The sequence below is a fragment of the Olleya sp. KJ81-1 genome, from assembly GCF_055808135.1.
The window spans coordinates 988,914-1,046,584 of the sequence record NZ_CM147854.1 but is presented as its reverse complement, the minus strand read 5'-3'; the positions used below and the strand labels follow the sequence as shown (position 1 = coordinate 1,046,584).

Here is a 57,671-nt window from a genome sequence, read left to right as displayed (position 1 = left end):
GTAACATGTCATTAATTATCTGATCTAAATAACCTTGTTTATTATCTTTAAACGCTAATGGTAATGCATGAGCACCTAAAAAGGTGGCTTTAACTTTTATTGGAAAATCTTTTTTAAGTCGTTTTATAACACGTAGCATTTTAATTTCTGCTTCAGGAGTTAAACCATAACCAGATTTTATTTCGATTGCACCTGTACCCAAACTCATAACAGCTTTAAGTCGTGTAACAGATTGGTTATACAGGTCATCTTCACTAGTGTCCTGCAGTGTTTTTGCGCTATTTAAAATACCACCTCCACGATTAGCTATATCTTCATAACTTAAACCATTAATACGATCTACAAACTCTTGAGATCTGTCGCCAGCGTACACAATATGTGTATGCGAGTCACACCAAGTAGGTAAGACCAATTTACCTGACGCATCAATAATTTGGTCCGCATTTATACCTTTAACGTCAGACATCTCTCCATAATCTACGATTGTGTCATTATCAATTAATAGGTAGGCGTTTTTTATAGTTGGTAATTCCTTCATTTGTAAACCAGAAACTTTTAAAATAGTTTCATCTCTTACTTGAAGTAATTCCTTGATATTTGTAATAAGTATGGTCATAATTGGGCAATAATTTAAGTTCAAATATAGATAAAATGCATAGTACTGAATAATTCTTTTTGCATTACTTATTATATTAATATTAATGCGCTACATCGAAAATTTATAGGCTTCATCATTTAAAATGATACATTTAACCTGTGTGTAAATAATTATTATGGTAGCTGAAAAGCCAATGTATTACAATGAAATTAAATCTTATATAACATCATTTTATCCAATATCCGAAGCGTCTTTTAATTTGGTTTATGAAATTGCTCATATTAAGCAAGTTAAATCGGGAACTGTTTTAGTAAATATAGGAGACGTTCCTAATAAAATATATATGATAAATAAAGGGGTTATGCGCTCCTATGTTAGATTAGAAAATGGGAAAGAGGTAACAAAATCAATTTTTGTACCCAGAATTATTTTAGCGTCATTTCGTGCGTTAATTAATCAAACGCCTTCTGAGTGTATTTACGAGTCTTTAACCGACTGCGAAATTTACGAGGTTGACTACTTTAAGTATAAAGCACTTTGTGAAACTAATGCAGAGGTACTTGGTTTTCATGCTAAGTTTTTAGAACAATTATTGTGTCAGCATGATGCTAAACATATTGAGCTACTAACAATGAATGCGAAGCAGCGTTATTTAAAATTAAGAAAAGTTATACCAAATATTGATAATTTGATACCGCAATATCAAATTGCAAAATTTTTAAGTATCACTCCAGTGCAATTAAGTAGGATTAGAGCAAAACTATAGTATTTATTAACATATGTTAATGAATAGAAATTTAATTAGTTATAAACTTGTAATGGTTATTTAAAACCATCCCTATTTATAATTAATAACTAACTAACAAAAAACCGATAAGTAAGCTTATCGGTTTTTTAATTTAAGATATATTATAATGTACTATTTTAAAGCACCAACCATGTCTTCTGGTTTAACCCACTCGTCATAATCTTCAGCAGTTACATAGCCTAAGTTAACAGCTTCTACTTTTAAAGTTGTTCCGTTTTTATGCGCTGTATTAGCAATTTCAGCAGCTTTATAATATCCAATTTTAGTATTTAAAGCAGTTACTAACATTAATGAGTTATTAAGTAATTCTTTAATAACTTCATGGTTAGGTTCTATTCCTGCAGCACAGTTTACATCAAAACTAACACAAGCATCACCAATTAATTGCGCAGATTGTAAAATATTTGCAGCCATCATTGGTTTAAATACATTCAATTCGTAATGTCCTTGTGTACCACCAACAGTAATAGCAACATCGTTACCCATTACTTGTGCACAAACCATTGTTAACGCTTCGCATTGTGTTGGATTTACTTTTCCTGGCATGATAGAACTTCCTGGTTCATTTGCTGGAATAATAATTTCGCCTATTCCAGATCTTGGTCCTGAAGCCATCATACGTATATCATTAGCAATTTTGTTTAATGATACAGCTAATTGCTTTAAAGCACCATGACTTTCTACAATTGCATCATGTGCTGCTAATGCTTCAAACTTATTAGGAGCAGTTATAAATGGTTGTCCAGTAAATTCTGCTATATATTCTGCTACACGTTTAGAATACCCTTTAGGTGTATTTAAACCTGTTCCAACAGCAGTACCACCTAAAGCTATTTCGCTTAAATGAGGCAAAGTGTTTTCTAAAGCTTTTAATCCATGGTCTAATTGAGAGACATAACCAGAAAATTCTTGACCTAAAGTTAAAGGTGTTGCATCCATTAAATGGGTACGACCTATCTTAACAACGTTTTTAAAAGTTTCTGATTTCTTTTTTAAAGTATCACGTAATTGTTTTACACCTGGAATTGTTGTTTTTACAATCTTAGTATAAGCAGCAATATGCATTCCTGTTGGAAACGTATCATTTGATGATTGCGATTTATTTACATCATCATTAGGTTGGATAGTTTTTTCGCCTTCTCCAACAGTTTTTCCTGCAATTTGGTGTGCTCTATTTGCAATAACCTCATTAACATTCATGTTAGATTGCGTTCCAGAACCAGTTTGCCATATTACTAAAGGAAATTGATCATCATGTTGACCATTTAAAATCTCATCACAAACTTTAGCTATAAGATCTCTTTTTTCAATTGGTAAAACACCAAGTTCGCAGTTGGTATAAGCAGCAGCTTTTTTAAGATACGCAAAACCATATACCACTTCTAAAGGCATAGAGGCTACGTTACCAATTTTAAAATTATTTCTAGAACGTTCTGTTTGTGCACCCCAAAGCTTATCTGCAGGTACTTTAACTTCGCCCATGGTATCTTTTTCTATTCTATATTCCATTATAAAGATTGATTAATTTTAAGATTACGAAATTACGAAAATTGTAGAGTTTAATATCCTCTGTTTATAAAATTTTATTAAAAATAACTTTGGTGAATTATAGTAGAAAAAAGACCAATATTGCTAGTTTTTTTATTGATTAATTTTAGTTATACGACGTGTTTATAATCTTCTAAACCCCACGTATCCATACTTTTTAAAATAGTCTCTAATGATTGTCCGCGTTTACTAAGTTTATACTCTACTTTAGGAGGAACAACAGGAAAAACGGTACGTATTATTAAGCCATCTTTTTCCAATTCTCTTACCGTTTGAGTAAACATTTTGTTAGAGATGCCTTCAATCTTACGTTGTAACATTCCAGAACGTAAACCACCATCTAATAAGTGAAACAATATTAAGGGTTTCCATTTAGTACCAATCAAACCCATGGTATAATTTAAAGGACATTTCATTATTATAATCTAAATATTAATTATATGTTTCTTATAATCAATAATTTACTCGTTTGGGTAACTATGTTACTTTTAAGTAAGTTATTGCCTATAAGGCAAATATATAGTAATTTTGAAAAAAATATAAATTATGGAAACAATAAAAAATTATCCAAAATCATTTTCTCATGTAGGCATAACGGTTCCTGATATTAAGGAAGCTGTTAAATTTTATTCTGAAGTTATGGGATGGTATGTAATTATGGAACCGTCTATTGTTAAAAAAGAAAAGGAAACAGCAATAGGGCAGATGTGTATAGATGTTTTTGGAGATGATTGGACTACTTTTGAAATTGCGCATTTAGCTACGTCTGATGGAATAGGAATAGAATTATTTTCTTTTCCAAATGGTGTAAAGGAAGCTCCAGAATTTAGTCCTTTTAATACGGGTTTATTTCACTTTTGCGTTCAGGACCCAAATATTGAAGCGTTAGTTGAAAAAATTGTGGCGTTTGGAGGAAAACAAAGAATGCCAATTAGAGCGTATTATCCAGAAGACAAACCGTTTAAAATGTGCTACGTGGAAGATCCATTTGGTATTGTGTTTGAAGTGTACACACATAGTTACGAATTAACGTACTCATCAGGTGCATACGCTAAGTAAAAATCGACTAATATCTGAAGTAATAAAGGATAATTTATAAGGTTATTAACAACTATGTTAATAATTTTTGACTTTGTATTGTATAAAAAACAAGTTTACTTTATCTTTGCAGTAATAATAAACTAGAAATTAAACACATTATGTTCGAATTTGACCAATATTTAGGCTTTTTAGCATTTTTAACTATCTTAACCATAGGGTTTTGGTTAATGATATTTTTAATAACTTTTGTAGTTCCTTATTGGATTGGAGGAAGTTTAATAGAGCGTTTAAACGAGATTAAAGAAGAGAAAAAAGCTAAGCGTAACGCTTAATTTTAATCAATTATATAAAAAAAGGGAAATTCTAACGAGTTTCCCTTTTTTGTTTTTACAATCTATTTTAGATACTAATTACTCAATCAAAAAAAATGTTGCTAATAATTATTAGCAACATTTTTATTTTTGTAAAAGTACGATATACTATCCTTCAAAATCATCGTCTCCACCATAGCTTCCACGTTCTACACGTTTTTTCTTCTGGTTAAATCTGTATGTAAAGGCTAAGTTAAAACTACGCTCTCTCCATTGGTACTCGCTGTAAGCATCAAAAGTTGGAGTAGAAGTGTTTTGTTGACGTTTTCTACTATTAAATAAATCATTAACGTTAAAGGCTATAGAAGCACTATCTCCAAATAAATCTTTACTAAAAGCCATAGTAGTTGTAAATATACCTTCAGATTTAGTTTGGGCATCTTCACTTGGGCCTCTATAATTTAAGTTAGTTTGCCAATCAATTTCTCCTGGTAATGTATATTTATTATTGATACGTGCAAACCAGCTGTTGTTTGTGTTGTCTAAAGATAATCCGTTTGGAGTTGTTCCTTTTGTGTCGTTTTGAAAAAAGTTGAAGTTACCATTAACTCTCCAATTTCTAGATGGGTTGTAGGTTAGTGTAAACTCAAAACCATACCTGTCTTCTGTTGCTAAATTAATAGGTGTACGTTGTATGATTGGTAACGATTCTCCATTTACTATAGCAGTATCTCCTGTATCAAAACTTACAAAATTAAATACGTCTGTAGCGTGTGCATAATATAATGACGAGTTAAATGTAAATTTTCCAAAACGTTTTAAGTAACCTAAGTCAAATTGACCAGAGTAACTTGGGTTTAAACCAGGATTACCTTGAAAATAATTAGTTACACTTGATCTAGAAGGAAAAGGATTTAAGAAAAATCCACGAGGACGTCTTAAACGTCTTGCGTAACCTAAAGTTAAATTTTCTCTATCACTAAACTCGTAATTAAGATTAACGGTAGGAAATAATCCTGTAAAGTTTCTTTTGTTGTAATCTCCTGTTGTAGGTTGATCAATAGTTAACTGTGTATTTTCTAAACGAAGACCTAATAAAAATGAAAATTTATTAATTTTAGTACCATATTGTGTGTATACAGCATTAAGATATTCTTTAAAGTTTAAAAGGTTAGTAAGATCTGTACTTAATTCAAATTGATTAGTATCTGTATCTAATAACTCTACTTGAAAGTCTGTAGATGTGGTGTTAAAATTACCTCTATAACCTGCTTCAAATTGGCTATTTTCACCAATAGGTAAAACGTAATCTGTTTGCAGTAAAATTTGTTGTTGATCTTCTAGAGTTGCAACACGTTCTGATATTACGTTATCTACTTGTACTAATGAGTTTTCGTTTTCTGAGCTATCTTCATATTGAAAATCAAAAGTTAAAACGTGTCCACTATCGCTATAATTTTTTTGAAAATTTAAAGCGTATTGTATTGTTTTGTCTTCTTCAAACTCTGGATCTAATCTAACGGTTGTAGACAGCAAGTTTCGGTTTGGGTCAAATTGTTCTAATAGGTTGGTCGTACTGTTTTCATCATCACTATCTCTGTACAAAACAGATGTTGTTAATGAAGCAGAATCGTTAACATACCATTCTACACCAAAATTAGTAGTAAGTCCTTTTCTAATACGATCAAAAGTATTTGTTTCGTCTAAAAAATTTCCAGATGATTTGTATTGTGTTGATGTAAACGAGTTTCCTGGAGCTTCTCTATAGCTGTAACCAGTAGTATTAAAGATATTAATATCTCCAGTTCTGTAATTTATGTTTCCATTAATTCCTGCTGAAGGATTGTAACCAACATTAGTTGTGATGGCACCATTTAAACCTTCTAACTTACTTCTTTTTAAGATGATATTAAGTATACCTGCTGTTCCTTCGGATTCATATCTAGCAGAAGGCGAAGTAATAACTTCAACTTTTTCAATAGATTCGGCTGGTAATTGTCTTAATGCATCGGTAGAATTTAATCCAACTAATCCTGATGGTTTACCGTTAATAAGGATACGTACGTTATCATTTCCGCGTAAAGCAACATTACCTTCAACATCAACAGATACTGATGGTACGTTGTCTAAAACGTCACTTACAGTTCCACCACGTACAGTTAAATCTTTTCCTACGTTGTATATTTTTTTATCCAGTCTAATTTCAACAGTTGTCTTTTCAGCAATAATTTCAATTTCATCTAAAGCTTCAGCATCAATGGATAAGTATTGCGTTTTAAAGGTTTGATTATCTGTTATGGATTTGTTTGGTAAAACTTCGGTTTTAAAACCAATATACTCAAAACTAATATTGTAGGTTCCTGATTTAATTTCGATTGAATAATTACCAGATGCATCAGTAATACCTCCAGAAAGATCTGCTGGATTAGTTGTATTTTTAAATACTACTGTGGCATACTCTAAAGGTGCATTGGTATCTTTTTCAAGTATTTTTCCTTTAATGGTTACCATTTTTTGATCATTATTTTGTGCCAACGCAAGATTCAGGCATAAAATTAATACGCAAAATGAAATAATTTTTTTAGTCATAAGTTTGGTTTTCTTAGTATGACCGCAAAAATACCGATAGGTTTAAGTAGGTTTGGTTAAAGGTTTGTTAAATAAAAAACGAGTAATTATAGTGTTGCTTTTTGCTGCGGAATGATATCAAAAATACGTTTTGCAGGTTTGCCTATTACAGCTTTTTCGCCATTTATAACTATTGGTCTTTCAATAAGATCTTGATACTCAATCATTATATCTATCAAGCTGTCATCATTAAACAGGTGACCATCATCTTCTAAATGTTTAAAGTTTTCTACCCAAATTTTACTTTCTTTTCTAATAAGCTCTTCAGGTTTAATGTTAAGTATGTTAATTATTTTAACAAGTTTAATTTTATCTAATGGCTTATCTTGATATTTTATGACCTCGTGATCGTGTTTATGTGTTTCAAGTATTTTTAAGCAAGCGTTTGAGTCTGAAGACTCAGGATTGTGATATATTACTATCATTAGTTTAAGGGAAATTTTGGTTGCTATTAATAATTTTATACTATAAAATGCTAGAGATTAACTCTGTTGGTCGACCTATAACAGCTTTGTCTTTATTAGTAACGATTGGTCTTTCAATTAATTTAGGGTTATTAATTAAAGCCTCTATTACTTGGGCATCTGTTAAGGTTTTGTTTTTGTAGTTTTCTTTCCAAATAGCTTCGTTTTTTCTCACTAAATCTATTGGTTTTATTTTTAGAAGTGATAAGATTTCCTTTAATTCTTTTGCTGTTAAAGGGGTTTCTAGGTACTTAATAACTTCAAATTTTTTATTAGAATCTTCTAATAATTGTAATCCTTGTCTAGATTTACTACATCTTGGATTATGATAAATTTTAATCATTTTTAAAGGTTTTCGTTATCTACTTCTTGTTGTCCCATCATCATTAAATAGGCTTTTAAAAAGGGCTCGATGTTACCATCTAAAACAGCGTCAACATTACCTGTTTCGTGACCACTTCTAACATCTTTTATTAATTTGTAAGGATGTAAAACGTAATTACGGATTTGACTTCCCCATTCAATTTTCATTTTACCAGCTTCAATATCTTCGCGTTGTGCTAATTGTTTTTGCAATTCAATTTCATATAATTGCGATTTTAGCATTTGCATAGCTCTAGACCTATTATCGTGTTGTGATCTAGTCTCTGAGCAAGAAATTTGTATGCCAGAGGGTTTGTGCGTTAATTGTACTTTGGTTTCAACTTTATTAACGTTTTGTCCACCTGCACCACTTGATCTTGCAGTTGTAATTTCTATATCTGCTGGATTTATTTCAATTTCAATAGTATCATCCACTAAAGGATATACATAAACTGAAGCAAAACTAGTATGTCGTTTTGCATTACTATCAAAAGGAGATATGCGCACCAATCTGTGCACTCCATTTTCACCTTTTAACCATCCAAATGCATGGTCTCCTTCAATCTCAAGGGTTACTGTTTTTATTCCTGCAACATCACCTTCTTGAAAATTTAGTTCTTTTACTTTAAAACCATTTTTTTCGGCATACATTAAATACATACGCATTAACATATTAGCCCAATCGCAACTTTCTGTTCCTCCAGCTCCAGCTGTAATTTGTAATACAGCACTTAGACTGTCACCTTCTTCAGATAACATGTTTCTAAATTCTAAATCTTCAATTAAAGTTAGCGCTTTGGTATAGCGATCTTCTACATCTGCCAATGTAGCTTCGTTTTCTTTAAAAAATTCAAAAATAACTTCTAAATCTTCAATTAAAACTTTTGATTGGTTGTAATCATTGATCCACTTTTTCTTTTCTCGGATGGATTTCATTACCAATTCTGCACTTTTAGAATCGTTCCAAAAACTGGGATCAAAAGTTTGCTCTTCTTCATTTTGAAGCGCAATTAGCTTAGCATCAATGTCAAAGATATTGCCTTAATGATGTCAGGCGAGTATTAAGATCTTTTATATTCTCTAAAGTGATCATATATTAATTTTGGTTTACAACAAAAATAGAATTATTACTAACATTTAAAAATATTTGCCAACAATTTTTAATAGTTTTATACTGTAATAAAATATTTAATATGACTATAGATTTAAGAAGCGATACAGTAACTAAACCTAGTCCAGAAATGTTGGAAGCAATGTTATCTGCGCAAGTAGGAGATGATGTATATAAGGAAGATGAAACCATAAATGCTCTTGAGGATAAAATTGCTAAGTTATTTGGCAAGTCTCATGCCTTATTTTTTCCTAGTGGTACTATGGCTAATCAAACAGCCATCAAATTACATACTAATCCAGGCGACCAAGTTATTTGCGATAAGTATGCACATATTTATAATTATGAAGGTGGAGGAGCCTCTTTTAATAGTGGTGTATCTTGTAATTTGTTAGATGGTACACAAGGAATGTTTACTGCAAAACAAGTGATTGAAGCCATTAATCCACCCGATTTTTACCATAGTCCATTAACAACTTTAGTCGAAATTGAAAATACAACCAATAAAGGAGGTGGAGCGTGTTGGGATTTTAATGAAATATTAAAGATAAAACAAGTCTGTAAGGATCATAATTTAGGTTTTCATCTTGATGGAGCAAGGCTTTGGAATGCCTTAGTTGCTAAAAACCAAACGACTTTACAATATGGAGAAGCATTTGATACTATTTCGGTTTGTTTAAGTAAAGGATTAGGGTGTCCAATAGGATCTGTTTTAGTTGGAGATGAAACTATAATGAGCAATGCAATTAGAATTAGAAAAATTTTAGGTGGAGGAATGAGACAAGGTGGTTTTTTAGCTGCAGCAGGATTATATGCTTTAGAAAATAATATTGAAAGATTAGCTGAAGACCATAAAAAAGCAATTGAATTAGAAGTTGCATTAACCAAATCTTCATTTGTTAAAAAGGTAGAACCTGTTGAAACAAACATTGTAATTTTTGAGCTTAATGATAAATATTCAGAAAAAATATTTTTGGAAGCACTTTCTGACAAAAACATTAAGATAATTGGAATGGGAAGCAATAAGTTAAGATTGGTAACGCATTTGAATTATGATGATAATCAGCACGATAGAGTGTTAGAAGTGATAAGTAAATTGTAAAATTTATTTTTTAGTAATTTTTTTGATTTAATATATGTTAAAAAACAATTGTTGTTTAACGCTTTTATTTACTCTTTGGCGAATTTTAACTAAATTTTAAGAATTAAAAGTAATAATAGTTTGATATGTATTTTTTTTGCTTGAAATTAGTGAACAGTCGTTATTAGTTCGGCTATATATTTATCAAATAACCATTTAAATTATTAAAAATGAAAAAAGTATTACTAACATTTTTATCTTTTGTAGTCTGCACCATTGCATTCGCACAAGATTTACCAACAAATCCTGAACCAGGAAAATGTTACAAACGTTGTGTGACTCCAGATGTATGGGTTAACCAAGATGTAACAGTGCAAGTTGCTCCTGCGTACAAGAAGCTAAAAGTTGTTCCTGCTCAATACAGAACAGAGAATGAGGAGTTTGTTGTACAGTCTGCAGGACAAGAATTATCTGTAGTACCTGCACAATACGAAACTCAATCTTTTGAAGTAGTGACGCAAGAAGCTTCTCAGAGATTAGAGAAAGTTGCTGGATCTACAGATACTACTACAGAAGAGATGATGACTCAACCAGGTTATCAAGAATTATCAGTAGTACCTGCAAAATATGCTACAGAAAATTTTCAAATCGTATCTAATGATGCTGCACAATCTTTATCAGTTATTCCAGCTAAGCTAGGATCTGAAAGTTTTGAAGTTGTTGTTCAAGAAGCTAGTCAACGTTTAGAAGTTGTTCCAGCTCAATATGAAACAAGAACAGAAACTGTTGTTGTACAAGCTGCTTACACTAAGTTAGAAACTGTACCAGCACAATACGAAACAAGAACAGAAACTGTTGTTGTAAATTCTGGAGGTCAACGTTTAGAAGTTGTTCCTGCTAAATGGACAACTGAAAATGTTGAAGTTGTTGTACAACCTGCATCTTCTAGAGTAGAGATAGTTCCTGCTCAATATGGATCTGAAAGTTTTGAAGTTGTAGTACAAAATGCTAGCCAACGTTTAGAAGTTATACCTGCAAAATGGGGAACTGAAACATTGTCTTATAAGAAACAAGAATTTGGATCTACTTTATCTGTAGTACCTGCTAAGTTTACTTCTGGTTACCAAACTATCGAAGTTAAGCCTGCAACTGCTAAATGGGGAATGAGTGATACTCCAGCTGTTGATTGTCAATCAAACGATCCTAACGATTGTAGATACTGGTGTTATAAAAATATACCAGCTCAAAACATTACAGTTAACACTACAGAGTTAGCTAATGATGCTCAAGTTATTACTAAGCCAGGATGTGATCAAGGTGAGAACAATGCTGAAGATTGTGGTATGGGTACTTACACTAGACGTGTAGTTCAAACGCCTGCAACAACAAGAGTTATTGATATTCCTGCTGTTACTAAAACAGTTAAAAAGACTGTAATGACAACACCTCCTACAACAAGAGTTATTGATATTCCTGCTATTACTAAAACAATCAAAAAAACAGTTTTAGTATCTCCAGCAACTACAAGAGTTATTGATATTCCTGCTGTAACTAAAGAAGTTAAGAGAACTGTAATGGTAACTCCTCCAACTTCAAAAGTTATTACTATTCCTGCTGTAACTAATGAAGTTAAGAGAACAGTAATGGTAACACCTCCAACAACAAGAGTTATTGAAATTCCTGCTGTAACTAAAACAATGAAACGTACTGTGGTTTTAGAACCAGCTACAACAAGAGTAACAGCTATTCCAGAGGTTACTGCTACTATGAAGCGTACAGTAATGGCTACACCTCCTACAACAAGAGCGACTGATGTACCAGCAAAAATGACTACAATCAGAAAAACTGTTATAACTCCAGAATCTACAAGAGTTGTTGATATTCCTTCAACGTCTACTACAATGAAGCGTACAGTAATGGTAACACCTCCAACAACAAGAGTTATTGAAGTGCCTCAAAAAACTGCTACGTACAAGAAAACGGTTTTAGCTAGCGATGCTAGAGTAGAAGAAGTAACTGTTCCTGCGGTTAACAAAACTGTAACTAAAGAAGTACTACAAACTAAAGGTGGGTTAACATCTTGGGCTGAAGTAGATTGTAAGTTAGTAGCTTATAATGATCTTAATGTAAACTGGGAATTAGGTTCTGCTACTTTAACAGCAGCTTCAAAAAGAGAAATCGATGCTAAATTATTACCAGTTTTACAAAATGGTGTATCAGTAGAGATTGCTTCTCATACAGATTCAAGAGGTTCTAAAGAGTCTAACAGATCTTTATCAGAAAGAAGAGCTCAAGCTGTAACTAACTACTTAATCTCTAAAGGAATCAATTCTTCAAGAATTGTATCTAATGGATTTGGTGAAACTAGATTAACTAACAGATGTTCTGATGGTGTATCTTGTACAGAAAGAGAGCATTTAGCAAACAGACGTACTCAATTTAGAGTTATCGATGCTGAATAATATTTAGTAAATACTTTTCATAAATAAAAAAAGGAAGCCAATTTGGCTTCCTTTTTTACTTTGTATAAAATAAATTATTTAAACATATCCATTCCTGGAATGTTAGGCATTCCGTCTTTAGCGACAGCAGCAACTTCAGCTTCATTTACATTAGTAGCTTTAGTAATAGCTTTATTAAGTACTAAAATTAAATAATCTTCCAATTGTTCTTTATCTTCTAATAAAGCATCATCAATTGTAATAGATTTAATTTCGCGATTGGCAGTCAATGTTACTTTAAGTAAATCGTCTGTACTTTTTTCGTCAATTAAAACGGTATCCATCCTTTTTTTGTAGCCTCTACTTTTTCTTGGGTTTCTTTTAATTTACCCATTAAATCTCCAAACATTTTATTTGATTTTAAAGTTAATCCTGCAAATTTATTAATTATAAGTAAATATTAAGTGTAATTAAATATCAATAAAGTATAATTCAAACTAATTTTAAGTTTTACATTTGTGCTCTTCAGAAAAATAAGAATTAAAATGATGAAAGTTAGCACTAACGTTTCTGCACCTATTGCAAAAAAAATAGAAAAAAACTTAGTATACATAATGATGTTAGAGTAGATAATTACTTTTGGTTAAACCAAAGAGAGGACCAAGAGGTTTTAGATTATCTAAATGCTGAAAATACTTATACTGAATCTGTTTTAAAACATACAGAAACTTTTCAAAAGTCTTTATTTGAAGAGATGAAGTCAAGAGTTAAGGAAGATGACCAAAGTGTACCTTACAAATTAAATGGGTATTGGTATATAACTAGATACGAAATTGGAAAGGATTACCCAATTTACACTAGAAAAAAAGATAATCTTGATGCTGAAGAAGAAATTCTTTTTGATTGTAATAAAATGGCTAAAGGCTATAGCTATTTTAAACTAGGTGGTATCTCAATAAGTCCAGATAATACATTAGTAAGCTATTCTATTGATACTGTTAGTAGACGACAATACACATTGTTTATTAAAAACTTAGTTACAAATGAAGTTTTTGAGGATAAAATAGAAAATACCACAGGAAGCTCGACTTGGGCTAATGATAACAAAACACTTTTTTATTCCAAAAAAGACGAAGTTACTTTACGATCGGATAAAATATATAAGCATAAACTAGGTCAAAATAGTGTTGAAGATACTATCGTTTTTCATGAAGAGGATGATACCTTTAATACATTTGTGTATAAAACCAAATCTAAAAAGTATTTAGTAATTGGTAGTTCAAGTACGCAAACTACAGAATATAGGTTTTTAGATGCCAATACACCTGATGGTGAATTTAAAATTTTTCAAGAGCGCGAAAGAAACCTTGAATATTCAATAGCGCACTATCAAGATAATTTTTACATCATTACAAATAAGGATGAAGCAACCAACTTTAAACTTCAAAAAGTAGCCGAAACCAATACAGATAAGGCTAATTGGGAAGATGTCATTCCGCATCGTAAAGATGTTTTGCTAGAAGATATAGAGATTTTTAAAGACTATTTAATTGTAAACGAACGAGAAAATGGTTTAAATCAGTTAAGAATTATTAGTTGGGATGGTAAAGAAGACTATTATTTAGATTTTGAAAGTGAAACATACACAGCAGATATAGGTAATAATCCAGATTTTGATAGCAACTATTTAAGATACTCTTTTAATTCTTTAACAACACCAAGCTCTATAATCGATTATGATTTAAAGACTAAAACAAAAACGGTAAAAAAAGAGCAGCAAGTATTAGATGATTCATTTAATAAAGATAATTATATATCACAAAGAGTTTGGGCAACAGCTAAAGATGGCGTAAAAATACCAATGTCTGTAGTGTATAAAAAAGGAACAAAACTTGACGGAAATAGTCCGTTGTTACAATATGCATATGGCTCATATGGAGCAACAATAGACCCTTATTTCTCTTCAATACGACTTAGCTTGTTAGATAGAGGTTTTATCTATGTAATTGCTCATATTAGAGGTAGCGAGTATTTAGGACGTCCTTGGTACGAAGACGGAAAACTAAAATCCAAATTAAATACATTTACAGATTTTATAGATTGTTCTAAATTTTTAATTGAAAACAAGTATACCTCTAGCCAACACCTTTATGCAATGGGTGGAAGTGCAGGAGGATTATTAATGGGAGCAATAATTAATATGAATCCAGAATTATACAATGGTGTTATCGCTGCAGTACCTTTTGTAGATGTTGTAACGACTATGTTAGATGATAGTATACCACTAACTACAGGAGAATATGACGAATGGGGAAATCCAAATGAAGAGGATTATTACAATTACATGAAGTCATATTCACCATATGATAATGTGACACCTCAAGCATATCCAAATATGTTAGTCACTACAGGTTTGCACGATTCGCAAGTGCAATATTGGGAACCTGCAAAATGGGTAGCTAAATTAAGAGACTGTAAATTAGATAAAAATATTTTACTACTTAAAACAGACATGGATGCAGGACATGGTGGAGCTTCTGGACGTTTTGAAGCATTAAAAGAAGTCGCTTTAGAATATGTATTTTTATTCGAATTGGAAGGAATCAATAAATAATCAAAAAAAATGCTTATTTTTGCGAGGTTTTGAGTTTCAAAACTCAAAATAAGTAGCTTTTAAATAGCATTTATGGAACAAAATAAACAAGTTTTTGATAGTGTATTAGACCTAATAGGTAATACACCAATGATAAAACTAAAAAAAATTACTTCAGGTTTTAAAGGTAATTATCTAGCAAAAGTTGAAGCCTTTAATCCAGGTCATTCATCAAAAGATAGAATCGCTTTATACATTTTAGAGCAAGCAGAAAAGCAAGGTATACTTAAACCAGGAGACACAATAATTGAAACTACATCTGGTAATACAGGATTTAGTATTGCAATGGTTAGTGTAATTAAAGGTTATGATTGCATCTTGGCAGTTAGTTCAAAATCTTCAGCAGATAAGATTGACATGTTAAAAAACATGGGAGCTAAGGTATATGTTTGTCCTGCAAACGTTAGTGCAGATGATCCAAGAAGTTATTATCAAGTAGCAAAACGATTACACGAAGAAATTAAAGGATCTGTTTATATTAATCAATACTTTAATCAACTAAATATTGATGCACATTACAATTCTACTGGACCAGAAATATGGAACCAAACAGAAGGTAAAATAACGCATTTAGTTGCATGTAGTGGTACAGGAGGAACAATTTCTGGAACAGCTAAGTATTTAAAAGAGCAAAATCCAAACATTAAGGTTATAGGTGTTGATGCTTATGGTTCGGTATTAAAAAAATATCATGAAACTAGAGAGTTTGACGATAAAGAAATTTATCCATACAGAATTGAAGGTTTAGGAAAAAATTTAATTCCTACTGCTACAGATTTTGATACAATAGATGAGTTTATTAAGGTCACAGATGAAGAAAGCGCACATACTGCTAGAGAGTTAGCACAAACCGAAGGGTTGTTTGTAGGCTACACATCTGGTGCTGCAATGCAAGCCTTAAAACAACTTAATGAATCTAACACTTTTAAGGATACAGATAATGTTGTTGTTATTTTTCCTGACCATGGTTCTAGATACATGAGTAAGATTTACAGTGACAAATGGATGAGTGATCAAGGCTTTTTTGATAGTAAAAATGAAGAGGCTGCGCAAAGCATTCAATATATTAAGTAAATAATTAAATAATAGACAGATTAGTTAATCTTAGTTGTATTAAGATTAACTTTTTTTGTTAATAATACATAGGTTATTTGTTATGCACGTATAATAAAATTGCATAATTTTGTAGCATCTAACTAAATTTTAATAGCTTAAGCTAATATGTCTAACAATAGTAGCTTAAAAATCGCGTTTTACAATGAAAGATTTATTTGAAAAAATATACAAAGATAAAGGACCACTAGGTAAATGGGCTGCACAAGCAGAAGGTTACTTTGTGTTTCCTAAATTGGAAGGTGAAATTTCTAATCGTATGAAATTTCAAGGAAAAGATGTAATTACATGGAGTATCAATGACTACTTAGGTCTTGCTAACCATCCTGAAGTCCGTAAGGTTGATGCAGAAGCTGCAGCACAATACGGATCTGCTTATCCAATGGGAGCACGTATGATGTCTGGTCACACAGATTTACACGAGCAACTACAAAACGAGCTTGCTGAGTTTGTACATAAAGAAGCAGCTTACTTATTAAACTTTGGTTACCAAGGTATGGTGTCTACCGTAGATGCCTTAGTTGGTAAAGATGATATTATTGTGTATGATGTGGATGCACATGCATGTATAATTGATGGTGTAAGATTACACCACGGAAAACGATTTACTTATAAGCATAACGATATTGAAAGTTTAGAGAAAAACTTAGGTCGTGCTACTAAAATGGCAGAACAAACTGGAGGAGGAATCTTAGTGATCTCTGAAGGTGTATTTGGTATGAGAGGTGAGCAAGGACGCTTAAAAGAAATTGTTGCTTTAAAGGAAAAATATAACTTTAGACTGTTTGTAGATGATGCACATGGTTTTGGTACCTTAGGTAAAACTGGTGCTGGAGCAGGAGAAGAGCAAGGTGTACAAGATGATATTGATGTGTATTTTGCAACTTTTGCTAAGTCTTTAGCTAGTACAGGTGCATTTATTGCTGCTGATCAAGAAATTATTGATTATTTAAAATATAATTTACGTTCGCAAATGTTTGCTAAATCATTGCAAATGCAATTGGTTGTAGGTGCATTAAAGCGTTTAGATATGTTACGCACAATGCCTGAGTTAAAAGAAAACTTATGGAAAATTGTAGACGCGTTACAATCTGGTCTTAAAGACAGAGGTTTTGATATTGGTACAACACAAAGTTGTGTAACTCCAGTATATTTAAATGGAAGTATTCCAGAAGCTATGGCTTTAGTTAGAGATTTAAGAGAAAACTATGGTATTTTCTGCTCTATTGTTGTGTATCCAGTAATTCCAAAAGGATTAATACTTTTACGTATGATTCCTACTGCAACGCATACATTACAAGATGTGACTGAAACTTTAGATGCTTTTGATGCTATTAGAGAACGTTTAGAAAACGGTACTTACAAGCGTATGTCTGCTGCTTTAATGAAAGCAATGGGAGAGTAACAAAAATAAAATTTAGTTAAAAATCCGATTCATTTGAATCGGATTTTTTTGTTTTAATAATTAAATGTATCATTATATAATTCATCTTTGATTAAATATAGTTATTTCTTAAAATAATTATTTAAAAAAAGAGCTTATCTATTAATAGTAAGCTCTTGATGATTTATAATTCTTTTTTAAAAGTACAACGTCTTATATATACCTCTGGATCAAAGTGTTTCCAAATTTTATGTATAGCTTCATTATCCTCTAATTCAGGTGTTCTATAACAGGTTTGTATTCCTCTTTCAGTAAACGTGTTGTAATATTCGTTAAAAATAACAGCATGTACACCTTTATTTTGATAATCAGGATGGACACCTATTAAGTAAAACATAACGTCTTTGCTTTCTTTTTTAGCTTTTAATAATTTTAAAAATCCAAATGGTAATAATTTACCTTTCATTTGTTGTAATGCATCCGCAAATCTAGGCATAACTACAGCAAATGCTACCAATTTGTTGTCTTTGTCAATAACAAATTTGATATATTCTGGATTAATAAAACTTATAAACTTCTTTTTAAAATATTCTTTTTGAATATCTGTAATCGCAACAAATGAAGATAGTGAGGCGTAGCTTTCATTAAATAAATCAAACATTTGATCTGCATAAGGCATGACTTCGGATGTTTTTTTTAAGTCTAAAGCTTTAAGCTGATAGCGTCTTTTTATTAATTCTTGTGCTTTGTAGAAAAATTCGGGTTTTACGTTTTTAAAAGGAAAACGACTTTCAGAATATTTTTTCTCAACAGAAAAACCATGTGACTGATAATGGTTGACATAGTAGGCGTGATTATACCAAGTAATCATGTTACCTATCGCATCAAATCCTTCTGTAACAACTCCAACTTTATCTAAGTTAGAAAAACCTACAGGACCTTCCGTATAGTGTAGCTTATTTGCATGACCAATAGTGTAAACCTCTTGTAAAAGCGCCTTACTAACATCTAAATCGTCAATAAAATCAAACCAACCAAAACGCATTTTTTTTATGTTTTGGTCTTTTACTTCTAGCCAATTTATAATTGCAGCGATACGACCAACTACTTTATTGTCTTTATAGGCTAAAAACAGTGTTGCTTCGGCATCATTAAAAATAGGGTTTTTCTTTGCATCAAATGTTGCTAATTCTTGACTAATAATAGGTGGAACCCAATATTTAGAGTCTTTGTATATTTCAAAAGGAAATTTAACAAACGCTTTATAATCTGCTTTTGATACTACTTTTTTGGTTGTAATCATATAAAAAAGAAAGGGTTAGTTTTCGTCATCAAAATCAATCTCTTGAGTTTCTTTTTTTCGTTTACCTGAATCTTCTGGTGTGTCAGAATCATTATCTTTTTTATTCTTATTTTTCTTTCTATTCGCTTTTCTTTCGTATTCTTCAAGTACATCAGTACCATTATCTATATCAGCTTCAGGATCTTTATGGAAATCTAAACGATAAGATGCGCCAAAGTTAAAGCTAAAAACCGAAGGTGTGTCCTTTGTGTTAAAAGTAATTGCAGTATCTAACTGAAAATCCTTACTCCATAAATATGCTCCACCAAATCTAAATAAATTGTCTGCATAATAATCACTTTTTATGCCTTGAGTTTCTCCAAATAAAACCCATTGATCAGTAATGGACTTGGTTAAAGTAACTATGTATTGAAAATCTGAAAAATCTGACCCAATCCTGTCTTTGGCAAAATTCATAACTAAAACCCAACCACTATTAAAGTTGTTTTGTGTTGCAACCATTACTTTAGGTGTAAAACCGCCTTCGTAATTTGGACTTGAAAACGGATTGCTATAAGGCACATAAATATTATCTTTAGCATCATAGTTTACACCAGCATATACAGCTACAGCAGGAATTAAATTACTCCATTTAAATTTTTTGTTAGCATGATAGCTGTAAATATTAGGTTTCTCCTCACCACGTTTTTTATATGGATCGTACACTAAGTATTTTGCACCTAATGTTAAATATTTAAAATTTGCACGATCAGTTTCTATTGGAAATAAGGTAGATCGATTATCTGTAAATGTATCGTTTTGGTAAGTACCTTCTATATTTAATTCTAGTTCTTCCCAGACTAAACCATAACGCGCTGCAAAGTCAATACCAAAACCTGAAGCTTCATTTTTTAATGGTGTGTGCTCTTCTTTAAGCATATAAGGTCCAACCTCAAGCTGAGCCACATTTTTTCCAACTGCAAAAGCACTTCTAGATACACCTGGTCTGTTAGAGTTGATTACTTCAGTATATTGTGCATTAGCAGTAAAACTTGCTAATAAGAGTATATACGTTACAATTAATTTTGGGTTAAGCATATATTTTTGTTTAAAGTCAAATATAAGATTTTATATTTTTTTTAAGTATTTAAAACTCAATTTAAAACTCAAGAATTGTATTTTTGTTAAAGAATAACTTTACAAGATGAAATTTATACTATACTTATTATTATTTTATTTCGCTATAAAAATCTTATCTCGATTGTTTGCACCTGCATTATTTAAATATGCAGCTAAAAAAGCAACCGAGCGTTTTGGAGGTGCGTTTAACCAACAAAGACAAGAGCCAGCTCAAAAAGAAGGCGAGATAACTATAGATAAAATGCCTAATAATAAATCTTCAAATAAAAATGTAGGAGAGTATGTAGATTACGAAGAAATTGAGTAATTTTCAACCTCATACTTTTTAAAACTTTTTATGCAATTTTCTTTTAAAAAAATCTTACCTCATCTTTTAGTTTTGGTAGGGTTTATTGTTTGCTCTTTAGCCTATTTTAGTCCTGTTTTACAAGGAAAAGTCATTTACCAAAGTGATATTGTTCACTACACAGGAATGGCAAAACAACAAAAGGATTTTAAAACTAATTCTGGAGAAGAAACCTATTGGACTAATAGTGCATTTGGAGGTATGCCAACCTACCAATTAGGAGCAAAATATCCACACAATTATATTAAAAAGTTAGACCTGTCGTTGCGTTTTTTACCACGACCAGCTGATTACTTATTTCTTTATTTTGCTGGATTTTATATACTGCTTTTGGTTTTAAAAGTGGATTGGAAATTAGCAGGATTAGGTGCTTTGGCATTTGGTTTTTCTACCTATCTAATCATAATTTTGGGTGTAGGACATAATAGCAAAGCACATGCAATAGCTTATATGCCATTAGTTTTAAGTGGTATTATTCTAACGTTTAGAGGTAAGTATGTTTACGGTTTTATCCTGACAGCCATAGCTATGGGATTAGAGTTGGTGGCTAACCATTACCAAATGACGTACTATTTAATGTTGTTAGTCTTAGTTTTAGGTATCGCTTATTTAGTAGATGCCTATCGTAAAAAGATGTTGCCTCACTTTTTTAAAGCTGTAGGTGTGTTATTTGCTGCAGTAATCTTGGCAATAGGTTTAAATGCAACTAATATTTTAGCTACACAAGATTATGTTAAGGAGAGTACACGTGGTAAAAGCGAGTTGTCTATCAATGCGAATGGGTCCAAAAGAGAAAACACAAACGGTTTAAGTAAAGAATATATTACAGAATATAGTTATGGTAAACTAGAAACTTTTAACCTATATGTACCTAGATTTTTAGGTGGTGGAAGCGGAGAAGATGTAGGCGAAGATTCTGCAGTATATAAATACATTGTTGATCAAGGTGTGCCACCAGCAGACGCTAGAGAATATACTAAAGGTCTACCAACATATTGGGGAAGCCAAACCATAGTAGAAGCACCAGCTTATGTTGGAGCAGTTGTAATATTTTTATTTGTATTAGGCTTGTTTTTAGTCAAAGGTCGTTTAAAATGGTGGTTAGTAGGGGGAACTATACTGTCATTATTATTGTCTTATGGTAAAAATCTAGAATTCTTAACAGATTTATTTATTAACTATGTACCATTATATAATAAGTTTAGAGCAGTCAGCTCAATACAAGTAATTTTAGAATTATGTATTCCTGTTTTAGCTGTTTTTGCTTTAGTTAGGTTGTTTAATGATGTTGTTAAAACCGAAGAAAAACTTAAGGCTTTAAAAAACACAGTTATTATTACAGCAGGTTTAGCAATCCTATTTTTATTAGGAAAAGCTGTTGGAATAATAGATTTTGTTGGTGGTATTGATGGACGTATTAGAGAAGGTAATGGACAAGCGTTTTTGGATGCTTTAAGAGAAGATAGAGCTAGCTTTTTTACACAAGATACGCTTAGAACCTTGTTGTTTGTTCTATTAGCAGCAGGCGTTATCTATTTCTTTTTGAAAAAGAAACTAAACGAAACTAAGGTTATAGTCATTCTTGGATTATTAATTATAGTAGATTTAGTTAGCGTAGATAAACGTTACGTTAATAACGAAGATTTTGTATCTAAGTTACAAATGGAGCGTCCTTATCAAGCCAATAAAGCAGATTTAGAGATACTTAAGGATAATACTAATTATCGTGTGTATGACTTAACGTCTGGAGGAGCTAAAACTAGTTATTTTCATAATGCATTAGGTGGTTATCACGCTGCAAAACCAAAACGATATCAAGATTTATACGAATTTTATATCTCTAAAAACAATATTAATGTATTAAGTATGCTTAACGCGAAATACATAATTGGTCAAGGAGAAGATGGTAGTCCGTTTCCGTTTGTAAATAACGACGCTAATGGTAATGCTTGGTTTGTAGAAAATACTAAAAAAGTAAGTTCTGCTGATGCAGAAATTTTGGCTCTAGACACATTAAATACTAAAAAAACAGTTATTTATTCTGAAGGTGTTTCTGATAAAACTAATCTTCCTAAGACGTTTGTTGTGGATTCTTTAGCTTCAATAAAAACTTTAGATTACAAGCCTAACTATATTAAATATCAGTCGAATAATGTAAATGATGGTTTTGCTGTGTTTTCAGAAATGTATTATGGTTCTGGATGGAATGCTTATATTGATGGTGTGTTAAAACCGCATATTAAAGTAAACTATGCGTTAAGAGGTTTAGAGGTGCCAAACGGTAAACATATTATTGAATTTAAGTTTGAACCTGATGTTGTTAAAACCGGAAGTACGATCGCGTTAGCTAGTTCTATTTTACTGATATTATTAGTGCTTGGAGGTTTGATTTATGGTGTGAAAAGGATGAATAAGATTAGTAAGGAGTAATCACACGAGGCTCAATTTCCGCGAAAGCGTTACATTATGGATAAAAAAAGGTGCTAATTATTACGTATTATTGGCCTCCTGCAGGAGGACCAGGTGTACAGCGTTGGTTAAAATTTGTAAAATATTTACCAGATTTTAATATAGAGCCTGTTGTATACTGTCCATCAAATGCTAATTATCCAATTATAGATGCGACTTTGCAAAGTGAAGTTAATCCAAGTGTTACAGTGCTTAAGCAACCAATAAAGGAGCCTTACAAATTGGCACAATTGTTTTCAAAAAAAGTAAAACGATTAGTAAAGGGATTATTGCTGAAAAAAGTAAACAAAGCCTTATGGAGCGTTTAATGTTGTTTGTTAGAGGTAATTTTTTTATTCCTGATGCCAGAAAAAACTGGGTAAAACCGTCGTACAACTACTTATCTACTTACATTTTAGATTTTAATATTGATACAATTATAACGTCTGGACCACCACATAGTTTACATTTAATTGGTTTAAAATTAAAAGAAAACCATAGTGTCAATTGGATTGCAGATTTTAGAGATCCATGGACTACAATAGGTTATCACAAGCAACTAAAATTAACTAAAGTTTCAAAAAATAAACATAAGGCATTAGAAAAAAAAGTGCTTAATAATGCTGACAAAATTATTGTAACTAGCCCAAGTACTAAAACCGAATTTGAGGGTATTACAAGTCAACCTATCCATGTAATTACTAATGGTTATGATAACGAAAAAGTAGTTGTAAATACCTTAGATAAAAAGTTTACATTGTCACATATTGGGTCGTTATTATCTAAACGAAATCCAGAAGTACTTTGGAAAGTGCTTAGCGAATTGATGATTGAGGATACTAGATTTGCAGAGGATTTTCAGTTGAATTTAATTGGAGAAGTAGGCAAAGATGTTATACAATCTATTAAAACACATGGTTTAAGTGGTAGTTTAAATTATGTTGGATATGTATCTCACAATAAAGCTATTGAGTTTCAAAAAAATCACAATTATTGTTGTTGATTGAAATAAACTCGAAAGATACAAAAGCAATTATTCCTGGTAAGTTGTTTGAGTATATGGTTGCTAATAGACCAATTGTTGCTATTGGACCAAAAGGAGCAGATGTAGCTTCAATTATTACAAAAACTAATACTGGTCAATTTTTTAATTATGATGATTATGATGCTTTAAAAAATAGTATTAAGCAGTATTATAAAGCTTACACTGAAAATAATTTAAAGACTAATCCAATAGGATTACAAGGTTACTCAAGACAACAGTTAACAAAAAAGTTAGCAGATTTGATTAATCAGTCCTAAAATATAAATGGTATAAAATATATGGGAATAGTCGTTAATCAATCTATTAAAAATACTATTATAACTTATTTTGGGTTTGGTATTGGTGCTGTTAACGTTATATTTTTATATACTCAATTTGTTAGCGAAGCTTATTTTGGTTTAATCACTTTTATCTTGTCTACAGCCAGTATTTTAATGCCTTTTATGGCTTTTGGCGTGCATAATACAATTGTTAAGTTTTATTCTTCGTTTAAAACCAGACAATCACAAAATAGCTTTTTAAGTTTAATGTTGCTTTTACCATTACTTCTAATAGTTCCGTTAGGATTAATTACGCATTTTGCTTATGATTTGATTACCAATTGGCTATCTAAAGAAAATGCTATTATAAAGGACTATACTTGGTTAATATACATTTGTGCAGCAGCTTTTGCCTATTTTGAAGTGTTTTACGCTTGGAGTAAGGTGCAATTACAAAGCGTATTTGGTAATTTTATGAGTGAGGTGTTTCACCGATTTGTTACCATGTTGCTGCTGTTAAGTCTTTATTTTGGTTACCTAAATGTAGATCAATTAATTTATGGGATTGTTATTACATACATTGTCAGAGCCTTAATTATGAAACTATATGCTTTTAGCCTTAGGATGCCAGTTTTTAAATTAACTAAGATCCCTAATGTTGGAAATATTTTAAAATATTCTGCTTTAATTATAATCGCAGGCTCTGTGGCTAATATAATATTAGAGATAGATAAGTTTATGCTTGGTCAGTTTCAGGCGCTAAATAATGTTGCCTATTATGGTGTAGCTATTTATATTGCTACGGTTATAGGTGTTCCTGCTAGAGCAATGCATCAAATAGCAAACCCTTTAACCTCTAAGCTTTTAAATGAAGGTCATAAGGCTGAACTTAAAACGCTTTATCAAAAAAGTTCTATTAACTTATTTATTATTAGCGGATTTATATTTTTATGTATTATAATAAATATCAATAAGTTATATCTTTTAATTCCGGAAAATTATAGCGAAGGCTTTTTGGTTGTTTTAGTGATTGGTCTTGCTAAACTATCAGACAACCTTATTGGAAATAATAATGCCATACTTTTTAATAGCGATTATTATAGGGTAGTGCTAGTCTTTGGGATTTTATTAGCTATACTAACCGTAGTTTTAAACCTTGTTTTTATTCCGTTGTATGGAATAAATGGAGCTGCATACGCAAGTTGTATTACTATTTTTACATACAATACTATCAAACTATTGTTTGTGTATAAAAAATTTAAAATTCAACCGTTTACATTGGCTACCATAAAAACAACACTACTAATATTGATTTGTGGTTTAAGTTTGTTTTTTTGGGAATTTAATTTTAATCCCATTATTAGCATTGTCGCTAAAACGTTAATTTTAATTATAATCTATGGATTGACTGTTTTTAAATTTAATTTATCAGAAGATATTTCAAAAATATTAAATCGCTTTATTCCATAATTAGCCACAATTTGACAACAACGACCATACAATATATATTTTCATCTATTTCAATTACATTCATTTCAATGCTTTTTGGAATGGGAGTTAATGAACTTATAAAGAAAAAAGAGTTTTACGAAAGTATTTCAAATCTTGAATTTATTAAAAATGAAATTATTTATAAATTCATTGGAATTAAATACATCAAATGGCTTGTTTACAAAACTTTTTGGAAAAACTTTAATACAAAATTAAAAATAAAATCTAAACCGAATTTGAACGAATTGAGTTTATTAAAACGAGAAATGACTTATGCTGAAATTAGTCATTTAGTAGGTTTTCTTTTTGTTCTTATTATTTCATTAATCTTGTTAATTAAAAATAAAACTGAATTTGGAATAATATTAATTATTTCAAATGTTATTTTCAATTTATACCCATCTTTATTACAACAGAAAAATAAAAAGAGGATTGATAAACTGATTAATAAAAAGGAAATAAAAACTGTGGCTAATAATGTATAAAATTAATTGCTAGTTCTAGCCTACTTAAGAAAATCCTCGCGGATTTTCTATTCGGTTATTATTTGCTAAATTTAGTACTTAAAACACGCAACTAATCTTATATAAGACCGAAAAAAACCTACTTAAAGTTGCTTTAGGGCAAACAACCTTAGTAGGAATTCTATTCAATCGACTAGTTAATAGTCTTTTCTAATTTCTAGATCTAGTGCTTCTTCTTGACGAATCAGTATTTTGTCTTGACGATGTATTTCTTGAAGTCGTAGTTCTAGGTTTAGAAGTTGTACGTTTATTAACCTGCGTATTACTTCTATTTGTTCTTGTATTTACTTTAGTATTAGTTCTGGTTCTAGGTTTAGAGGTTGTTGTTTGATTTCCTCTAGTTCTAGGTACACTTGTAGTGTTACCTCTAGTTCTAGGTGTTGCTGTAATCACTTTATTGTCTCTAGTTTTTGTGTTAACCGTATTACCTCTTGTTTTAGGTTTAGTATTTACAGTATTATTTGTTCTAGGTCTAGATGTTGTTGCATTACCTCTTGTTCTTGGTGTTGCAGTTGTAGCCCTATTGTTTCTAGTTCGAGGTGTAGTAGTAGCTCTTGGTGCTCTTCCTTCTGTTCTAGAGGCTAAAGCTCTATTTCTTGAAATCGTATTACCTCTTCGACTTGCTACAGCAGTAGTACGTCTGTAATTATTAACGTAAGGTCTGTCGTATCTATATCTAATTGGTGTATAATGTCTTCTATATGGTGTTGTATAAAGTACACAGTAGTTTACTGGTGGAATTACATAATATGCATGCCAAGGTCTATAAACATAAGCTCTGTTGTAAATATTTATAAATCCAGTACTATGAGAATAACGATTGTAGCGGTTGTAGTGTACATATAATCCTCCAACACGACTAATGTAACCTCTGTTATTGTAGTTAATATAAACATTTCCTACTTGATTAACACGACCGTAGTAGTCATAGTAAATAGGTGTGTTTTCAACTTGAATAACAGCTCCAAACTCGTCATATTGTACATATGCGCCATAATCATATCCTGTATTAAAGCTAATATTTGTGTTTCTATTATTAATTTCTACACTAACTTGAGGTCCATAACTAGGCATATAAAAGTCAAATTGACCATCTGCATAAATAGAAAACTCAATTCCTGCTTCAGTAAAAATGAAAGAATTACCATAACCTTTGACATAAGAGTTATTAATCACACCATTATCTATCGTTGTGTTTGTGTCTGCATTAACAGAAAACCCACTAAGGAGAATTGCTGATAATAATAGGAATACTTGTTTCATAATTATTTGTTTTAAGATTGAACACTTACATAATTACAAGCATCGTGCCAAAAACAAAAAACTCAATATTCACAAGGGATTAAGGTTGTTTTTTAATTTATTAAAGGGGATAAAAAAAGCCATAAACAAAAGTTTATGGCTATAAATAATATTTATAAATTAGATTTACTACCTATTTTTTTAGCTGAGTAGGTTGTGTATCGACAGTTTGTCTGTAATACATTGTATCATTATTATTATTACTAGTTTGGTATTGATAATGACCATTATTAGTTTGACCTATATAATGATTAGAATTACTTCTGTTAACTTGACCAATAGTTTTAATTAATTGTCCTTGTCTATTGTAGTATAAACGCATACTTCCAATTTGACTAACTAAACCTTGACGGTTGTAACTAATGTAAACAGAACCTAAACGTTTAATTTGACCACTCCTGTTATAATTTAAAAATACATTTTCTATGCGTCTAACTTTACCATCACGATCATGTGTTATTATCATACCTCTATCTCTAGGATTATTGTAAGTTACTTGTGTACCTGGAGCACCATTTGTAACATTTAATGCTCTTCGTTTTGTATTGGTGTTAGTGCGTCTGTAATAATAGTCTCCTTGGGTGTGATTTATTGCTGTGTTAAAATCAAAACTTCCGTCAGGAAAAATTAAAAATTCCACACCACGTTCTGTAAACAAGATTGGTTGTGCGTAATAATTTCTGTTTAATACTAAATCTTCACCTTGCGATGCAGATTTAGCTTCTGCTGTTACAGTCGTTAATCCAATTAACATACCTGTAAATAATAGTACTAGTTTTTTCATAGTATTAAGGATTTAGATTGTATCAGTTATTGTTTGAAATTATTATGAAATAAAATTTTGATTTTTGTCTTTATACAAGTAATAAAAATCAAACATAGCCTTAGTTATATTTTCTTTTTCTTACGAAGTAGAAAGGGAAAAAGGACTTTTTATTATAATCATTTCAAATGATATCTGATATTATGCCTACTAATTAAGCGTTTCGGCATTCGCTATTTTGACTAAGTAGTTCCAATAGCTGTGCCAAAGTTGTTATGCATTGATTTTACTGCATATACAAGACGTTTTTTTAGTTTATTTTAATTTAATTATATATTGAAAAGTATATAGTTGATTAAAATATTTACTTTTATAAAAACTACTAACTAATGTCCTTAAAGTATACCACGTGTAAAAATTGTGATAGCGATTTTAAATCAGGATTCCCATTTTGTCCACATTGTGGAATGAAAGATAAAGAGGAATTAACACTTGGAATATTATTTTACAATACCTTAAATAATTATCTGCTGTGGGATTCTAAATTTTTAAAGAGTTTTATTCCGTTAATGAGTAAACCAGGATTTTTGCCTAAAAGATTTATTGAAGGTAAACGTCTATCTTATTTGCATCCTGCACAATTATATTTATTTGTTACGTTTGTGTTTTTCTTTTTGTTTTCCTTTCAAATGAATAAAGTAGAAGAAGATTTAAATGAAGATTTTAAAGCGCAATCAACAAAAGTTTTAAATGAAATTGAAAGAAAAGAAATGGACTCTATTGAAAGAAGTGAAATTAGAGCCACGTTAAATAGTAATAAGTTGCTGTCCGGAATGACAGATAAACAGATAGATTCTATTGTAAAACAAAAAGAAATTAAGTCAAGTAATAACGTTTTGTTTGGGTACGAGAGTCAAAAAATAGACTCATTATTAACTGTTGGAGCGTCAAAGGAATCTATTTACATAGCTATGGGAATGGATGATAATCCAGGATGGTTTGATAGGATGTTATATCCTAGACTTTTAAAGTTTCATCAGGATAGAAAAGCTGGTACGATTTGGATGTCCATGATAAATACAACACCAATAGCATTATTTATTTTATTACCAATTTTTGCTTTCTTTTTGAAACTATTTTTTTGGAAAAAAGGAAGATATGCTTACCATTTGGTGTTTTCTTTTTACTTTTTCGCCTTTATTTTTACAGTGTTTAGCATTTTATTAATCAGTAATTTTATTATTGATGTACCTAATTGGATAGACTTTTTAATAGCCTTGTCCACATTTATATATCTAGTAATTGCTGTTAAACAGTTTTATAATCAACGTTTATTTTACAGTATTTTAAAAAGCGGAATTGTGTCTTTAGTTTTTTTACTAGTGTTAGTACCTATTGCTTTTTTGGTCTTAGGGTTTATTTCGTTTTTGTCTTATTAAATAAAAATAAAATACTAAAACGGTTATAATTTGTCTTTTAAATACTTAGCAGTCACACTGTTTTTAACTTTAATAACGTCTTCTGGAGTACCAAAAGCAACCAAATGACCACCATTTTCTCCACCTTCAGGTCCTAAATCTATAATGTGATCTGCACATTTAATAAGTTCTAAATTATGCTCCACAACAATAATAGAGTGTCCTTTTGCTATTAGCGCATAAAAGGATTTTAATAATTTTTGTATGTCATGAAAATGTAAACCAGTAGTAGGCTCGTCAAAAATAAACAACATTTTTTCTTTAGTAATTCCTTTACCTAAAAAGGTTGCTAACTTTATACGTTGGGCTTCACCACCAGATAGGGTAGAGCTGCTTTGTCCTAAGGCAACATAACCTAAACCTACGTCTTGTAAAGGTTGTAATTTGTTTTTAATCTTAGAGACTCCGTTTTTATCAAAAAAGTCAATAGCGTCATCGATAGTTAGATTTAAAATATCATCAATATTTTTATCTGCAAAAGTGACCTCTAATACTTCTTTTTTAAAACGCTTCCCTTTACAAGTTTCACATTCTAAATGGACATCAGCCATAAATTGCATTTCGATAGTTACTTCACCTTCACCTTTACAAGTTTCACAACGTCCACCATCCACATTAAAACTAAAGTGTTTAGCAGCGTAATTGCGTATAGTACTAAGTTTTTGTTTAGCATACAACGCTCTAATATCATCATAGGCTTTAACGTATGTTACAGGATTAGATCTAGAGGATCGTCCAATAGGGTTTTGATCAATAAACTCTATATTTTTTATTATACTATAGTTTCCTTTTAACTCACTAAACTGTCCCGCTTTATCACTAAAGCCAGTTAAGTGTTTTTGTATGGCAGGAAATAATATTTTTTTAACCAAAGTACTTTTTCCACTTCCAGAAACTCCAGTAATAACCGTTAGCATTTCTAATGGAAATGATACATCTATGTTTTTTAAATTGTTTTCTCTAGCTCCAATAATGTCTATGCTGTACTTGCTAGTTCGACGTGTTTTAGGTACTTCAATTTTTAAAGTTTCGTTTAAATATTGTGCAGTTAATGATGTTGATTTTAAAATATCAGCATACGTACCAACAGCAACAACTTGACCTCCTAAAGTCCCAGCTTCAGGACCAATATCTATTATTTGGTCGGCTTCTTTCATGATGTCTTCATCATGCTCTACCACAATTACTGTATTACCCAAATCGCGAAGTTGTTTTAATACTTGTATTAAACGTTCAGAGTCTTTTGGATGTAATCCAATACTAGGTTCGTCCAAAATATACATGGATCCTACTAAGCTGCTTCCTAAAGAGGTTGCTAAGTTGATACGTTGACTTTCACCACCAGAAAGCGTGTTAGATTTTCGGTTTAAGGTTAAATAATCTAAACCTACATTATGTAAAAAACTTAGTCTGTTTTTAATTTCTACTAAAAGACGTTCTGCAATTTTTGCATCATATTCATTTAATGTGATAGTATCAAAAAATATTGCTAATTTACTCAGCGGTAATTCTACTAATTCTGTTAAAGTTGCATTACCAACTTTTATATAGTTTGTTTCTGGTCTTAAGCGTTTACCATGACAGACTTTACATTGTGTTTTACCTCTGTATCGAGAGAGCATTACACGATTTTGAATCTTATATGCTTTGCTTTCTAACTCGGCAAAAAAGCTATTTAAACCTTCAAAATATTGATTTCCTTCCCAAATTAAAGCTTTATGTTCTGGACTTAATTGAAAATAGGGTTTATGTATTGGGAAATCAAATTTATGAGAATTGTTTACCAATTGATCTTTATACCAACTCATGCTGTCACCACGCCAAGGAAAAATAGCATTTTCATAAACAGAAAGTGCTGTATTTGGTACAACTAAATCATCATCAATACCAATAACATCACCATAACCTTCACATTTTGGACAAGCACCATAAGGATTGTTAAAACTAAATAAATGCACGTTTGGTTCTAGAAACTGTAAACCATCCAATTCAAATTTATTACTAAAATGACGACTGGTGTTATCTGCAAGAGTTTCTATATAACAATTACCTTTTCCTTCAAAAAAGGCAGTTTGTATGGCATCTGCTAGTCTGTTATAAAAATCCTCATCGTCTTTAGTAACAATTCTGTCTACTACTAAAAATAAATCTTTAATAGACGTTAAGTCCTTAGCATCGTCAATTCTTATTACAGAATCTTTTACTTTTATTCTAGCATACCCTTGTGCATTTAAAGCACTTAATTTGTCTTGTAACTCACGACCTTCCTCCAAAACAATAGGAGCCAATAACAACAGTTTTTGGTTTAAGGCTAAACCTTTTATGTAGTTAATTACGTCTGTAACCGTATCTTTTTTAACTTCTTGACCTGAAATAGGCGAGTAGGTACGACCAACTCTGGCAAATAGCAGTTTTAAATAATCATAAATCTCGGTTGTTGTTCCAACGGTTGATCTTGGATTGGTACTATTTACTTTTTGCTCGATTGCAATAGCTGGAGCAATACCTTTTATATAATCTACTTTAGGTTTATTTAATCGTCCTAAAAATTGTCTAGCATAACTACTTAAACTTTCTACATAACGACGTTGACCTTCTGCATACAAAGTGTCAAAAGCTAAACTTGACTTTCCAGATCCTGATAATCCCGTTATAACAACTAGTTTGCGTCGCGGAATAACAACATCAATGTTTTTAAGATTGTGCAATTTAGCACCTTTTATTATAATGTTTTCTTTTGGATTTACTTCAGAAAGCGGTGTTGTCATAGTCATTTTACGTCTTGACTACAAAGATAACATAACTTAATCATCTAGTAAAAAAGATTATTGTGCAATAAAATGTTAAAACTTTAGATTTTTTTGCTTTTTCGGAATGATTGTTGTTATATTTGATGCATATCAATGACCTAACTTAATTTTTGCCTATAGTACAACATTACTTTTTTTTATAAACCCCAAGCCAGAGCCTTTTTTTGGTGTCCAAAAAGTAATGATTATGCAAAAAGTAACAATCACAGATGCTATTCTTGTTAGTAACTATATTAAAGGAGACGAGTCTGCTTTAGAAGTATTGATTACTAGACACAAACAACGTATTTATAGTTTTATTTATTCTAAAGTATTTGATAGAGATATTGCTGAAGATATTTTTCAGGATACCTTTATTAAAGTCATTCGTACTTTAAAACGTGGTAAATATAATGAAGAGGGTAAGTTTTTACCTTGGGTTATGCGTATTGCACATAATTTGGTAATTGATCATTTTAGAAAAAATAACAGAATGCCAAAATTTGATAACTCTGGTGATTTTGATATCTTTTCTGTTATTAGTGATACGTCTTTAAATGCTGAAAAAGTGATGGTTAAAGAGCAAGTTGAGTCAGATGTAAGACGTTTGATAGACGAGTTGCCGGAAGATCAAAAAGAAGTATTAGTAATGCGTATGTATAATGATATGAGTTTTAAAGAAATATCAGAGCGTACAGGTGTTAGTATTAATACTGCATTGGGTCGTATGCGCTATGCATTAATTAATATGAGAAAGGTTATTGAAAAGCACAATATAGTATTGACTAATTAAAATACAATAAAGTATAATTTTGCTCGTTATTTGTTTATACCTTAAACTAATATACATGGCAAAAATTTACTCTGAACATTCTAATACCCCAAAAAAACACGGTTTTAAACTAAAACCTAAAGATGAAACCATAAGTTTTATCTTAAATTATAGCAAGGCTTTAAGTGTTATAAATTATAAAAATTTGAAGTTTGAAGCACTTCAAAACTAAACTTGGAAACGTCCTGATAGTCTCAGGACGTTTTTTTTAAGAGTAATTGTTGGTAGTTATATGTAGACAAATATTGTTTACGTAAAGCTTCTAGGTATTGTATTATAACTTTTTGATGCTTATAATCTTCTTTAAGGCAATTTTTAAAATCATCATCAAAAACAGTTAAAGCAATGTAATATTTGCTAGATTGGCTAGTATGCGCCTCACTTAATAAGGCGTCATTTCCGTTTTGATTTCTCTTGCCATCTATTACAATAGGGATTAAATTTAATGTTTCAGTATCCCTTGCTATTTCATAAAAAGATAAATAGTAGTCTGTATTATTTATTACAATCTTGACATTACTATCAACATTATTATGGTTTAACTCAAACTTTGTGTTTATATAATTATAAAATTCGTTTGCGTTTTTAGGATCTTCAAAAATAAACGATTGCCATTTTGGTAATGCTTTATTAAATTTTTTACCTGTGGTAATCTTATAACTTTCAATTTTAGGCGCTATTTTGGTTGGTATACAAGAGGTTAGTAGTATAACAAGAATACATATAATGGTCGATCTCATAAAGATTTGTTTTTAAAAAAAGTAACAAGTTTTATGCTAATATTACTTTTTCGCATATTCTTTTAGGACAGACGCTCTCCCAATAGTCTTGGTTATAATATCTTTTTCTAAATCCCAACCTCTGGCAGGAGAATACTCGCGTCCATACCATATTATTTGAAGATGTAAATCATTCCAGGTATGTTCTGGGAATAAACGTTTGGCATCTTTTTCTGTTTGTTGCACACTTTTACCATTAGTTAAATTCCATCGATACATTAATCTATGTATGTGCGTGTCAACCGGAAATGCAGGAACACCAAAAGCCTGACTCATAACTACGCCTGCAGTTTTGTGACCAACTGCTGGAAAGGTCTCTAAAGCTTCAAAAGACTGTGGTACAACACCATTGTAGTCTTCGACTAGCATTTTTGATAATCCGTATATACCTTTACTTTTCATTGGTGATAAACCACAAGGTCTGATTATTTCTTTAATTTCTTCCACACTCAACTTAATCATATCGTATGGATTATCAGCTTTTGCAAACAATATAGGTGTGATTTGATTGACTCTAACATCAGTACATTGTGCAGATAATAAAACAGCAACTAATAAAGTGTAGGGATCTTTATGATCTAATGGTACAGGGATTTCGGGATATAGCTTATTTAACGTATTTATAACAAAATCTACCTTTTCTTGCTTATTCATTAATTGTATTTTTGAATGAAACCAAAATTACAACTATGAATACATTAAAACAAGGTGATAAAGTACCAAATTTTACAGTTAATGATCAAGACGGAAACCCTGTGTCATTATCCGATTATAAAGGAAAAAAATTAATTGTTTTCTTTTATCCAAAAGCTAGTACACCTGGTTGTACAGCAGAAGCTTGTAATTTAACCGATAATTATAAAGCCTTACAAGATAAAGGTTATGAGATTTTAGGAGTAAGTGCAGATTCTGAAAAAAGACAGACTAATTTTAAAAACAAATACAGTTTTCCGTTTCCGTTATTAGCAGACGAAGAAAAAGAAGTGATTAATGCTTTTGGTGTTTGGGGTTTAAAAAAGTTTATGGGTAAAGAGTATGATGGTATCCACCGAAAAACGTTTTTAATTGATGAAGATGGAGTAGTAGCCCACGTTATTGATAAGGTTAAAACTAAAGATCATGCAGCTCAAATTTTAGAGTTGTAATACAAACGACACATAATAAAATTAAAAAAGCGACCAATTGGTCGCTTTTTTAATACTTATAAGATTAGATTACTCATCATCATTATCTGTTTCTTCCATGGTATGATATACATTTTGTACATCATCATCATCGTCTAATTTTTCTAATAATTTTTCAACATCAGCAGCTTGTTCTGGTGTTAAAGCTTTTGTTACTTGTGGTATGCGTTCAAATCCAGAAGATAAAATTTCAATTTCACGTCTTTCAAGTTCTGCTTGGATAGCTCCAAAACTTTCAAAAGGTGCGTAAATTAAAATACCATCGTCATCTGCAAATACTTCTTCTGCACCAAAATCTATAAACTCTAGTTCTAATTCTTCAGGGTCTAAACCTTCAGCAGCAACTCTAAAGTTACAAGTATGGTCAAACATAAATACTACAGATCCTGATGTACCTAAACTACCATCACATTTATTAAAATAACTACGTACGTTAGCTACAGTTCTGGTATTATTATCTGTTGCAGTTTCAACTAAAACAGCAATTCCATGAGGTGCATAACCTTCAAAAATTACTTCTTTAAAATCACCTTGACTTTTGTCGCTTGCTTTTTTAATAGCACGCTCCACATTGTCCTTAGGCATGTTTACTGCTTTGGCATTTTGTATAACTGCACGTAAGCGTGAGTTACTAGCTGGATCTGGTCCACCTTCTTTTACAGCCATTACAATGTCTTTTCCAATGCGTGTAAAAGCCTTGCTCATTGCAGACCAACGTTTCATTTTACGTGCTTTTCTAAATTCAAAAGCTCTTCCCATGATTATATGTTTTTATAGTTTCGCTGTAGCGAAAACCTAGATTATTTTATTGAATCACAAATTTAAAAAAATATGTGAATAAAGTGGTATTAGTCCTCTTCCTCTTCAACAATATGCTCAATTGCTAAGGCTAATTTAAAATCTTTATCTGTAACTCCACCTGCATCATGTGTTGTTATTGTAATTTTAAGTACATTATATTCGTTAGTCCATTCTGGATGATGGTTTAATGCTTCGCACTCAAAAGCAATTCTGCTCATAGCGCTAAAACAGTCTTTAAAATTTTCAAATTCAAATTCTGCATGGATTGCATTATCATAATGTTCCCATTCTGGTAGTCTAAGTAGACGTTGTTCTATTTCTGTTTGTGTAAGTAGTGCCATATTTTTTATTTAAAAATAATAAATTAAACTTCTAATTCTGTTAAAATTTCTTGACTTAATAACTGTAAATGTTTAGGTAGCTTGTTTTCTTTAGACAGGACTGCTAAATACCTGTCGTCATTGGTTGTGTACACTTGTTTTAAAAGTGGGTTTTTTATGTTTAGCGATGCGACAATTTCTTTAATAAAATCGTCATGATGCACTAAATCTTCACTACCTAAATGGAATATGCCTTTTTTATTTCGGTTTATTAAATAATGAATTTGTTGTGTGACCTTAGTATCTGTGGTGACATTCATAATCAAATTAGGAAATACTTCAAAAGGTATTTTTTCTTTTATATGAAATTTAATCTCTTGTATTCTTGGAGATTGCGCTCCAAAAACCATTGGTAGTCTTATGATTGCATAATAATGTTTTGGTAAACGCAATAGCATGTTTTCTATTTTTATTTTAAAATGACCATACATACTATGACTTAATGTTTTGTCATTTTCATAGCTAGGAAATTTGCTATAGGCATCAAAAACATTGGCTGATGATAAAAATATTAACTTACTATTGTTGGCAATAATGTACTCGGTAATATGCTGGTGAGCAATAATTTGTGCCGAAAAATTACCTCGTATCGCAGAAATTACAATGGTAGGTTTTACGATATCTAGGATTTCAAAAATATCATCTTCTTCAATGTTGTATTGAAAGTAATGTTGGTTTTTATTAAAGGCGTAATTGTCTCTGGAATAGGTCCCAAAGGTTCTAAAATAGCCACATAGCTCTTTGTATAAAGCTTGTCCAATAAAACCACTGGCACCTAAAATTAGTATGCGATGTTTGTTATTTATCTCTTTCATTAGTAAGGATAACGTTTAGAAAATAGATAAATTGGTCTGAGTTGTAAATTGTTCTAACGCTTGCATTCCAATTAACGAATTACCTTTAGCGTTTAGACCTGGACACCAAGTAGAAATTATAAAATGGTTAGGTAGTAAGGCAACTATACCACCACCAACACCACTTTTACCAGGTAGTCCAACTTCAAAAGCAAACTCACCAGACTCGTCATAAAAACCACAAGTTAGCATGATTGCATTTATACGTTTGGCTTGACTACTGGAAATATGTTGCTTATTATTTATGCATTTACCTTTGTTAGCAAATAAATAAAATGCTTTAGCCAATTGAGAGCAAGTCATCTCTAGAGCACATTGATGGAAGTAAAAATCCATGACATCCTCTACATCGTTATTTAAATTATTAAAAGATTTTAAAAGGTTGGCTGCAGCATAATTGTTATATCCCGTTTTACGTTCTGACTCGGCAACTTTATAATTATAATCAATAGTTTGGTCGTTGGCAATATCACGTACAAATTGTAAAAAATCGGCTTTTGGATTTTCAAATTTAGAGCATAAAATATCTGCAACTACTATGGCACCTGCGTTTATTAAAGGGTTTCTAGGAATACCATTTTCTAACTCTAATAAAGACAAATGATTAAAAGGGTTTCCAGACGGTTCTACATCCACACGCTTCCATATATCATTGTTTTCAAAAGCAATCGCTTTGGATAAGGATAAAACTTTAGAAATACTTTGTATAGAAAATGGGACTTCTGCATCACCAACCTTAAACGATCGACCGTCCATGTGTTGCATGTAAATGCCAAATTGATTGACATCTTGTTTTGATAATTCTGGTATATATGAAGCAACAACACCCTTAACAACGTTGTCTTTTAGGTTATTATGGATGTTGTTTATTATTGTGTTAAAATCTAACATAAAGTATAATTACACTTTGTAAAACGGAAGTTTTACAACAGTTGCAGGTACTGCATTTTTACGTATTTGTATATTTATTTTACTGTTTACATCTGCAAAAACTGTTGGTACATAGCCTAAACCAATACCTTTATTAAGCATAGGTGACATGGTTCCGGAAGTAACTTCACCAATTTTTTTGCCTTGTCCATCTACAATGTCATAGCCTTGTCTAGGGATTCCTCTTTCGTCTAATTCAAAAGCGACTAATTTACGATCTACACCTTTGCGTTTTTGTGCTTCTAAAGCATCACTATTAGTAAAGGTTTTAGTAAATTTTGTTACCCAACCTAAACCAGCTTCAATAGGAGAAGTGCTGTCATTTATATCATTTCCGTAAAGGCAGTAACCCATTTCTAAACGTAAAGTATCACGAGCAGCTAAGCCAATTGGTTTTGCACCAGCTTCAGTAACTTTATCCCAGATTTGTTTAACCTCGTCATTTTTACAATAAATTTCAAAACCACCACTACCAGTATATCCAGTTGCAGAAATAATAACATTGTCAATTCCAGCAAAATCACCAACTTCAAAATTATAAAACTTAATAGCTGATAAATCATGACTTGATAAAGCTTGCATTTTTGATACAGCATTAGGACCTTGAATAGCTAATAACGAGTAATCCTCTGACAAATCACGCATGTCAGCACCAACTGTGTTTTTAGAGGTAATCCAATTCCAATCTTTTTCAATATTACTAGCATTAACGACTAGTAAATATTGCTCTTCTTTTAATTTGTAAATAATTAAATCGTCAACAATTCCACCATCGTCATTTGGTAAACACGAATATTGTGCTTTACCAATTGTCAATTTAGACGCATCGTTACTGCTTACGCTTTGTATTAAATCTAATGCTTTTGGACCAGAAATTAAAAACTCTCCCATATGTGATACGTCAAACACACCACAGTCTTTTCTAACTGCTTCATGTTCTATATTTACACCATCATATTGTACAGGCATGTTGTAACCTGCAAAAGGAACCATTTTTGCGTTTAAGGCTTCGTGAGTTGCTGTTAAAGCTGTATTTTTCATGAAATATATTTTTGTTTTACCGTCAAGCGGAAATTTTTAAAAGTTTGCCTAACAAAAGTATTGAAAATTATTGAGTTGCTTTTAGGTTTAGAAATAATATCAAGTTAAAATTTACTTAGTCTTTTATTAAGATGCAGAATGCTAATCAATTATTTCCATTGTCATTAATCTACCATTAAAAGCAATATCATGTTTTAATATTTTTCTGGTAGTAACATCAATATAGTAAGTGCTAATGGTTTGATTTTTAGAGATGTCGTCTGTTGTTTGCACTTTCCAAACTTTAGTTTCTTGACCATTTAAGTTTAATATTGCCTGTTCAGTTTTTTTAATAGTAGCTGTTATAACACCTTTTGAAGTAGTAGGATTATAGTCAAAAATGGCAATACTATTTTGATAACCTTCCGTTAACGGTAAAAACCTAATAATTTGTGGGTAAAAATTACTATCAAAATAAGGTTTAGATGTAGCTTCATTAATTGCTGTTTTAGTATCGGTTTTTTTATCTAAATAATAACCAGTAACCTTAGCGTTAAAATGTAATACCATATCACGTTGTTGATTGTATGACGAGTGGTATATAGGTTTAAAGTTTTTAATAGATACAATTGTGGTGTCTACCCATTTAGTTGTGGCTTGGGTCATGTCCACAGTAGTAACGACGTAAAGGTCTTTTTTGTCTTTTTTAATTAGAGTATTTACTTTTCCAATAAGTACTTTAACTGTGTCTTGGACAATATACCAGTTCATATTAGATGATTCTGGTTGGACAAGTGATGTATCTGCTGTATTGTTATTGGGACTTAAAGGTTGGTCTTGACTATATCCTAAAAAAGAAGACCCAAAGGTTAATAATAGTAAGTAAAATGCTGTTTTCATAATAGTTAAAGTTGTTTTTTAATTAGTGGTTTAAACAAGGCATTTGTTACATTTTTTTTAAATCTATTTAAGTTTAAAACAAAAAACATCCCGTAATTTACGGGATGTTTTTATTAAAAATAGTGGTAAACTTAGTTAACTATTATTGTATTACAACAGGAAATACAGCTTGCACATCAGTTTCTCCACCTGCGTTTGTAATGTCTCCATCGCTAACACCTACAGCAGATTTGCTTGGTTCATGACGTAAAGTAATTGTTAGATTTCCAGTCATTGCTGTAGCAGCTGTAGTTAAAGTAAACTCTAAACCTAAAGGATTTCCGTTATCATCAAAATCCTCGTAAGTAAAAGTAGCAATGCTATTTGTTACATTATAAAAAAATTGGTGGTCATTACTTTCTTCTTCAATTTCTTCATTTATTTCTTCAGCAGGAGATTCAGTTTCGTTTAACAAAACTAGACTACCATTATATACAGTGTTGGCCACTAAGTCTGATGATACTGTTATTACTGGAGCATTTGGTCCGTCACCATCTAAATCACGTGTTTGCATTGTAACAGTTGTACCTCCACCAACAGGTATAAGTGTAGCAGTTAAGGTTGTAATTACTTCCTCTTCATTAACAGGTTCTGGGTTGTTTGTATTGTCATCGTCGCTTGAACACGCTGTAAATGCTATTGATATTAAAAATAATAGCGATAATTGTTTAATTGTTTTTAGTGTTAAATTTTTCATTGTTAATGTTTTAAATGTTAATAGTTTAATTTTAATTGTAACATTATATTCCTTCCTACATCATCAGCAAAATAACGTAATCTATTAAGGTTTTCTCGGTAATTTGTATTAAAAATATTTGTAATATTTAGCCCAATATTTAAGTCTGTAGACTTGGACATTTCCAATGTGATATTACTTTGTAAATGCAACAAATGGTAGGCTGGAGGTGTAGTACTAACATCTACCAATTCCATTTGTTCTGTAGTTGGAATAAATACTTCAAAATTATTATTTGGGTAATCATTTTGTCTAAAAACCCACTCACTTTGTAATTCGGTTTTAAGATCTAGCCATTTTGGATTAGAATACCCTATGATATTTACAGTTTTAAACGAAGGCATATCAATTAACGCTTGATCTTGGCTAACATCCTTTCCTTTTGTGATTGAGGATTTATTATTTAAAAACCAATGGTCATTAAAACTATAATTAGCAGTAAGATCTAATCCATATAAAGCAGCATTTGTTTGATTGTAACTCCAAACTGGGAAGGCACCACGAATGGTTTGTTCTGTTCCAGTAGGCTCTATAAAAATGTAATCTTTTATATAATTATAAAAAGCTTCAATGTTTAATGATAAATTGTTTTTTTGAAAATTATAGCTACCAGAAATACGATTTGATGTTTCTTGCTTTAAACGTAAATCTCCTAATTCAATTCTAGCTGCCGAGTGATGTAAGCCATCACTAAATAACTCGGATGGGTTAGGAGCACGATTAGATAATCCATAATTAAATATAAAACTATTATATTCATTTGATTGATAAGCAATACCTGCTGATGCTGAAACATTGTGGTAATTAAAAACTGGATTAGTCAGTAATTGTGTGCCTAAATCGTCAATCACAATATTTCCAAAATCCGAATCATAGTTACGCTCATTCCAACGACTAGTTAAGTAGTATTTTTTAGCATCAATTTGATTAAAATCATAACGTAAACCAAAATCCATAGATAGGTCATTATTTAATTTTAATTCAGTAACAATAAATGCTCCTAAATCATACTTGTCATAATCCGGAATTAGTCGTCTAACACCTGTATTTGCTGCAAAATTATTTTGATATCCAGCATTTACTCCAAAATTATAAGAAATATTGTTTTTAGAATCCAACGTCACGCTAGTTTTTAAAGTATGTGTTTTTAGAGTTAAATCTATAGCAGGTTTATCTCTATCATCACCAACACGAATATCATACTCAAAACGATGATTGTTTTGGTAATCATACTGTATGTCTACACGTCCAAATTTTTTAAAACGTTTAAAAAATTCAGTTTTAAAAACATGATGTGTAACGTCCTGTTTAGGCGCATTAATATCATAACTAAAATCTTCAATTACTAATGGTTGTGGATTGTTAATCGCATTAACTAAATCTTCAATGTTACCTATATGAGCTGCTCTTAAAATAGCTATTTCATTATCTAAATAACTATAATATACATTAAAGCCTTTTTCAAAAGTTTTAAAACCACCATTAACAGAAAAACCTTTAGTGTTCAAGCCAGTATTGGTTAAACTATAATCTGGTGCTTCCATATCACCTGAACGTTTTAAAGAAGCCTGTGCACCTAAATACCAACCTTTTTTGTACGTTTTTGTTAATGAGGTATTTAAATTATAACCTTTACCATTGGTATTACCACTTACTATTGTTTTTCCGTAAAGTGAATCTTTTAAACTGATGTTAGAAGGTTTTAAAACGATTACGCCTCCAATTGCATCACCACCATAAGCTAGTGCATTGGCACCTTTAATAACGTTTATGCTACCAGCAGTGTTTAAATCTATATTTGGTGCATGTTCTATTCCCCATTCTTGATCCTGAAGCCTTACACCATTAGTCATTACAATAATTCTGCTACTATGTAAACCGTTAATTACAGGTTTAACAATACTATTACCAGTATTTATGGAAGATACACCACTAATCTGTTTTAAAGCATCACCTAAATTAAGTGAGCTAAAACGATCAATAACATCGGATTTTAAATGAGTTTCTTGTGCAGTTTTAGTCAGTTTAATGCCAGAAGCACCAGTAACTTTAACCTCATTTAGCTCTTCTATATGATGCTCTAGGTTAATTTCTATAAAGGTATCGTTAACAATGTTAACGTCTACTGTTTTGGTTTCGCATGCAAGATGGCTAACCTCCACAACTATTAGAGAATTACATAGATTATCTATATTAAAACGTCCATTAATGTCCGTAGTGGTATACTTATTAAGGCTTTTAATAAAAATGGTAGCATTTACTATTGGTGTACCATCATGAAAATCATGCACTTCTCCTGAAAAAGTAGCATTGCAATCTTGACTTTGTGCCCAACAGAATACACAGCAGCACAAAACCATTAAATAATATTTCATTGTAAAAAAATTTAGTTTAAATAATAACTTATGTTAAACTAAAAAAGGAGGACCTCGAAGCGAGTACGATAATTGCTGATGATTATACTTAAAGTTATATAATGTATTGTTTATTTTTAAGAAATTATCTTCTATATTTAAAAAAGAAATTTCAAAAAATGTATAGTACTGAGTGTTGAGTTTAAACTTGTAAAATTCACATTCTACATCAGTTTTATGCATGTGGGTTGTGATGTTATCCAAACACACTTCATGCTTATGATTTTCAAAAACATGTGTAAACTTTACAGCAGAAGGTAGCATTACAGCAAGTAGTAAAACTATTGCTATATATTTAAATGCTATGTGCTGTTGTTGTTTCAATTAATCTACGAATTTACCTAAACCAAAACGTCTTATCATCTTTTTTTCAAATTCCCAAAAGAATTTGTGTTGACCTGACAGCCACCCAAAAAAGACTAACATTATTTGATAGAAAATTAGCCCAATGATAATATATAAAATCCAATAGACCACAATATTTAAGTTTTCTTTAGTAATTCCTAACCAATATATTATTGGTCTTCCTACAAATAAAGAAGAGCTACCAGTAACCGCAAATACTATAAATATGCGTATCATTTCCCATTTATAAGTGACTTCCCACTTGTTTTCTAGTTTTTTAAACAGAAATAATATAAACTTTAATAATACTGAAGTGGTTATTATAGTAAAAGTAATGACTAAGAATATGTTGTTGTCAATCATTTTATTAGCAAGCTTATAGCTAGAATACGCTAGTGCTAAAAATCCTAATACAGGAAATAATAGTTGCCAATTTTGTTGGATTTCCCAACGTTTTTTAAATTTTTCCATTGCAATTTTTATCGTTGCAAAGATATAGAAAAGGCTTTAATTAGGAGGAATACGACCACCTAAAAGATTTTGTTTATATCTGTTTTGAAAATAAACAAAATAATTATACAACTTATAATTTACGTCATAACCATAATCTATGTTAGATTGGTAGTCAATTTGAAGTTCGTATAAGTTTGGGTTGTAGCGTTGTGGCTGTAATGCACGATTGTTCCAGGCTGATACATATATTACATTTTTATTTTCTAGATATTGTTGTGTATAATAGCCTTCCGGTTTAGCTATAGTTTGTAACCAAGTATTAAAACCTGGCTCTATAATAATAATATCATATTCTGTTTTGTCACTTGATATGGTAATAGTATCACCAGGTTGAGCTAATGATAAATCTTTAGAGCTAGCAACTTTATTGGTGTTACAGCTAAAAGCTATCATTAATAATAGAGCAAATAAAAGTATGTTTTTCATGCGCTTCTTTTTCTTAAAAATACAAAAAAATAAGTTGATATAAGTCACAAAAAAAAGCCAAACATAGGTTTGGCTTTATATAAATTATAAAATGAAGGTTTATTTTCCAAAAAGGCCACCTAATAAACCAGATAATCCTCCTTTTTTACTAGTTCCACCACCAAGTACCATTCCTGCAACATCATCGATAATGCTACCATCACCATCTGCATCTAATATTTTTTCTAAAAAGCTTTGTTCGTTTTTAGTTTCGTTTCCACCAAGTAAACCACCAAGTAAACCACCTAAGTCATTTGTAGAGCTTACGTTGTTTTGACTTGCTTGTTTTCCTAAAACACCCATTAAAATTGGAGCTGCTACTTTTAATATGTTTGCAACTGATCCAGAATCTAAGCCAGATTTTTGTCCTATTACTTGTTGTACACCATCTCTTTTAGCACCTAATACATGACCTAAAATTTTGTCACCATCATTAACAACTTCTTCATTTACTCCACCTCCAAAAAGGTCTCCTAAATTATCTAATATGCTACCATTGTGCTTTCCTTTAATAGCTCCTAAAAGTCCTTCTGCACCTTCTGGTGTTGAAGCGTTACGTTCCATTGCTTTCATTAATACTGGTAAAGCCATTGTTAAAACGCTTCCTGTTCTGTCTTGGTCTGTTCCTGTTGATCCAGATACACCACTGATAATTGTTTTTCCTAAATCTGAGTTTAATAGGTCTAAAATTCCTGCCATTTTATATAAAAATTAATAGTTAATACGATTTGATAGTTGAAAAGTACAAAAAAAAGCCACATTTTAACAATGTGGCTTTTTATAAATTCCGTTTTAAATAAGTAAACGTTTAAATGTGTTATTTATCCGTTTAAAAGTATATTTTTAATTTGTGTAGCTAACTCTGTACCAATTCTATCTTGTGCTTCATTAGTTGCAGCTCCAATGTGTGGCGTTAAAGAAATTCTACCATTCATTAATAATTGTACTGCTGGAGTAGGTTCGTTTTGAAACGTATCCAAACCTGCAAATGCTAGTTTTCCGCTTTCAAGCGCACTTACTAAATCTACTTCATTAACAACACCACCTCTTGCAGCATTAATTATAGCAGATCCATCTTTCATGACATCAAACTCAGGTTTACCTATAACGTAGTCTTTTTGTGCTGGTACGTGAAGTGTAACAAAGTCTGATTGTTTTAAAACATCCTCCATTGTTTCAGTTTTAATATTAAATGTTACTGATTGTCCATCAAAAAAGTCAACACTAACATCTGCAGCTTCTATAAATTTATCTGCAGCAATAACTTTCATTCCAACACCTAAACCAATTTTTGCAACTTCTTGACCTATACGACCAAATCCAATTACACCAAGCGTTTTTCCTCTTAACTCAACTCCTTTAGCGTAGTTTTTCTTTAATTTTTTAAATTGTGTGTCACCATCTAAAGGCATGTTTCTGTTAGCGTCGTGTAAAAATCTTACTCCACCATATAGGTGAGCAAAAACTAACTCGGCAACAGATTGCGATGATGCTGCTGGTGTATTTATAACGTGTAAGCCTTTTTGTTTGGCATAGTCAACGTCTATGTTATCCATTCCGACGCCACCACGTCCAATAATTTTAAGATTAGGACAAGCGTCGATTAAATCTTTTCTTGCAGTTGTAGCGCTTCTTACTAGTAAAACACTAATGTCTTTATCGTTTATGTAATTAATTAACTGCTCTTGGGCTACTGTTGTTGTGTTAACTTCAAAACCTGCAGCTTCTAAAGCGTCAATTCCGCTTTGTGAAATTCCGTCGTTTGCTAATATTTTCATTTTCAATAATTTTATGCTTTACTTTCTAATTCACTCATTACTTCAACAAGTACTTTAACGCTATCTAAAGATAAGGCGTTATACATGCTTGCTCTGTAACCTCCAACGCTTCTATGTCCATTTAATCCACTAACGCCAGCTTCTTTCCACATGGTGTCAAAAGTTTCTTTTAAATCTTCATTAACTAATGTAAAGGTAGCGTTCATGTCTGATCTGTCTTCTTTAGCTGCAAAACCTTTAAATAATGGGTTTAAATCAATTTCAGAATACATTAATCTTGCTTTTTTGTCATTTTCTTTTTCGATAGCTTTAATACCACCTAAATCCTTTAACCATTGTAATGTTAACATGGAAGTGTAGACTGCAAATACAGGAGGTGTATTAAACATACTGCTTTTGTCTATATGTACTTTATAGTCTAACATTGATGGTATTTTACGCGATACTTTTCCTAAAATATCTTCTTTAACAACAATTAGGGTTGTACCAGCTGGTCCCATGTTTTTTTGAGCTCCTGCGTAAATTAAGTCAAATTGAGAAAAGTCTAATGAGCGTGAAAAAATATCGCTACTCATATCGCATACTAAAGGTATTGGTGATTTAGGAAAACTTTTCATTTGTGTTCCAAAAATAGTGTTGTTGGATGTACAATGAAAATAATCATGATCTTCTGGAATATCAAAACCTTTAGGAATATAATTGTAGTTAGCGTCTTTAGAGGATGCTACTTCTACAATATCTGCGTAAATTTTTGCTTCTTTAATAGCCTTGTCTGCCCAAGTTCCTGTGTTTAAATAGGAAGCCTTTTTTTCTAATAAATTTTGAGCGACCATTAAAAATTGCATGCTTGCTCCACCTTGTAAAAATAAGGCTTTGTAGCCTTTACCTTCTAGGCCTAATAACTCTAATGCTAAAGCTCTAGCTTGTTCCATCACATCAACAAAGGACTTACTTCTATGCGAGACTTCGATTAAGGATAATCCGTTATCAAAATCTAATAAAGCTTGTGATGCTTTTTGTAATACTTCTTGAGGTAATACGCATGGTCCTGCGCTAAAATTATGTTTTTGCATGGTTACAAATTTAGTTTTCTGGTTAAACAGAAATTATCTTTTTTTATCAATTAACAAAGGTGCTAATTATTGATTTAAATTAAGTTAAGAATTTAATAATTTATCCTTTAGATTTTTAATAAAAATGCAATTGTGTCAACATCGTCTGCATAATCTGAAAGTTCTGGTTGTTGTGTTTTTCCAAACGAAACTTCTGAATCATCAAAATTATTAGCGACAATACATTGTATTAAATCTTTATCAAGTTGTAATTTTTGTTTTAAAGTTTCAATAGAATCATAATACTCATAAAACACAGTAGCTATTGGTGATGCGTAGCTTTGGTCTTCTTTAATCATTAAAAAACCATTTTCTAGCATATCAAATTCGCTCATTATATATACTGCTTTATTATAGTCGTAATTGTTAGCGTATTTGGCTTCGTTAATAATAGGATTCCATTTATACATGGCATTAAAAAAAGCATCAAAATTATAATCTCTAGGGATAAACATTTTAGAAACATTTCTGCAACCTAAACCATAGTATCTAAATATATCATCAGATAAGGCGTCTAACTGTTCTGGAGTTTCAGATCCTGTTAATATTGCAGCCGAGTTTCGGCTTTTTCTAATTATTGAAGGTTTATTCTTAAAGTAAAACTCAAAATAGCGTGCTGTATTATTGCTTCCTGTAGCAATTACTGCGTCAAAGTTTTGTAGTTTATCTTCTGTAAAGGTTATTTTTCCTTTTAAATCGGGAGTTACATGTTCTAAATATTTGGCTAAATAGGGTAGAAGGTGTTTGTCGTTAGAAGATTGTTTAACTAATACGGAATGTCCAGTTAGTAAAACACATAAAAAATCATGAAAGCCTACTAACGGAATATTACCAGCCATAATTATGGCAACGGTTTTAGGATTAGTAGTCGTTAAATCGTACTTTTTTAACCAATTTTGAAGCGTTGCTTTAGTTAATTGGTCACTCCAACCTTTTAAAGCATATTGAATATTTTGTTGTGTAAACCAACCATTATGTTCTTTTGCTAACTTAATTTGATGTTTAAAACCATCAAAAAACAATTCGTTATGTAATATGTTTTCTTTTTTCTCAGGAGTTTCTGTAGTAAATTGACTAATAAAATGGCCTAATTGTACAAATGCTTCCGTTATGTGATCTTTGTTACTCATTATTATTTGTATAACACCTTTTTTGGCTTTATTTTTGCACCACAAAGTTAAGTAAACAAAAAAGATTAAAAATACGCTATGGCAATTATTATAACAGACGAATGTATTAACTGTGGAGCTTGTGAACCAGAATGCCCAAATACAGCAATTTATGAAGGTGCTGATGATTGGAGATATAAAGATGGAACAAGTCTTAACGGTAAGTTAGTGTTAACGGATGGTAAAGAAGTTGATGCAGACGAAGCACAAGAGCCTATTAGTGATGAGATTTATTACATTGTACCTGATAAGTGTACAGAATGTGTAGGTTTTCATGAAGAGCCACAATGTGCAGCAGTTTGCCCAGTAGATTGTTGTGTACCTGATGATGATCATGTTGAGAGTAAAGACACTTTATTAGGAAAACAAAAATTTATGCATCCTGATGGATAATATCTGTTAGAAGCATATACTTGATATAAACTAAATTAAACCTAAGCACTGTCTTAGGTTTTTTTATGCTATTTTTTGAGCCACTACAGCGTAACAATCAAACATATAAGCTGGCTTGTCAATACACTCTAATACCTTAAAATTATTAAGGTGTAGCAGAAGTTTCCACTCATTTTTAATAAATGCTCTTACTTCTGATTTATCCTCTGCTATTAGTGTTTTTTTGTTTTGTTTAATTTGAAAGTATTTAGAATCCCAATCAAACATAAAGTTGTTTGATGTATTTGTGTTTAAATAGCTGTCTCTAGTATACTGATTGTTATTAAATGATGCAGCATGATGTATATGTTTGCCATCTTTTATCATTTTAAAAAACCTGTTAGCATCTATAAAATCAAAACATAATATACCATTGTCATCTAAGTTTAAATAAATAGATTGTAAGGCGTTAGTTACGTCTAGGTTTGATAGTAAGTAGCTAGTCGACCGTCCTGTAATAATAATACTTGCAACAGTGTTATTAAGTTTAAAATCCCTCATGTCACCTTGCTTAAAATGACCATTTGGCAACTTTGAGGATGATAAATCTACCATATCTTGACTATAGTCCAATCCTTGATAATTAAAGTTGTTGTCTATAAAATGTTTAGCTAAGTTACCTGTTCCAGAACCTATTTCTAATACACTATTTTTATTATATTTTTTAAGTATTGTGTTGTAAAATAGATACTCATCTGTATAATTTATAAAGGTTTGATACATAGCGTCGTATATTTTTTCAAATCCATTTGAGTATAAACTTTGCATAATTTATTTAGTGTGTTAATTAACTTATTAATGGAATAATACTAATTAAAGATAAAAAAATACTGCTCGAAAAGAGCAGCATTTTTTTATTAAAACTAGTTTGAATATTAAAATTTATAGTTTAAAGATAAATTAAACATTGTTCCTAATTGACTAAAATGATAACCATCATAAGTCATTTGAGAGTAACGTTGGTTAAATGTTATTAAATTAGATTGATTTTGTGTAGCTGCTGGGTCTGCTAATATTGCATCTCCTGCAGCATTTTCAGCTTTAAATTCCCATTCAGGTAACACGTTTAGTAAATTGTTTACGTTTAATGCAATAGTTAACTTTTCTGTTGCACTATAGTTTATACCAAGATCCGTAACAATTTTTGGTGTAAATTCAGTACGTAAATCATTACTCATACCTTGTTGTTTAAAAGTTGTTTTACCAAAATAGGTATTGTTTAGTGATAATCCCCATTTGTTTATTTCATAATTTGCACCTAAGATCCATTTAGATTTTGGTCTAGAGGTGAAAAATAATGCTTCTTGTGTTGGATTTACAACAGATTGTCCTGAGTTAGCAACTAACGGAATGTCTTTAACAGCACCATCTCTTTCGTTTTGGATAGTATAATTTCCTGATAAGTTTAAGTCTAAATCTCCTTCACCTAATTTTATATTTCTTTTACTCAATACAACATCAATACCAGATGTTCTAGTATCTATAGCGTTTGAGAAAAAACTAACATCACTTAAGTTGTTGTTTGTTAGAAGTATATCTAATGGATTAGCAGGATCGCCACTTGCTCCAATTTCAGAACCTAAAACTATTCTATCTTTTACTGCGATATTGTAATAGTCTAAAGTAAAGCTAATTCCGTTATCAAATTTACCACCAAGACCAATTGTGAAGTTGTTAGAAGTTTCTGCGTCTAACTCTGGAATGTCTAGTAATTTAGCTTGAGTAGATACGTTATTAATTAAACCTCCAACTTGAATTCCTTGACCTGGAATAAAGCTATATTGTGCTTTTTGGGTATAAATTTGGTGTAATGTAGGCGCTCTGAACCCTGAAGATATTGAGGCTCTTGTAGATATTTGATCCGTTATTTTGTAACGTGTACTAAATTTGTAAACAAAAGTGTTTCCAAAATCAGAATAATTTTCTGTTCTAACAGTACCACTTAATAAAAAAGCATCACTAACATCATAATCCATTGAGAAGTATGCACCAATGTTATATCTATTAAATTTACCTGAGTTTTCTGGACTATTTCCAGCAAAAGAATCGGCTCCACCACCATCATAAGATGCTAAACCTCCTTCAATAACTTCAAATACTTCGTTTCTAAATTCTGCACCAAAACCAATACTAACTTTATCTGATAATAATCTATTAATATCAATATTACCAACATTATGAGAAAATCTAGTTCCTCCTGGATCAAAAGATTGTGGGCTATTTGCTCTATATAATTCGACAGGTTCAAATTCTTCGCCTGGATCAGGTTGACCATTACCATTTGCGTCGTTAAAGCTTGGTGCAAAAACAGCATTTCTGTTATGCGACTGATTTACTTTATAGGTTTGGGTGTTTCCACCAGTTGTATAACTTAAATCAACATTCCAATCATTAATTTTAGTTTTTATTCCAATTGTCCCATTATAGTCGTTAAGTAAACCTTCAAAAGTTGGTACATAACCATCATAACCTCCTGGTGTTAATGGGTTGTTTCCAGGGAAAAAATCGCCTAAATATGAATAGTAGTCAACGCCATCAACCTCACTAGGGTCTAAACCTTGTGCTCTTCTCCAATATGGTGTTCTGTAATTAGCAAAGCTATTTACTTTTTTGTAAACGTAAGCTGCGTTGAAATACAATTCAGTATTTTCAGCGATATCTAAACCACTATTAATTAAGAATTTTGAAGCTGCATTTTCAGGAGAACCATTAATATTTCCTGCATCAGGACGACGAGATAAAAATTCATTTACAAGCGCAACTTCTGCAGGAGTTCCACCTGTAAAATCTGCAATTTCACCAGCAGCATCTACTGTACCTGGTCTATTTGCTAGATTAGTTTTAGAAAAATCGATGGTATAATTAATAAACCCTTTATCGTCACCAATAGTTGACCCATTGTTTACAGCAATTCCAATCATTTCTCCATCACCTTCGCTAGTGATTCCACTTCTTAATGTTGCAGATCCTTTATTAACTTCATCCTTAAGTATAATATTCATTACACCTGCAATTGCATCAGATCCATATTGAGCAGATGCACCATCACGAAGGATTTCAACACTTTTAATAGCGTCTGTAGGTATTGCAGAGATGTCTGCTCCAGTTTCTCCACGACCAGGAGAAGTTTGGGTGTAAAGTAGGGCACTTAAGTTCTTACGTTTACCGTTAATTAAGATTAAGGTTCTACTTGGACCCATGTTTCTAATTTCATAAGGATCTAATAAAGAAGTCGCATCGTTAACAGGTGTTTGCACTGTGTTAAAGGATGGTATTCTGTACTGTAGTGCTTTGTCAAAAGTTGGTTGCCCAGTAGAATTTAATTCTTTAACACCAACCACGTCAATAGGTAATGCGCTATCTACGTTACTTCTAGGGGCTGTTCTTGATCCTACAAGCACTACTTCGTCCAAAGCTTCTCCACTAGCCAAAGTAACATTAACTGTAGATTTACCGTTTACGGATACTTCTTTACTTTCATAACCAACGTAACTAAATACCAAAGTAGCATTGCTTGACACGCTTAATGAGTAATTACCATCAAAATCCGTTGTTGTTCCATTAGAGGTTCCTTTTTCTACAACATTAACTGTAGGTATGCCAAAACCATCGTCACCTTTAACAGTACCAGTTACATTAGTTTGTGCACTTGCAAATGCTACAGACAGCAGAAGTAAAAACAATAATTTAAGTTTTTTCATATTTTAAAGATTTTAAGTTGATTAGACGCTAAATTATGTTAAAATTTTAACAAAACGATGCTGTTTATTTAAAAACTTTAGAAAATTTGTAAGAAATTATAACTACTATTGTTAAAACATTAACATAATAATAGGTTTTTGTAAAGTGAATTAAAAATAAAACAACAGTGATTTAGTTGGTAAGATAGTACTATATTTGCAGCCTTAATTTGAAATAAATTTTCTTTACATGAAAGCAGGAATTGTAGGATTGCCTAACGTTGGTAAATCAACATTATTTAATTGTTTATCAAATGCAAAAGCGCAAAGTGCTAACTTTCCGTTTTGTACTATAGAGCCTAACATAGGTGTAGTAAATGTACCAGACCCAAGATTAGAAAAGTTAGAAAGCTTGGTTAATCCAGAACGTGTATTACCAGCAACTGTGGAGATTGTTGACATCGCAGGATTAGTAAAAGGAGCAAGTAAAGGTGAAGGTTTAGGGAATCAGTTTTTAGGAAACATTAGAGAAACAGATGCTATCTTACATGTTTTACGTTGTTTTGATAATGATAACATTGTGCATGTTGATGGCAATGTAAATCCAATTAGAGATAAGGAAACTATCGATATGGAATTACAGTTAAAGGATCTTGAAACTGTAGATAAAAAACTAGAAAAAGTTAAACGTGCTGCAAAAACAGGTAATAAAGAGGCTCAAAAAGAAGAGGCTGTGTTACTAAAGTTAAAGGCTGGTTTAGAAGCAGGTGTGTCTGTTAGAGCTTTAGAGTTTACAGAAGATGAATTAGAAGAATTTGTTAAGCCATCGCAACTAATAACAGGAAAACCTGTATTATATGTTTGTAATGTGGATGAGGATAGTGCTGTCTCTGGAAATGCTTACGTAGATTTAGTTAAAGAGGCTGTTAAAGATGAAAATGCTGAAGTATTAGTATTAGCAGTAGGAACAGAAGCAGATATTAATGAGTTGGATGATTATGAAGAGCGTCAAATGTTTTTATCAGATATTGGACTAGAAGAGCCAGGATCTGCAAAATTAATTAGATCTGCTTATAAATTATTAAACCAACAAACTTACTTTACTGCAGGAGTTAAGGAAGTTAGAGCATGGACTATAAATGTTGGGTCTACTGCACCACAAGCTGCAGGAGTGATTCATACAGATTTTGAAAAAGGTTTTATTCGTGCCGAAGTGATTGCTTATGATGATTATGTTACTTATGGTAGCGAGTCAAAAGTTAAAGAGGCTGGTAAAATGAGAGTAGAAGGTAAAGGATACACTGTTAAAGATGGAGATGTAATGCATTTCTTATTTAACGTGTAAGCCTACTAAAATAAAGTTTTTTACAACGCCATAATGATGCATTTCATTATGGCGTTTTGTATTTTTACAGTAAAGTAATTAATATGCCTTTAATACAACTTAAAACAGTTATACATGCGCGTTTAAAAACATGTTTTGATTTGTCCAGAAATATAGATTTTCATAAGGATTCATTAAAACACTCAAATGAGAAGGCTGTTGCAGGTAAAACCTCTGGCTTAATAGGTTTAGGAGAATCGGTAACATGGGAAGCTACTCATTTTGGAATCCGTCAGCAACTAACCTCTAAAATAACACATTTTGAATCGCCTAATTACTTTGTTGATCAAATGGTTTCAGGAGCATTTAAAAGTTTTAAGCACGAACATATTTTTAGCACAAAAGGAGAAGATACCATCATGATTGATATGTTTTATTTTCAGTCGCCTTTTGGTATTTTAGGTAGATTAGCTAACGTGTTATTTTTAACTAGTTATATGAAAAAATTGCTTGAAACTAGAAATCATTATCTAAAAATTAAGGCCGAAATCATACAAAATCAACAATCTTAACACTAATAGTTATACATTGTTAATTACTTTATCTATGCAGTGTTTCATTTTTTAAAGGGTTATATTATATTAGCAACGTATCTCCAAATTGCATCAAAATTTTATGTCAGAACAAACTAAATATACCGAAGATAATATACGATCACTAGACTGGAAAGAGCATATTCGTATGCGTCCAGGAATGTATATTGGAAAGCTTGGTGACGGATCGTCTCCAGATGATGGTATATATATTCTGCTAAAAGAGGTGTTAGACAATTCCATTGATGAATATGTCATGGGAGCAGGAAAGACCATAGAAATTTCGATACAAGGAAGCAAAGTTATTGTTCGCGATTATGGACGTGGTATTCCTTTAGGAAAAGTAGTGGATGTTGTATCTAAAATGAACACAGGAGGTAAGTACGACTCAAAAGCCTTTAAAAAATCTGTGGGATTAAATGGTGTCGGTACAAAAGCAGTAAATGCATTATCATCTTATTTTAGAGTAGAGTCTTCTAGAGACGGTAAAAGTGCTTCTGCAGATTTTGCTCAAGGTAATTTAATGGACGAGGAGTTTTTAGAAGAAACAACGCGTCGTAAAGGTACCAAGGTATCCTTTGTTCCTGATGATATTATATTTAAAAACTACAAATACAGAAGTGAATATGTAGTAAAAATGCTTAAAAACTATGTTTACCTAAACCCAGGATTGACTATAGTTTTTAATGGAGAAAAATTTTATTCTGAAAACGGATTAAAAGATTTATTGGCTGAAAAAATTGCTGAATCAGACTTGTTATATCCAATCATTCATTTACGTGGTGATGATATTGAAGTAGCATTAACACATAGTAAAACACAATATAGCGAAGAATATAACAGTTTTGTAAATGGTCAAAATACCACACAAGGAGGTACGCATTTAAATGCCTTTAGAGAAGGTTTGGTAAAAACCATTCGTGACTTTTTTGGAAAACAATATGATGCTTCAGATATACGTAAGTCCGTTGTAAGTGCTGTAGCTATAAAGGTTATGGAACCTGTTTTTGAGAGTCAAACAAAAACAAAACTTGGATCTACAGACATGGGAGGAGAGTTACCTACTGTTAGAACCTATGTTTCAGATTTTCTTAAAACACATTTAGATAATTATTTACACAAAAATCCAGAAACAGCAGATAAACTACAACGTAAAATTTTACAAGCAGAACGTGAGCGTAAAGAGTTATCTGGAATTAGAAAATTAGCAAAAGACAGAGCTAAAAAAGCGAGTTTACACAATAAAAAATTACGCGATTGTCGTGTACATTTTGGTGATATTAAAAATGAACGTAACCTAGAAAGTACCTTGTTTATAACAGAGGGAGATTCGGCATCAGGAAGTATCACAAAATCTAGAGATGTAAATACTCAAGCGGTATTTAGCTTAAAGGGTAAACCATTAAACTGTTATGGATTAACAAAGAAGATTGTTTACGAAAACGAAGAGTTTAATCTCTTGCAAGCTGCTTTAAATATCGAAGAGTCGCTAGAAGATTTAAGATACAACAACGTCGTTATTGCAACAGATGCCGATGTCGATGGTATGCACATTAGATTATTATTAATCACTTTCTTTTTACAATTTTTTCCAGAAGTCATTAAAGAAGGTCATTTGTATATATTACAAACACCTTTATTTAGAGTTCGTAATAAAAAAGAAACCATTTACTGCTACTCAGAGGATGAACGTAGAGAAGCAATAGAAAAACTAAAACCTAAACCAGAAATCACTCGATTTAAAGGTTTAGGAGAAATTAGTCCAGATGAGTTTGTTCACTTTATAGGTGAAGACATTAGATTGGATCCAGTAATGTTAGATGATAATATGTCTATTGAAGAGTTATTGTCATTTTACATGGGTAAAAACACACCAACAAGACAAGAGTTTATTATAGATAATCTTAAAGTTGAACTTGATTTAATTGAGGAGGATAAATAGATGATAGAAGAAAACGACGACCTAGCTAACGACAATTTAGAAAACTTAGACAATCAAGAACCTCAAGAAACCATTACCAGGATTACTGGTATGTATAAAGAATGGTTTTTAGATTATGCCTCATATGTAATTCTGGAACGTGCAGTTCCAGCTATTGAAGACGGTTTTAAACCTGTACAACGACGTATCATGCATTCCATGAAGGATTTGGATGATGGACGTTATAACAAAGTAGCCAATATTGTTGGACATACCATGCAGTATCATCCACATGGAGATGCAAGTATTGCAGATGCTATGGTCCAAATTGGTCAAAAAGACTTATTAATAGATACCCAAGGAAACTGGGGAAACATCCTAACAGGAGATCGTGCAGCAGCAGCACGTTATATTGAAGCCCGAATTTCTAAATTTGGATTAGACGTTGTCTTTAATCCTAAGATAACAGAATGGCAAGCGTCCTATGATGGTCGTCGTAAAGAGCCTGTAAATTTACCAGTAATGTTTCCTTTATTGCTAGCACAGGGAGGAGAAGGTATTGCAGTAGGACTTTCTACTAAAATATTACCACATAATTTTATTGAGTTAATTGATGCATCTGTAAAACATCTACAAGGTAAACGCTTTACATTGTTTCCTGATTTTCCAACAGGAGGTATTGCAGATTGTAGTGACTATAATGACGGATTGCGTGGCGGAAAAGTACGTTGTCGTGCTAAAATTAGTCAGTTAGATAAAAACACATTGGTTGTTAATGAGTTGCCTTTTGGTACTACAACCTCTTCATTAATAGATTCTATATTAAAAGCTAACGACAAAGGAAAAATTAAAATCAAAAAAATTGAAGACAATACAGCTGCAACTGTAGAGATTTTAATTCATTTACCTTCTGGTTTGTCTCCAGATAAAACCATTGATGCCTTATATGCATTTACAGCTTGCGAAAGTTCAATTTCGCCTTTAGGCTGTGTTATTGAAGATAACAAACCACTATTTGTGGGTGTGACAGAAATGTTACGTCGTAGTACAGATAATAC

General features: G+C 31.4%; 51 protein-coding genes and 3 pseudogenes (2 of these 54 cut by a window edge). 22 read left to right on the top strand and 32 right to left on the bottom strand.

Annotation, left to right across the window (positions count from 1 at the left end):
* Positions 1-616 carry the 5' end (the start) of an imidazolonepropionase gene (hutI, locus tag AC0L3M_RS04915; protein WP_473432034.1) on the bottom strand. 620 nt of this gene lie to the left of the window's left edge, so the window shows 616 of its 1,236 coding nt (coding positions 1-616); its start codon is at positions 614-616; its stop codon lies off the left edge, out of view.
* A 157-nt stretch (positions 617-773) separates the two neighbouring features.
* Between hutI and AC0L3M_RS04910 the strand changes: the two genes are divergently transcribed.
* Positions 774-1,364, top strand: coding sequence for a Crp/Fnr family transcriptional regulator (locus AC0L3M_RS04910; protein WP_292944979.1), 591 nt, complete (start codon positions 774-776; stop codon positions 1,362-1,364).
* A 153-nt stretch (positions 1,365-1,517) separates the two neighbouring features.
* Here AC0L3M_RS04910 and fumC read toward each other — a convergent pair whose 3' ends face one another.
* On the bottom strand, positions 1,518-2,915 hold the full coding sequence (fumC, locus tag AC0L3M_RS04905; RefSeq protein ID WP_292944982.1) for a class II fumarate hydratase: 1,398 nt from the start codon (positions 2,913-2,915) through the stop codon (positions 1,518-1,520).
* A 149-nt stretch (positions 2,916-3,064) separates the two neighbouring features.
* Positions 3,065-3,370: a winged helix-turn-helix transcriptional regulator gene (locus AC0L3M_RS04900; RefSeq protein WP_292944985.1), complete on the bottom strand. Its 306-nt coding sequence runs from the start codon at positions 3,368-3,370 to the stop codon at positions 3,065-3,067.
* Between the two features lie 130 nt (positions 3,371-3,500).
* Between AC0L3M_RS04900 and AC0L3M_RS04895 the strand changes: the two genes are divergently transcribed.
* Both AC0L3M_RS04895 and AC0L3M_RS04890 read left to right on the top strand, forming a co-directional pair.
* On the top strand, positions 3,501-4,013 hold the full coding sequence (locus AC0L3M_RS04895) for a VOC family protein (RefSeq protein WP_473432033.1): 513 nt from the start codon (positions 3,501-3,503) through the stop codon (positions 4,011-4,013).
* 140 nt (positions 4,014-4,153) lie between these two features.
* A complete protein-coding gene (locus AC0L3M_RS04890; protein ID WP_162874834.1) occupies positions 4,154-4,327 on the top strand; it encodes a hypothetical protein in 174 nt (57 codons plus the stop codon).
* A 147-nt stretch (positions 4,328-4,474) separates the two neighbouring features.
* Here AC0L3M_RS04890 and AC0L3M_RS04885 read toward each other — a convergent pair whose 3' ends face one another.
* The 4 genes from AC0L3M_RS04885 to prfB all read right to left on the bottom strand — a co-directional run bounded on the left by AC0L3M_RS04885 (position 4,475) and on the right by prfB (position 8,854).
* Positions 4,475-6,895: a TonB-dependent receptor gene (locus tag AC0L3M_RS04885; RefSeq protein WP_473432032.1), complete on the bottom strand. Its 2,421-nt coding sequence runs from the start codon at positions 6,893-6,895 to the stop codon at positions 4,475-4,477.
* Between the two features lie 86 nt (positions 6,896-6,981).
* On the bottom strand, positions 6,982-7,359 hold the full coding sequence (locus AC0L3M_RS04880; RefSeq protein WP_145001818.1) for an arsenate reductase family protein: 378 nt from the start codon (positions 7,357-7,359) through the stop codon (positions 6,982-6,984).
* 40 nt (positions 7,360-7,399) lie between these two features.
* Entirely contained in the window at positions 7,400-7,741 is a 342-nt protein-coding gene (arsC, locus tag AC0L3M_RS04875) for an arsenate reductase (glutaredoxin) (RefSeq protein ID WP_473432031.1), read from the bottom strand.
* Positions 7,742-7,743: 2 nt separating this feature from the next.
* A protein-coding gene (gene prfB / locus AC0L3M_RS04870) for a peptide chain release factor 2 (protein ID WP_145001816.1) occupies positions 7,744-8,854 on the bottom strand; the annotation gives its coding sequence in 2 pieces (ribosomal slippage) (positions 7,744-8,790 and positions 8,792-8,854; 1,110 coding nt in all).
* A gap of 100 nt (positions 8,855-8,954) precedes the next feature.
* Here prfB and AC0L3M_RS04865 point away from each other — a divergent pair.
* Positions 8,955-9,974 carry a threonine aldolase family protein gene (locus AC0L3M_RS04865; protein WP_473432030.1) on the top strand — a complete coding sequence of 340 codons (1,020 nt, stop codon included), beginning with the start codon at positions 8,955-8,957 and terminating at the stop codon, positions 9,972-9,974.
* Positions 9,975-10,183: 209 nt separating this feature from the next.
* Complete coding sequence (locus AC0L3M_RS04860) at positions 10,184-12,415, top strand: OmpA family protein (protein ID WP_473432029.1); 2,232 nt, start codon at positions 10,184-10,186, stop codon at positions 12,413-12,415.
* A gap of 74 nt (positions 12,416-12,489) precedes the next feature.
* On the opposite strand, the pseudogene AC0L3M_RS04855 reads toward AC0L3M_RS04860, so the two are convergent.
* Positions 12,490-12,803 (bottom strand): annotated as a pseudogene (locus tag AC0L3M_RS04855) (YbaB/EbfC family nucleoid-associated protein).
* Between the two features lie 139 nt (positions 12,804-12,942).
* Here AC0L3M_RS04855 and AC0L3M_RS04850 point away from each other — a divergent pair.
* The 3 genes and pseudogenes from AC0L3M_RS04850 to AC0L3M_RS04840 all read left to right on the top strand — a co-directional run bounded on the left by AC0L3M_RS04850 (position 12,943) and on the right by AC0L3M_RS04840 (position 17,565).
* Positions 12,943-15,008 (top strand): annotated as a pseudogene (locus AC0L3M_RS04850) (S9 family peptidase).
* A 72-nt stretch (positions 15,009-15,080) separates the two neighbouring features.
* The gene (locus AC0L3M_RS04845) at positions 15,081-16,121 is read left to right on the top strand and encodes a PLP-dependent cysteine synthase family protein (RefSeq protein ID WP_145001812.1); all 1,041 of its coding nucleotides are present in this window, start codon (positions 15,081-15,083) and stop codon (positions 16,119-16,121) included.
* Positions 16,122-16,305: 184 nt separating this feature from the next.
* Positions 16,306-17,565 carry an aminotransferase class I/II-fold pyridoxal phosphate-dependent enzyme gene (locus AC0L3M_RS04840; RefSeq protein WP_473432028.1) on the top strand — a complete coding sequence of 420 codons (1,260 nt, stop codon included), beginning with the start codon at positions 16,306-16,308 and terminating at the stop codon, positions 17,563-17,565.
* A 163-nt stretch (positions 17,566-17,728) separates the two neighbouring features.
* On the opposite strand, the gene AC0L3M_RS04835 is transcribed toward AC0L3M_RS04840, so the two are convergent.
* Positions 17,729-18,847 carry a GTP cyclohydrolase gene (locus tag AC0L3M_RS04835; protein ID WP_292945019.1) on the bottom strand — a complete coding sequence of 373 codons (1,119 nt, stop codon included), beginning with the start codon at positions 18,845-18,847 and terminating at the stop codon, positions 17,729-17,731.
* A gap of 15 nt (positions 18,848-18,862) precedes the next feature.
* Positions 18,863-19,924 carry a transporter gene (locus AC0L3M_RS04830; protein WP_473432027.1) on the bottom strand — a complete coding sequence of 354 codons (1,062 nt, stop codon included), beginning with the start codon at positions 19,922-19,924 and terminating at the stop codon, positions 18,863-18,865.
* 106 nt (positions 19,925-20,030) lie between these two features.
* On the opposite strand from AC0L3M_RS04830, the gene AC0L3M_RS04825 reads away from it, so the two are divergent.
* From AC0L3M_RS04825 to AC0L3M_RS04805, 5 genes and pseudogenes are all read left to right on the top strand, one after another.
* Entirely contained in the window at positions 20,031-20,273 is a 243-nt protein-coding gene (locus tag AC0L3M_RS04825) for a DUF4834 family protein (RefSeq protein WP_099569434.1), read from the top strand.
* Between the two features lie 30 nt (positions 20,274-20,303).
* Positions 20,304-22,742 carry a YfhO family protein gene (locus tag AC0L3M_RS04820; RefSeq protein WP_473432026.1) on the top strand — a complete coding sequence of 813 codons (2,439 nt, stop codon included), beginning with the start codon at positions 20,304-20,306 and terminating at the stop codon, positions 22,740-22,742.
* Positions 22,743-22,792: 50 nt separating this feature from the next.
* Positions 22,793-24,062: pseudogene (locus AC0L3M_RS04815) on the top strand (glycosyltransferase family 4 protein).
* Positions 24,063-24,083: 21 nt separating this feature from the next.
* Complete coding sequence (locus AC0L3M_RS04810) at positions 24,084-25,535, top strand: lipopolysaccharide biosynthesis protein (protein WP_473432025.1); 1,452 nt, start codon at positions 24,084-24,086, stop codon at positions 25,533-25,535.
* Positions 25,536-25,603: 68 nt separating this feature from the next.
* Positions 25,604-26,041 (top strand): glycosyl-4,4'-diaponeurosporenoate acyltransferase CrtO family protein, encoded by a 438-nt coding sequence (locus AC0L3M_RS04805; protein WP_473432024.1) that lies wholly within the window; start codon positions 25,604-25,606, stop codon positions 26,039-26,041.
* A gap of 189 nt (positions 26,042-26,230) precedes the next feature.
* Here the strand turns inward: AC0L3M_RS04805 and AC0L3M_RS04800 are convergent, their stop codons facing one another.
* Complete coding sequence (locus tag AC0L3M_RS04800) at positions 26,231-27,343, bottom strand: hypothetical protein (RefSeq protein WP_473432023.1); 1,113 nt, start codon at positions 27,341-27,343, stop codon at positions 26,231-26,233.
* A gap of 172 nt (positions 27,344-27,515) precedes the next feature.
* The gene (locus AC0L3M_RS04795; protein WP_473432022.1) at positions 27,516-28,166 is read right to left on the bottom strand and encodes a hypothetical protein; all 651 of its coding nucleotides are present in this window, start codon (positions 28,164-28,166) and stop codon (positions 27,516-27,518) included.
* Positions 28,167-28,534: 368 nt separating this feature from the next.
* On the opposite strand from AC0L3M_RS04795, the gene AC0L3M_RS04790 reads away from it, so the two are divergent.
* A complete protein-coding gene (locus AC0L3M_RS04790) occupies positions 28,535-29,584 on the top strand; it encodes a DUF3667 domain-containing protein (protein ID WP_473432021.1) in 1,050 nt (349 codons plus the stop codon).
* Positions 29,585-29,607: 23 nt separating this feature from the next.
* Here AC0L3M_RS04790 and uvrA read toward each other — a convergent pair whose 3' ends face one another.
* On the bottom strand, positions 29,608-32,391 hold the full coding sequence (gene uvrA, locus AC0L3M_RS04785) for an excinuclease ABC subunit UvrA (protein WP_473432020.1): 2,784 nt from the start codon (positions 32,389-32,391) through the stop codon (positions 29,608-29,610).
* Positions 32,392-32,620: 229 nt separating this feature from the next.
* Between uvrA and AC0L3M_RS04780 the strand changes: the two genes are divergently transcribed.
* Together AC0L3M_RS04780 and AC0L3M_RS04775 are read left to right on the top strand one after the other, a co-directional pair.
* The gene (locus tag AC0L3M_RS04780; protein ID WP_028282040.1) at positions 32,621-33,205 is read left to right on the top strand and encodes an RNA polymerase sigma factor; all 585 of its coding nucleotides are present in this window, start codon (positions 32,621-32,623) and stop codon (positions 33,203-33,205) included.
* A 55-nt stretch (positions 33,206-33,260) separates the two neighbouring features.
* Complete coding sequence (locus AC0L3M_RS04775; RefSeq protein WP_186439184.1) at positions 33,261-33,416, top strand: hypothetical protein; 156 nt, start codon at positions 33,261-33,263, stop codon at positions 33,414-33,416.
* A gap of 22 nt (positions 33,417-33,438) precedes the next feature.
* Here AC0L3M_RS04775 and AC0L3M_RS04770 read toward each other — a convergent pair whose 3' ends face one another.
* Both AC0L3M_RS04770 and AC0L3M_RS04765 read right to left on the bottom strand, forming a co-directional pair.
* The gene (locus AC0L3M_RS04770; RefSeq protein WP_473432019.1) at positions 33,439-33,984 is read right to left on the bottom strand and encodes a hypothetical protein; all 546 of its coding nucleotides are present in this window, start codon (positions 33,982-33,984) and stop codon (positions 33,439-33,441) included.
* Between the two features lie 42 nt (positions 33,985-34,026).
* Positions 34,027-34,677, bottom strand: a complete 651-nt coding sequence (locus AC0L3M_RS04765) for an endonuclease III domain-containing protein (RefSeq protein WP_473432018.1) — start codon at positions 34,675-34,677, stop codon at positions 34,027-34,029.
* Positions 34,678-34,712: 35 nt separating this feature from the next.
* Between AC0L3M_RS04765 and bcp the strand changes: the two genes are divergently transcribed.
* The gene (gene bcp / locus AC0L3M_RS04760) at positions 34,713-35,168 is read left to right on the top strand and encodes a thioredoxin-dependent thiol peroxidase (protein ID WP_145001799.1); all 456 of its coding nucleotides are present in this window, start codon (positions 34,713-34,715) and stop codon (positions 35,166-35,168) included.
* Positions 35,169-35,237: 69 nt separating this feature from the next.
* Here bcp and AC0L3M_RS04755 read toward each other — a convergent pair whose 3' ends face one another.
* From AC0L3M_RS04755 to AC0L3M_RS04685, 15 genes are all read right to left on the bottom strand, one after another.
* Complete coding sequence (locus tag AC0L3M_RS04755; RefSeq protein WP_028282043.1) at positions 35,238-35,966, bottom strand: YebC/PmpR family DNA-binding transcriptional regulator; 729 nt, start codon at positions 35,964-35,966, stop codon at positions 35,238-35,240.
* A gap of 89 nt (positions 35,967-36,055) precedes the next feature.
* A complete protein-coding gene (locus tag AC0L3M_RS04750; protein WP_028282044.1) occupies positions 36,056-36,349 on the bottom strand; it encodes a 4a-hydroxytetrahydrobiopterin dehydratase in 294 nt (97 codons plus the stop codon).
* A gap of 23 nt (positions 36,350-36,372) precedes the next feature.
* Complete coding sequence (locus tag AC0L3M_RS04745; protein WP_473432017.1) at positions 36,373-37,203, bottom strand: sugar nucleotide-binding protein; 831 nt, start codon at positions 37,201-37,203, stop codon at positions 36,373-36,375.
* Between the two features lie 15 nt (positions 37,204-37,218).
* Complete coding sequence (locus tag AC0L3M_RS04740; protein WP_341586688.1) at positions 37,219-38,133, bottom strand: glutaminase; 915 nt, start codon at positions 38,131-38,133, stop codon at positions 37,219-37,221.
* Between the two features lie 9 nt (positions 38,134-38,142).
* A complete protein-coding gene (gcvT, locus tag AC0L3M_RS04735) occupies positions 38,143-39,213 on the bottom strand; it encodes a glycine cleavage system aminomethyltransferase GcvT (RefSeq protein ID WP_473432016.1) in 1,071 nt (356 codons plus the stop codon).
* A gap of 141 nt (positions 39,214-39,354) precedes the next feature.
* The gene (locus AC0L3M_RS04730) at positions 39,355-40,092 is read right to left on the bottom strand and encodes a DUF3108 domain-containing protein (RefSeq protein WP_473432015.1); all 738 of its coding nucleotides are present in this window, start codon (positions 40,090-40,092) and stop codon (positions 39,355-39,357) included.
* A 142-nt stretch (positions 40,093-40,234) separates the two neighbouring features.
* Entirely contained in the window at positions 40,235-40,828 is a 594-nt protein-coding gene (locus tag AC0L3M_RS04725; protein WP_145001794.1) for a type 1 periplasmic binding fold superfamily protein, read from the bottom strand.
* Between the two features lie 17 nt (positions 40,829-40,845).
* A complete protein-coding gene (locus AC0L3M_RS04720) occupies positions 40,846-43,242 on the bottom strand; it encodes a TonB-dependent receptor (protein WP_473432014.1) in 2,397 nt (798 codons plus the stop codon).
* 33 nt (positions 43,243-43,275) lie between these two features.
* On the bottom strand, positions 43,276-43,605 hold the full coding sequence (locus tag AC0L3M_RS04715) for a hypothetical protein (protein WP_473432013.1): 330 nt from the start codon (positions 43,603-43,605) through the stop codon (positions 43,276-43,278).
* Positions 43,606-44,097: a DUF6787 family protein gene (locus tag AC0L3M_RS04710; RefSeq protein WP_473432012.1), complete on the bottom strand. Its 492-nt coding sequence runs from the start codon at positions 44,095-44,097 to the stop codon at positions 43,606-43,608. It lies immediately after the preceding gene.
* A 36-nt stretch (positions 44,098-44,133) separates the two neighbouring features.
* Positions 44,134-44,565 carry a DUF6146 family protein gene (locus tag AC0L3M_RS04705; protein ID WP_473432011.1) on the bottom strand — a complete coding sequence of 144 codons (432 nt, stop codon included), beginning with the start codon at positions 44,563-44,565 and terminating at the stop codon, positions 44,134-44,136.
* 99 nt (positions 44,566-44,664) lie between these two features.
* Positions 44,665-45,303 carry a DUF937 domain-containing protein gene (locus AC0L3M_RS04700; RefSeq protein ID WP_473432010.1) on the bottom strand — a complete coding sequence of 213 codons (639 nt, stop codon included), beginning with the start codon at positions 45,301-45,303 and terminating at the stop codon, positions 44,665-44,667.
* A 122-nt stretch (positions 45,304-45,425) separates the two neighbouring features.
* Positions 45,426-46,382 carry a D-2-hydroxyacid dehydrogenase gene (locus AC0L3M_RS04695; protein ID WP_292945095.1) on the bottom strand — a complete coding sequence of 319 codons (957 nt, stop codon included), beginning with the start codon at positions 46,380-46,382 and terminating at the stop codon, positions 45,426-45,428.
* 11 nt (positions 46,383-46,393) lie between these two features.
* The gene (gene serC / locus AC0L3M_RS04690) at positions 46,394-47,455 is read right to left on the bottom strand and encodes a 3-phosphoserine/phosphohydroxythreonine transaminase (protein WP_145001787.1); all 1,062 of its coding nucleotides are present in this window, start codon (positions 47,453-47,455) and stop codon (positions 46,394-46,396) included.
* Positions 47,456-47,562: 107 nt separating this feature from the next.
* A complete protein-coding gene (locus AC0L3M_RS04685; protein WP_473432009.1) occupies positions 47,563-48,624 on the bottom strand; it encodes an acyl-CoA reductase in 1,062 nt (353 codons plus the stop codon).
* Positions 48,625-48,702: 78 nt separating this feature from the next.
* Here AC0L3M_RS04685 and AC0L3M_RS04680 point away from each other — a divergent pair, with 78 nt between their 5' ends.
* Positions 48,703-49,056: a 4Fe-4S dicluster domain-containing protein gene (locus AC0L3M_RS04680; protein ID WP_145001785.1), complete on the top strand. Its 354-nt coding sequence runs from the start codon at positions 48,703-48,705 to the stop codon at positions 49,054-49,056.
* Between the two features lie 63 nt (positions 49,057-49,119).
* Here the strand turns inward: AC0L3M_RS04680 and AC0L3M_RS04675 are convergent, their stop codons facing one another.
* Together AC0L3M_RS04675 and AC0L3M_RS04670 are read right to left on the bottom strand one after the other, a co-directional pair.
* Entirely contained in the window at positions 49,120-49,863 is a 744-nt protein-coding gene (locus AC0L3M_RS04675; RefSeq protein WP_473432008.1) for a methyltransferase domain-containing protein, read from the bottom strand.
* Positions 49,864-49,970: 107 nt separating this feature from the next.
* Positions 49,971-52,796: a TonB-dependent receptor gene (locus AC0L3M_RS04670; protein ID WP_473432007.1), complete on the bottom strand. Its 2,826-nt coding sequence runs from the start codon at positions 52,794-52,796 to the stop codon at positions 49,971-49,973.
* 229 nt (positions 52,797-53,025) lie between these two features.
* Here AC0L3M_RS04670 and ychF point away from each other — a divergent pair, with 229 nt between their 5' ends.
* The 4 genes from ychF to AC0L3M_RS04650 form a co-directional block, all read left to right on the top strand.
* Positions 53,026-54,120, top strand: coding sequence for a redox-regulated ATPase YchF (ychF, locus tag AC0L3M_RS04665; RefSeq protein ID WP_292945111.1), 1,095 nt, complete (start codon positions 53,026-53,028; stop codon positions 54,118-54,120).
* An 83-nt stretch (positions 54,121-54,203) separates the two neighbouring features.
* Positions 54,204-54,671, top strand: coding sequence for an SRPBCC family protein (locus tag AC0L3M_RS04660; protein ID WP_473432006.1), 468 nt, complete (start codon positions 54,204-54,206; stop codon positions 54,669-54,671).
* A gap of 103 nt (positions 54,672-54,774) precedes the next feature.
* Positions 54,775-56,634: a DNA topoisomerase IV subunit B gene (locus AC0L3M_RS04655; protein WP_145001782.1), complete on the top strand. Its 1,860-nt coding sequence runs from the start codon at positions 54,775-54,777 to the stop codon at positions 56,632-56,634.
* Positions 56,635-57,671, top strand: partial view of a DNA gyrase/topoisomerase IV subunit A gene (locus AC0L3M_RS04650; protein ID WP_473432005.1) — the beginning only. Its footprint extends 1,648 nt past the window's final position; only the first 1,037 of its 2,685 coding nucleotides appear in the window; its start codon is at positions 56,635-56,637; its stop codon lies beyond the right edge, outside the window.

Bases quoted from the DNA above. Each gene is read 5' to 3' on its own strand.
- AC0L3M_RS04910 (WP_292944979.1), top strand. From the start codon at position 774: ATGGTAGCTGAAAAGCCAATGTATTACAATGAAATTAAATCTTATATA.
- fumC (WP_292944982.1), bottom strand. From the start codon at position 2,915: ATGGAATATAGAATAGAAAAAGATACCATGGGCGAAGTTAAAGTACCT.
- AC0L3M_RS04900 (WP_292944985.1), bottom strand. From the start codon at position 3,370: ATGAAATGTCCTTTAAATTATACCATGGGTTTGATTGGTACTAAATGG.
- AC0L3M_RS04895 (WP_473432033.1), top strand. From the start codon at position 3,501: ATGGAAACAATAAAAAATTATCCAAAATCATTTTCTCATGTAGGCATA.
- AC0L3M_RS04890 (WP_162874834.1), top strand. From the start codon at position 4,154: ATGTTCGAATTTGACCAATATTTAGGCTTTTTAGCATTTTTAACTATC.
- AC0L3M_RS04885 (WP_473432032.1), bottom strand. From the start codon at position 6,895: ATGACTAAAAAAATTATTTCATTTTGCGTATTAATTTTATGCCTGAAT.
- AC0L3M_RS04880 (WP_145001818.1), bottom strand. From the start codon at position 7,359: ATGATAGTAATATATCACAATCCTGAGTCTTCAGACTCAAACGCTTGC.
- arsC (WP_473432031.1), bottom strand. From the start codon at position 7,741: ATGATTAAAATTTATCATAATCCAAGATGTAGTAAATCTAGACAAGGA.
- AC0L3M_RS04865 (WP_473432030.1), top strand. From the start codon at position 8,955: ATGACTATAGATTTAAGAAGCGATACAGTAACTAAACCTAGTCCAGAA.
- AC0L3M_RS04860 (WP_473432029.1), top strand. From the start codon at position 10,184: ATGAAAAAAGTATTACTAACATTTTTATCTTTTGTAGTCTGCACCATT.
- AC0L3M_RS04845 (WP_145001812.1), top strand. From the start codon at position 15,081: ATGGAACAAAATAAACAAGTTTTTGATAGTGTATTAGACCTAATAGGT.
- AC0L3M_RS04840 (WP_473432028.1), top strand. From the start codon at position 16,306: ATGAAAGATTTATTTGAAAAAATATACAAAGATAAAGGACCACTAGGT.
- AC0L3M_RS04835 (WP_292945019.1), bottom strand. From the start codon at position 18,847: ATGATTACAACCAAAAAAGTAGTATCAAAAGCAGATTATAAAGCGTTT.
- AC0L3M_RS04830 (WP_473432027.1), bottom strand. From the start codon at position 19,924: ATGCTTAACCCAAAATTAATTGTAACGTATATACTCTTATTAGCAAGT.
- AC0L3M_RS04825 (WP_099569434.1), top strand. From the start codon at position 20,031: ATGAAATTTATACTATACTTATTATTATTTTATTTCGCTATAAAAATC.
- AC0L3M_RS04820 (WP_473432026.1), top strand. From the start codon at position 20,304: ATGCAATTTTCTTTTAAAAAAATCTTACCTCATCTTTTAGTTTTGGTA.
- AC0L3M_RS04810 (WP_473432025.1), top strand. From the start codon at position 24,084: ATGGGAATAGTCGTTAATCAATCTATTAAAAATACTATTATAACTTAT.
- AC0L3M_RS04805 (WP_473432024.1), top strand. From the start codon at position 25,604: ATGCTTTTTGGAATGGGAGTTAATGAACTTATAAAGAAAAAAGAGTTT.
- AC0L3M_RS04800 (WP_473432023.1), bottom strand. From the start codon at position 27,343: ATGAAACAAGTATTCCTATTATTATCAGCAATTCTCCTTAGTGGGTTT.
- AC0L3M_RS04795 (WP_473432022.1), bottom strand. From the start codon at position 28,166: ATGAAAAAACTAGTACTATTATTTACAGGTATGTTAATTGGATTAACG.
- AC0L3M_RS04790 (WP_473432021.1), top strand. From the start codon at position 28,535: ATGTCCTTAAAGTATACCACGTGTAAAAATTGTGATAGCGATTTTAAA.
- uvrA (WP_473432020.1), bottom strand. From the start codon at position 32,391: ATGACAACACCGCTTTCTGAAGTAAATCCAAAAGAAAACATTATAATA.
- AC0L3M_RS04780 (WP_028282040.1), top strand. From the start codon at position 32,621: ATGCAAAAAGTAACAATCACAGATGCTATTCTTGTTAGTAACTATATT.
- AC0L3M_RS04775 (WP_186439184.1), top strand. From the start codon at position 33,261: ATGGCAAAAATTTACTCTGAACATTCTAATACCCCAAAAAAACACGGT.
- AC0L3M_RS04770 (WP_473432019.1), bottom strand. From the start codon at position 33,984: ATGAGATCGACCATTATATGTATTCTTGTTATACTACTAACCTCTTGT.
- AC0L3M_RS04765 (WP_473432018.1), bottom strand. From the start codon at position 34,677: ATGAATAAGCAAGAAAAGGTAGATTTTGTTATAAATACGTTAAATAAG.
- bcp (WP_145001799.1), top strand. From the start codon at position 34,713: ATGAATACATTAAAACAAGGTGATAAAGTACCAAATTTTACAGTTAAT.
- AC0L3M_RS04755 (WP_028282043.1), bottom strand. From the start codon at position 35,966: ATGGGAAGAGCTTTTGAATTTAGAAAAGCACGTAAAATGAAACGTTGG.
- AC0L3M_RS04750 (WP_028282044.1), bottom strand. From the start codon at position 36,349: ATGGCACTACTTACACAAACAGAAATAGAACAACGTCTACTTAGACTA.
- AC0L3M_RS04745 (WP_473432017.1), bottom strand. From the start codon at position 37,203: ATGAAAGAGATAAATAACAAACATCGCATACTAATTTTAGGTGCCAGT.
- AC0L3M_RS04740 (WP_341586688.1), bottom strand. From the start codon at position 38,133: ATGTTAGATTTTAACACAATAATAAACAACATCCATAATAACCTAAAA.
- gcvT (WP_473432016.1), bottom strand. From the start codon at position 39,213: ATGAAAAATACAGCTTTAACAGCAACTCACGAAGCCTTAAACGCAAAA.
- AC0L3M_RS04730 (WP_473432015.1), bottom strand. From the start codon at position 40,092: ATGAAAACAGCATTTTACTTACTATTATTAACCTTTGGGTCTTCTTTT.
- AC0L3M_RS04725 (WP_145001794.1), bottom strand. From the start codon at position 40,828: ATGAAAAATTTAACACTAAAAACAATTAAACAATTATCGCTATTATTT.
- AC0L3M_RS04720 (WP_473432014.1), bottom strand. From the start codon at position 43,242: ATGAAATATTATTTAATGGTTTTGTGCTGCTGTGTATTCTGTTGGGCA.
- AC0L3M_RS04710 (WP_473432012.1), bottom strand. From the start codon at position 44,097: ATGGAAAAATTTAAAAAACGTTGGGAAATCCAACAAAATTGGCAACTA.
- AC0L3M_RS04705 (WP_473432011.1), bottom strand. From the start codon at position 44,565: ATGAAAAACATACTTTTATTTGCTCTATTATTAATGATAGCTTTTAGC.
- AC0L3M_RS04700 (WP_473432010.1), bottom strand. From the start codon at position 45,303: ATGGCAGGAATTTTAGACCTATTAAACTCAGATTTAGGAAAAACAATT.
- AC0L3M_RS04695 (WP_292945095.1), bottom strand. From the start codon at position 46,382: ATGAAAATATTAGCAAACGACGGAATTTCACAAAGCGGAATTGACGCT.
- serC (WP_145001787.1), bottom strand. From the start codon at position 47,455: ATGCAAAAACATAATTTTAGCGCAGGACCATGCGTATTACCTCAAGAA.
- AC0L3M_RS04685 (WP_473432009.1), bottom strand. From the start codon at position 48,624: ATGAGTAACAAAGATCACATAACGGAAGCATTTGTACAATTAGGCCAT.
- AC0L3M_RS04680 (WP_145001785.1), top strand. From the start codon at position 48,703: ATGGCAATTATTATAACAGACGAATGTATTAACTGTGGAGCTTGTGAA.
- AC0L3M_RS04675 (WP_473432008.1), bottom strand. From the start codon at position 49,863: ATGCAAAGTTTATACTCAAATGGATTTGAAAAAATATACGACGCTATG.
- AC0L3M_RS04670 (WP_473432007.1), bottom strand. From the start codon at position 52,796: ATGAAAAAACTTAAATTATTGTTTTTACTTCTGCTGTCTGTAGCATTT.
- ychF (WP_292945111.1), top strand. From the start codon at position 53,026: ATGAAAGCAGGAATTGTAGGATTGCCTAACGTTGGTAAATCAACATTA.
- AC0L3M_RS04660 (WP_473432006.1), top strand. From the start codon at position 54,204: ATGCCTTTAATACAACTTAAAACAGTTATACATGCGCGTTTAAAAACA.
- AC0L3M_RS04655 (WP_145001782.1), top strand. From the start codon at position 54,775: ATGTCAGAACAAACTAAATATACCGAAGATAATATACGATCACTAGAC.